We start from the raw sequence: 54,046 nt of genomic DNA, 5'->3' as shown, positions 1-54,046 counted from the left end.
CAGCCTCGCTGGGGCTCGACAGCTCCCACATTTGTGCTTCGTAAAGACTGATATTTGCGTAATATCCAGCCATATCTCTCACGGACCCGAGCCCCCATGAAATTCGACACGGCCTACAGCCTGAGTCTCGACGACAAACTGTCGATCTACGACGTAAGAGACCTGAATTTCGACGAAACCGCCGCCTACGATTCGGAGCAGGACAGCTTCCTGTGCCCCAACGATGCCTGCCGCCTGGCGTTCGAGGCGGGTAATGCGCTAAGCACCTTCAACGCCAAGAACGTCAACTACCTGCGCACGCCGCACTTCAAGAACAAGACCAGCACCCGGCATATCGACGGCTGCCGCTACGCCAGCAATCACAAGGCCGCTACGGGTGAAAGTGATGACGAGCGCGAGGACCACTTCCCGTCGGAGTTCGTACTGACGCGCCGCCAATACGAACGTAAACCCCCAGCGAGTGGTATCGAAGGAAACGTCCCACAAGAGGTCGCCAAGTCTCCTGCGCATCGTGTGACCGCCTCTCACAGTGCCAACGACACCACCCCGGACAAAACCAGTGTGTTCGCCCACCCGGTGGAATGCTACGTCTCCAATATCGACGACAAGGACACGCTCAAGTCCATGCCGCTGAAAATCGGCGACCACACCGCGACCTACTGGACGTTTTTCAAGAAGATCGAGTACCTGCAGGACAACAAGGGCTTGATCTACTGGGGCAAGATCAAGGCCATCAAGGATTACACCAGCAGCTTTCGCATCGACTTCGAAAAGAAGGTGTGGCTCGATAAAAAGCCTTACTCAGTCAACGTCTACCTGAGCAAAAAACTTATCGAGAACTACCGCAAACGCACGGCGTTCCTGGAACAGATCAAGGCCGCGGTGGACAGCGAGCGGGCCTTGTATTGCTTCTTCTACGGCGTGACGCCGGAACTGAAACAGGTGCCCAGCAAGAAAAACCCCGAGCAGACGTTCGGCGTGTTCAGTGCCAATATCGAGAACCTGGACCACCTGATTATTCGGGAGGCGCCGGGGCTATAAGCATGTCAGGGCATTGCGCCTGACAGAGATGCCTGCCGATATTGCTCGCGGGCTCGTTGGGCTGTTGCCGCGTCCACGCCGCCCACTGCCGTCAACCAATGGATGAGCATTTCCTGGTCGGGCCATCCATAGCCTTTTATCCCGGCGATCGTTCTGGGTGTGCGGTTGATCCCCACGTCATAGCGCCTTGCGCTCCATGGCTGCGTCACGAAGTCGAAGTCTTCGGCGTTCCATTTGAACACTCGGAGGATTTCATTGATTTGCGTCTGGCTGCTACGGTCGCCGCGCTGGAGCAGGCGATAGGATTGCCCTGCGTCGCTCATTAGACGTGCGCAAGCCTGCGGGTCGATCATGTCCAGTACGCCGCACTTCAAAGCCATGTCCATCACGCCGTCTACCCAGCGATGGATAAAGGCCTGCACAAAGCTTGCGTCATCGGCCTTTGCCATATCAAAGAACAACATGCTGTAGCGCGTCTTCAAATGGATGACTACCAACACATGTTTGCGTTTGACCGTTGCGGCGTGGACCAACCATTGCTCAGGGTCCGCCTGCAACTCAGTGTCGCCAGCACTCAAGGCTACGACTTTTTCAATAGGTGTGATTTTTTTGCCCTTGTGGATACGGCTGAAAAAGTCGCAGGCGGCTTGAGAGCAATTGAACGTGAGCACAGCAGATTCCGGGGATAAGTGAGTGGCATCGCTAAAAGTAACGCAAACGGGACAGCAATAAAAAATAATCAGTTGATGAGCGGTCAAAACAACTGTACAAAAACACAGTATAGTTTGCCCTCCCCCGTCGAATCCTGGAGAACCCCATGTCCTCTCTGGCAATGAGCTCTTTCGTAGAACAGCAGATCGTCCTGCATCAATTCACCGCCAAACACAGCGTACAGGCCCGCGCCATGCTGGGCTGGAGCCGCGAAGACCTGGCCCGCCAGGCGGGCGTAGCGGTGGAAGCGATTCAACAGTTTGAAAGCCAGGCTGACGTGGGTGATGAGACCCGCCTGGCATTGGCCTTTCGGCTGGAGGCTGAAGGGTTGGTGTTTTTTCCGGGGTTTGCGCCGGGGTGGGGTATGAGTGCTCGGCGATTCGAGACCCCCCCTGCCGAACCGACTGCACAAGGCGTCATCGCTCGGTGGATGGGCTCAACAACGGTATCAATCGATCCACCAACGCCTCAACCGAATGGTGCGTAGAGTCCAACCGGATCACCGGACACTCCAGCGCCTTCAACCAGGTTTCATGCCGACGCAAGCTGCGCAGGCTGTGGTTGCCTTCGTCGTAGCGCGCGGCCCAGGCCAGGAAGGCGATGCTGTTGTCATGGCGGCTGCCGCCTTTGAGGATCTGGTCACCATAGCGTTGCACTTCCCGCAGGCGCAGGCGCTGCAAGCGTACTTGCGGGTCCAGGCGCAGGAAGACCACGTGGGTGAATTGCTCAATCATCGGGTCACCCCAGCCGCACAGCGAGCCGGACAGCACCCAGCCTTCAAGCCCGGCGGTGTGCTCCTGCAACAAACGGATGCGTTCACCCTTGAGCCGGGCCACGGTGAAGGGGGATTCTGTTTGCTGCCAGTAAAAGTCGTCGGTGTCGAAGTAATCGACGTTCAGTCGTCTGGCCAGGGCAATGCCCAGGGTGGTGGTGCCGGCACCCGCAGCGCCGAGGATGTGAATTCTATAAGCCATGCCGTAAGTCCATCAGGTCACGCACGCTGCGATAACTCTGTACCAGGTCTGCCAGCGAATCCCTCGACCAGCGAGCGGCGTAGAACCACAGCGTCGCGCCGTCATCGAGTGGCTCGCGGATGACCGGATAGCCACTCCAGCAGGCCGCATGGAAGGCATCGCTCTGGCTGTCCGACACCAGGGCATCCAGCCGATATTCAGTCACCCGTTCATCGATTTCATTACGGGTATGCAGGTTGAAGTACAGGCCATCATCCGGCAGTTGTGCCGGCACCGGCAACAGCTGCGCACCGGCGCTGCGCAACACATCCAGCGCGCGACTGAACGAAGCACGGTGTTCGATGGGGCAATGCTCATCGCCACGCTGATATCGGTCGGCAAACCCCACGCGCCTGCCAGCCAAGGTGCGTGCGCAGGTAAAAGCGCTGTTGTTTTGCACCAGCGGCACTTCCACCATCACGGGCTCTGACGGGTCTACCCCGCTCAAGGCGATCAATGACAACGCAGGGTCACGCAGGGGTTTGAGGGGAAGCGCGAGGGCGTTGTATCCAGGGACCAGAACGCCAGGATGAGCCGGTGCAGGCTCGACATCAAAAGCAATACTGCGCGGGCTCGCGCGCTCGGCGGGAGGATGGGCAGCCGCGGTGCCTGCGGGTTCCATTAACGCAGGCGGCGGTTGCATCGTCGGGCAAGGCAGCCCCGCACGCCAGTATTTCCTACAGCTGCATTCCATCAGAACGCCCCCTGAAAAGTCTGTTTCGGGGGATGATCGCACCCTTCACCGGCGCTTGTCGCAGCTCTGAAACAGCTTGCAAACTCCTTTTTCCGACAGCAGCGCTATCAGCTCATGAGTGGCGCCTGCGCGCCCAGTGTTTCCACCTCCAGCCACCATGCACAGCCGCGCTCGGGCTGGCTCAGGCTGAATGCCTGCCCCATCGGTGGCGTGGTAATCGACACATTGCGTTCCCAGGCTAACGCCATAATGCGATCAAACGGTTCATGCCAGGCATGAAACGCCAGGTCGAAGGTGCCGTTGTGGATCGGCAGCAGCCAGCGGCCCCTGAGATCGATATGCGCCTGCAGGGTTTGCTCCGGCTGCATGTGCACGTGGGGCCAATCGACGTTGTAGGCGCCGGTTTCCATCAACGTCAGGTCAAACGGGCCGTACTGTTCGCCAATGCGCTTGAAGCCGTCGAAGTAACCGGTATCGCCACTGAAAAAGATTCGGCGTGGGCCGTCGATCATTACCCAGGAACACCACAGGGTCTGGTTGGCATCGAACAGGCCGCGCCCGGAAAAATGCTGCGCAGGGGTGGCGATAAAACGAAGGCCATCTACCTCGGTGCCCTGCCACCAATCCAGTTGACGGACCTTGCCGGCCTCCACCCCCCATTTGATCAACAGGTCGCCCACGCCGAGCGGCGCAAGAAAGTACTGGGTCTTGTCGGCCAACTGCATGACGGCCTTGCGGTCAAGATGGTCGTAGTGATTGTGGGAAAGAATCACCGCCTCTAGGGCGGGCAGTTCTTCAAGGCTGATCGGCGGTTGATGGAAGCGCTTGGGACCGGCCCAGCTGAACGGCGATGCGCGTTCGGCGAACACTGGGTCGGTTACCCAGAACTTGCCGCGCATTTTCAGCAATACCGTGGAATGCCCAAGGCGAAACACACTGTGGTCAGGCGCCGCCAACAATTGCTCGCGGGTCAGCGGCTGCACCGGGATCGTTCCCACCGGTCGCGTGCTGCGTGGTTTGTTGAACAGCATGTTCCAGAAGATACGCAAGGTTTTGCCAAACCCACCGTGTGGCACCGGCGGGTTGTTGCTGAAGTGCCCCTGGCCTTGCTCGGCAGGCTGGAGCGCGACAGGCGAAGGGTCGACACGGGAAGAGATAGTTGCCATTACAGAGTGACTCCTACGGTCCGCTCACGAATTACACTGCACAGTGTAGTTTCAAGATTGCAACAAAATCCGGAGCAAGTAAACTACCGAGTGTAATTTTGCCGCCCAAGAGCCGAACGCTACCCATGACTGCCCCTCTACGCCTCACCGACCGCAAACGCGAAGCCATCGTGGCTGCCGCCATCGCCGAGTTTCGGGCCAACGGCTTCGAGGTCACCAGCATGGACAAGATCGCGGCCACCGCCGGCGTTTCCAAGCGCACGGTGTACAACCACTTCCCCAGTAAGGAAGAGCTGTTCGCCGAGATCCTTCACCAGCTCTGGGCCAGCAGCGCAGCGCAACTGGACGTCAGCTACGCCAGCGAACGCCCCCTGCGCGAACAATTGCGCGGTTTGCTGGAAGCGAAGATGAAGATGATGTCGGACGCCAACTTCCTTGATCTGGCCCGAGTTGCCATTGCCGCCACTATCCATTCGCCGGAACGCGCGCAAGACATGGTCAACCGCCTGAGCCAGCGTGAAGAAGGCTTCACCCAATGGGTACGCGCCGCCCAGCAAGACGGTCGCCTCTCCTGCACAGACCCGGCGTTTGCCGCCCACCAGATCCAGAGCATGCTCAAGGCCTTCGCCTTCTGGCCACAGATCACCCTGGGCCAACCCACCCTCGATGCAGCCAGCCAGGCCAGCGTGATTGAGTCGGCCATCGACCTGTTCCTGGCCGGTTACGAAATCGTCTCTCCTCGGCAGGCGTAAACCTCGGTTGTATGCGCGACATTTAAGGTCGCTTTTGACGCATTCGCCCTCTGTTTTGCGCAAATGGCCTCTAAGGCCACTGATTATTCCTGCGCGAATCACAGACAATATTCACCCTTCTTATCCGATCAACGGTTAGCCCCGCGAGCGCGTGCTGTCGTACTGCAAAAACGAGCTGCCCCAGGAATTTATGGAAAACAGACAAGGCAAAGGGCTTTCGTTCGCCAGGCGTATCTACAGGCCAAGGATCATCGGCGCCGCCATGTGCAGCATCGGCGTGATCGCCGCCCTGTATCCACTGCCGATGCCTGGCTGGATCTGGGTGCTGCTGCTGATCAATGGCGTTGTCTGGCCGCACCTGGCGTATCAATTGGCAACCCATGCCAAAGTCCCCTACGACGCCGAACAGCGCAATCTGGTGTATGACGCCCTGTTCAGCGGGTTCTGGGCCGCCGCCTTGCAATTCACCCCGTTAACGACGGTGACGCTGCTGTCGATGGTGTCGATGAACAACGTCGCCGCCGGCGGCAAACGTCTGCTGTTGCGCGGCGCCCTGGCGCAGTTGCTTGGCGCAGCCGTGGCCGCTCTGCTGTTCGGCTTCAAGTTCAACCCCTCTGTCAGCCTGGAGCAGGTGTATGCCTGCCTGCCGATGCTGACCCTCTATCCTATGGCCATCGGCATGGTCTGCTACCAGTTGGCGATCAAATTGTCGGAACATAAACGCGCGCTCAGTGCCCTGAGCCGCATCGACAGTCTCACCGGGCTGCTCAATCACGGTTCGTGGAAAGACCTGCTGCACCTCAAATTCCACCAATGCCAGCAGCAACACAGCCAGGCCACCATCGCGCTGATCGACATTGACCATTTCAAACGGATCAACGACACCCATGGCCATATTGTCGGTGACGCCGTACTGCGCCAACTGAGCCTGGAGTTGCGTCGCAACCTGCGGGACGACGACCTGGCAGGGCGTTACGGTGGCGATGAGTTCTGTGTGATTCTTCCGCAAATGCGCCAGGAAGAAGCAGCGCGACGCATGGAGCGCATGCGCGAAATCTTCAGCAACTACCGCAACCCGCAAATCCCCGAACTGCGCGTGAGCCTGAGTATTGGTTTGGCGGATTACCAGCCCTTCTTCAGTGATGCCGCCATGTGGCTCAACGCTGCGGACCGGGCGCTGTATGCAGCCAAGGACACGGGGCGCAACCGCGTGAATGTGAGCGACGCGCAGATCGCCCATACGGCTTGAAGCCGTCGCACCACATCGCGGCTGAATGTCCTGGCTGACGGTGGCAAAAAAAGCAAAATGCCACCACCGGTCGCCATCCCAAAAAAGGTCCTGCCCTTGAGGCGAACTTCTCGTCAGGCTGATCACTCTTAACCCTCTGTTACCCCCCCGCTGTCAGCATCAGGACGCTGGCAATGAGCACGTCAACCGTAGGCCCGGCGCCGAACGGGGCAGGCGCCCACGCATGGAAAACCCCGACGACGTTTGCTTGCCCGAGCCACCGAACATGCTATTCAACGCCCATAAAAAAACCATCCATTCGCTGCAACACATGGTCGCTCATCAGGCCAGCATGCTGGACGCGATCGAGCGCTCCATGGCGGTGATCGAATTCGACCTGCAAGGCACGGTGCTGCGGGCCAATGACAATCTGCTCAAGACCCTGCACTACCGCGCCGAGCAGATCGTGGGCCAGCCCCATCGGATGCTGTGTACACCGACGTACAGCCGTAGCGCCGAGTACCAGCAGTTATGGTCAAACTTGCGCAGTGGTCAATTCCAATCCGGGACGTTCGAACGCGTGGCTGGCAACGGTCAATCGGTATGGCTGGAGGCCAGTTACAACCCGGTGCGCGATGACACCGGCCAAGTGATCAAGGTGGTGAAGTACGCCATGGATGTCACCTCGCGCCTGCAAGCCGAAAGCGAAGCCAACGCCAAACTGGAAGCTATCGGCCGGGCGATGGCGGTGATCGAGTTCAACCTCGATGGCAGCATCCTTACGGCCAATGCAAACTTCCTGCAGCGTATGGGCTACAGCCTGGCGCAGATCCAGGGCCAGCATCACCGCCTGTTCTGTACCCCGGCGTTGGCCAACAGTTCGGCATACCGCGATTTCTGGCAGCGCCTGAACCAGGGCGAGTTCTTCAGCGGCCAATTCGAGCGCGTGGATAAAAACGGCCGGCCGGTCTGGCTCGAAGCCAACTACAACCCGGTGTACGACGCCAGCGGGCGGCTGTGCAAGGTGGTGAAGTTCGCCTCGGATGTGACGGACATGGTCCGGCAACATGCCGCCGATACGGCAAGCGCCGCCCAGGCGTATCACATCTCCCTCAACACCCGGGACATTGCTGAAAAAGGCGCCGAGGTGATCCAGCAAAGCGCCAACGACATGCGCAACATTGCCGCCGACATCGACAGTTCATCACACCTGATTGCCAAGTTGGGCGAGCGTTCGCAGCAAATCAGCACCATCGTCAACACCATTCGCGGCATCGCCGACCAGACCAACCTGCTGGCCCTCAACGCGGCCATCGAGGCGGCGCGGGCGGGCGAGCAAGGACGCGGGTTTGCCGTGGTGGCCGATGAAGTTCGGCAACTGGCCGCGCGCACCAGCGGCTCGACCACGGAAATCTCCAGCATGATCGCGATGATCCAGGACGAGACCCGCCAGGCCATCGACAGCATGGACGGCACCCGCGACCGCGCCGCCCAGGGTGTGGACCTGGCCAACCGCGCCGGCACGGTGATCCTGCAGATTCGCCAAGGCACCAGCGAGGCGGTGCAGGCGGTGAGCGCGTTTGCCAATGAGCGTGGTGGCCGCTGAGCAGGCCTTGGTTATTCATGCGTCAGACAGGTCGCCACGGCTATAGTGAAACCCTGTCTCAATGTTGATGACCCGAGTTCGCCATGATCCCAGAAAAACCCAAAACCGCGCCTGTCGACCACCTGCGTTTCCACCGTCCGCATGCCCACCTGGCCCCCACGTTCGGCAACGACACCTTTGCGCTCAAGGCCGAAGCCTTCGCACGCTTCTTCGGCACCCCCACCTTTCTGGGTGCGCAAACGGCGATCGTGGTGCTGTGGGTGGCGCTGAACGCGACCGGCGTCACCCACTTTGATGTCTACCCGTTCATCCTGCTCAACCTGGCCTTCAGCCTGCAATCGGCGTATGCCGCGCCCTTGATCCTGCTGGCCCAGACGCGCCAGGCCGCACGCGACAAAGCCCAATCCGACGCCGACGCCCAGCACCGCGAAGCGCTGGCGATCGCCAATACCGAGCGTCAGGCCCAGGCCGAACAAACCACCAAACAGTTGCTCGAATTGCTGGAACAAAACACCCGGCTGACCGAAATGACCAAGCAACTGACGGAACACATCGACAGCCTGACGTGCGAAATGCATGAGCACTTCGTACGAAAACCTCAGTAATCCACTCCTACATTTAGACCTGGTTGTGTCCGGTGTTTAAGCGCACATGCCGCGCCAGCTCATCAAACAGCGTCACCACCGAGCGCAGTGCCCGGCAATCCGGGCGCGTGAGCAACCACAGCGCCGTGTCATGCCCGGCCAACGCAGGGCCCAGGGTTTGCAGGCGTTCATCCAGTAAAAAATCCGGCAACGCCGCCGCCCCCAGCCCGGCACGCACCAACTCGGTGACAGACAACATGCTGTTGCAACGATAGCTGGGGCGTACGCCCGGCAGATGCTCGCGACGCCAGGCGACGGTGGGGTGGTCGGGCAGGAAGTCATCCGGCGCGATCCAGGCCAGCTCGGCCAGCGCGCGGCCTGCATGGTCACGGGCGTAGTCGGCACTGGCGCAGACTTGGTACGCCACCGTACCGAGGCAACGTCCTACCAGATGCTCGGGCGGTGTCCTGGTCAGGCGCAGGGCGATATCCGCATCGCGGCGGCTGAGGTTGGCGAAATCATTGGAGGTGCTCAGCTCCAGCGTGAGCGCCGGATACTGCGGCATGAACTGCGCCAGAGCCGGCAATAACAGACCTTGCAGTACCGAGTCGGTACAGGTCAGGCGCACCGTGCCGCTGATCACTTCACCGCCCTGCTCCACCCCGATGCGCGCGGCTTCCAGGGCTTGCTCGGCGCGCTCGGCCTGCTGCGCCAGGTGGCTGGCCAGGCTGGTGGGCAAGTAACCGGCGCGGCTTTTTTCAAACAGCGTCTGGCCGAGCGCCGCCTCCAGGCGGCGTACCGCGCGAAATACCGTCGACACGTCCACCCGCAACAGCGCCGCCGCCCGCGCCAGGCTGCCGCCACGCACCAGGGCGAGGATCAGGGACAGGTCGGGGTAGTCAATTGAGTAGTGCGTCGCTGCATTGAGCATGTGGGCAAACGCCAATATTGATTGCGTGGACGCCAATCTATAGTGCGTACCAGGACACCACAAGCCATGGGATACACACAATGAACACTCGCACTGTGCACCTCGCCCTGATCGGCGACTACAACCCCGGAGTCATCGCTCACCAGGCCATTCCCGTGGCACTGGAGCAGGCCGCCGGCGCCCTGGGCCTGAGCGTGCGTCCCCAATGGCTTGACACGGACAGACTCCCCGACACCCTGCACGATTTCGACGGATTCTGGTGCGTGCCCGCCAGCCCCTACCGTGACACCGACGGCGCACTGCGGGCGATCCGTTTTGCCCGCGAACAACGCCGACCGTTCCTGGGCACCTGCGGCGGTTTTCAACATGCGGTGCTCGAATATGCCCGCAATGTAATGGGCTGGGCCGACGCCGAGCATGGCGAACTGGCGCCCGATGCCAAGCGCGCCGTCATCACGCCCCTGAGCTGCGCCTTGGTGGAAACCACCGATACCTTGCGTTTGGCGCCCTACACGCGCATTGCCGAAGCCTACGGCCACCTGGATATCGAAGAAGGTTATCGCTGTCGCTACGGCATGAACCCCGCATTCGCCAGCGCATTGCTGGAGGGCGACCTGATCCCCACCGGCCATGACTCGGCAGGCGACCTGCGGGCCGTGGAGTTGCTCGATCACCCCTTCTACGTCGCCACCCTGTTCCAACCCGAACGCGCGGCGCTCAAAGGCATCACACCGCCCCTGGCGATCGCCCTGCTCCAGGCCTGCCAGGCGCAGTCGGCATGATCGCCAAGACACCCGCCCCGCCCTACTATGCGGTGATTTTCAGCTCACTGCGCACCGACGGCGATCAAGGTTACTTTGATGCCGCCGGCCGCATGCTGGAACTGGCGCGGGAACAACCTGGGTTTCTGGGGGTGGAATCCGCGCGGGAGGATGGTTTGGGGATTACCGTGTCGTATTGGAGCAGCGAGGCGGCGATCCTGGCCTGGAAGCAGCAGGCCGAGCACCGGGCTGTGCGTGAGCAGGGGCGCTCCACCTGGTACTCGGCGTTTCAGACGCGGGTGTGCAAAGTGGAAAGGGCCTACAGCTTCAAGCGTTGAAACACTGCCTGGCAAACACCGCAAAAATGTGTGGGAGGGGCTTGCCAGCTCCCACATTTGATCCTGCATCGCTCAACCAATCGTATCCATCTAGCTCACCAAACTGCGCACCGCACTGATCTGTGGAATCTCCACCCGCCGCATATACACGCGCAACGGCTCGGTGATGTTGATGCGGTCGTCGATGTTCTGGTCGAGCAGCAACTGGATGCGCTCGCGCGACAGCGTCATGGTTTGCTCGGGGCCCGGTAGCCAGACGAATTCGGCGGTGGGGATGATGCCGTCGTCGGCCACGTCCATGCCGAAGGAGTCTTCACTGAAACGTACGATGTACTGGCCGGTCTTGCGGTTGAGGCCGACAAAACCCTGGAGTTGGTCGGCGGCCTGGCAGATAAGTTCGGACGTGATGCGCATGGTAAACCTCAATGAAAAGCCCCACAGGGACTGGAAAGATGGTTTACACGCATGGCAGAAATTACCGTCCTCTAACGGGCCGGTTTGGGGCAGGAGTATTGCAATGCGCCGCCAAAAAACCAAGAAAATTGGTGTCCGCGCACGTTAATGTCGGTTTGGTGATAGCGCCTTTCGCAAGCAATTGTTAAAAAGGAGGCCTTCTCAAAGCTACCTCCACGAAAGGACTTCGCATATGCCGGTCACGTTTACCAAGAGCGCCTTGCTGCTGGCGCTGATGCTCGGCCTGGGCCAGGCACAGGCTGCCGACCCGATCAGCCCGGCTGAACTGGCCACAAACGAAGGCATTCCCTACCCCGCCGTGATCGCCCACCGTGGCGCCTCGTACGACGCGCCCGAATCCACCGCCGCGGCCTACAAGGTCGCGCGCGACCTGGGCGCCGACTACCTGGAACTGGACCTGCAGCGCAGCAAGGACGGCGTGCTGTTCGCCCTGCATGACAACAACCTGCAACGCACCACTGACGTGGCCACCAAGTTCCCCGAGCGCAAAGACGCGCCGGCCAACGAGTTCACCTGGAAAGAACTGCAAACCCTCGACGCCGGCAGTTGGTTCAACGCCGCCTACCCGGACCGCGCGCGTCCTGGCTTCGTCGGCCTGAAGATCCTGAGCCTGGACGACATCATCAAGATTGCCGAGGGCAACCCGCAGCACAAACCCGGCCTGTACATCGAAACCAAGGAGCCCAAGCAATTCCCGGGCATCGAAGCCGACCTGAAAAACAAGCTGCTGGACAAAGGCTGGCTGAGCTCCGCCGGCTCCAAGCTCGGCAAGAGCAACACCGGCGTTGGCCAGGGTAAAGGCCGCGTGGTGCTGCAAACCTTCGAAACCGCCAGCCTCAAAGAGCTGCAGAAAGAAATGCCCAATACCCCGAAGATCCTGCTGTTGTGGGTGGGTGAAGGCAGCATCGAGCCGAAATCCAAGCAGACCTTCGCCGAATCCGGCGAGCCGACCAAGGCCGCCTACTACGCCAAACAGGAGCCGAAGGACGCCGCCGAGTTCGAAAAATGGGTCGACGACGCCAAAAGCTTCGGCGCCATCGGCACCGGCCCGTCGGCGGAACTGACCGACCATGGTGACCAGAGCTACACCGACCTGGTGAAGCCTGAAATGAACAAGCTGACCCACGACAAGGGCCTGCTGGTGCACGTGTACACCGTGGATGAACCGGTGGACTTCGAAAAAGTCATGAAGGCCGGCGTCGATGGCATCTTCACCAACCGCGCCGCCGAACTGTTGAAGTTCTACAAGCGCTGGCCGTCGTCGAGCGTGCAGGATCTGCTCAACGACTATAAGTACTAACGTGGTCGGTGGCTGTGCGCCATTAAGGATGAGTTAAGTTGCGCTGGTTAATCTGGCGCCACTTAAACAGCTCACCCAAGAAGGACACACCATGAAAACTTTGACCGCTTTGTTCGCCGCCGCTGCCCTGACCGTGACTGCCGGCCTGGCCCAGGCTGATGTTCGTCCGGACCAGATTGAAGGCTTGCTCAAATCCGGCGCCGTGATGCCTTTCGAGAAACTCAACGCTGCCGCCGTGGCCAAACATGCTGGCGCCACCATCAACGATACCGAGCTGGACTACAACAACAGCGGCGTACTGGTCTACGAAGTTGATCTGACCGACACCGCTGGCAAGAACTTTGAAGTGAAGCTCAATGCCAAGACAGGTGCTGTGCTTGAAGACAAGCTAGACACCTGAGTTGAGCCCAATAAAAACCGCGCCACCTTCGGGTGGCGCGGTTTTTTTATGGGCACCGCTAAACCGTCACATAACCGTCATACCGCCTTGCAATGATTCGCCCACGCGATCCTGTGAAACGTCCTACAGGCGCTTTCTCTGCGAGCCTCCATGAACCACAGCATTGACCACAGCCACCAGGATTCCGATCTGTTTGGCTTGCTTTACGGTTTTCGTTTTCGTCCTGGCGTCAAGGGCGAACAGATTGATTCGGCCACCGCACTCGCGGCGCTCACAGGCCCCCAGGCCCCGGAAGAATTCCTGTGGCTGCACCTGAACCTGGCCCACGCCGCCTGCGAGCGCTGGATGCAGGCGCACCTGGAGTTGCCGGAAGAATTCTTTGAAGCCCTGCATGAGGGCTCACGCTCCACGCGTATCGAACACGTCGACTCGGCCTTGCTGGCGGTGGTCAACGACGTGGTGTTCAACTTCAGCAGCATGGTCTCGTCCGACATTTCCACGCTGTGGGTGTGCGCCCGCAGTCGCCTGTTGATCAGCGCGCGCCTGCAACCGCTGCACTCGGTGGACAAGTTGCGCTCGTCGGTCAAGGCCGGTGAACACTTCCGCTCGCCGCTGGAACTGCTGGTGCACCTGCTGCGCGACCAGGGTGAAGTGCTGACGCAGATCGTGCGCAAGACCAGCATCAGCGTCGACCATATCGAAGACCAGTTGCTGTCCTCGCGCCTGTCCACCAACCGCGCCGAACTGGGCGCGGCACGCCGGGTGCTGGTGCGCCTGCAACGCCTGCTGGCGCTGGAGCCGGGCTCACTGCTGCGCCTGCTCAATCGCCCGCCGCAATGGCTGCAAAAGGAAGACGTGAAGGAGCTGCGCAAATCCACCGAGGAGTTCGCGCTGATCATCAACGACCTGACGGCCCTGGGCGAGCGCATCAAGTTGTTGCAGGAAGAGATCGCCGCCAACCTCAACGAGCAAACCAACCGCACCCTGTTCACCCTTACGGTGGTGACGGTACTGGCGCTGCCGATCAACATCATCGCCGGTTTCTTTGGCATGAACGTGGGCGGTGTGCCGCTATCCCAGGATCCGGAGGGCTTCTGGATTCTGGTGGCGTTGGTCGCGACGTTTACCTTGATTGCCGGGCGCTGGGCCTTTCGCAAATTCTCTAATTGAAATGCGGTCGACTGTGGGAGGGGCGGTGCGACGATTCGACTTGCTCCCTCCCACAGGGTTCTGCGGTGTTTTTTAGACCAGCGACATAGCCGATTCCACAAACACTGATCTATCGCAGCATCTTTGTAACATTCTGCAATGACTATGAACGACATCCTTCATTACCTGGATGCTCCGGCATGGCTACCCCTTCCCTGACTGCCTCCACCCACACCTCGACTGCCAATCCCAAACCCAGGCTGGACAAGAAACCCGGGCTGGTCACTGTGATCATGTTCTTCGCCGTGCTCGCCATGGGCCTGTTGTTCACCGCCTACAGCCTGATGCACGACATGAAGGAGCTTGGCACCGTGGTCACCACCTGGACCCCGTTCCTGCTGCTGGGCGTGGCGCTGTTGATTGCCCTGGGGTTCGAGTTCGTCAATGGTTTTCATGACACCGCCAACGCCGTAGCGACGGTGATTTACACCAACTCGCTGCCGCCGCATTTCGCGGTGGTGTGGTCGGGCTTTTTCAACTTCCTCGGCGTGCTGCTCTCCAGCGGCGCGGTAGCGTTCGGCATCATTGCCCTGCTGCCGGTGGAGCTGATTTTGCAGGTCGGCTCCTCGGCCGGGTTTGCGATGATCTTCGCCCTGCTGATCGCCGCGATCCTGTGGAACCTCGGCACCTGGTGGCTGGGGCTGCCGGCTTCGTCGTCCCATACGCTGATCGGTTCGATCATCGGCGTGGGCGTGGCGAATGCCCTGATGCACGGGCGTGACGGCACCAGTGGTGTGGACTGGAGCCAAGCGATCAAGATCGGTTACGCGCTGCTGCTGTCGCCGCTGATCGGCTTCGCGTTTGCCGCCTTGCTGTTGCTGGCCCTGCGCGCCTTCGTGAAAAACCGCTCGCTGTACAAGGCCCCCAAAGGCGACACCCCGCCGCCATGGTGGATCCGCGGCATGCTGATCGCCACCTGCACCGGCGTGTCATTCGCCCACGGTTCCAACGATGGGCAAAAAGGCATGGGCCTGATCATGTTGATCCTGGTCGGCACCCTGCCGATGGCGTATGCGTTGAACCGCACCATGCCGGCCGAGCAGTCGTTGCAGTTTGCGGCGGTGGCGGAAGTGACCCAGGTGGCGTTGATGAAAACCGCGCCGCAGGCGTTGCCGGGTGATCCGCGGCCGATCCTGTCGACCTACGTGCGCACCAAGGAAGCCACCCCGCAATTGGTACCGGCCCTCGCCGCCCTCACCGGGCATATCGGTGAAGAGGTAAAAGGCTACGGCTCCCTGGCCAAGGTCCCCGCCGAAGCGGTCGGCAACGTGCGTAACGACATGTACCTGACCAGCGAAACCATTCGCTTGATGGACAAGGGCAAAGTCGGCAATTTCGACGCCGACACCCAAGGCAAACTGCAACTGTTCAAGCAGCAGATCGACAACTCCACGCGCTTTATTCCGCTGTGGGTGAAGATCGCCGTGGCCATCGCACTGGGCCTGGGCACGATGGTCGGCTGGAAGCGCATCGTGGTCACCGTCGGCGAGAAAATCGGCAAGACCCACATGACTTACGCCCAGGGCGCTTCAGCGGAAACCGTGGCGATGCTGACCATCGGCGCGGCGGATATGTATGGGTTGCCGGTGTCGACCACCCATGTGTTGTCGTCCGGTGTGGCGGGAACCATGGTGGCCAATGGCGGTGGGTTGCAGATGCGGACCATCCGCAATTTGTTGATGGCCTGGGTGCTGACGTTGCCGGCGGCGATTTTGCTGTCGGGTAGCCTGTACTGGCTGTTCACCAAGCTGTTCTGACCCGACGAAGAATCAACGGTGGGAGCACGCTATATCCCACCTTTACGGTCGCAAACCAAACTCCACCACGACTTCTACACGCCGATCAGATGACAAACAACTGGACATATCGGCAGGGGCCAGTCCCGCAGGACATTCAGCACGCGTTTGCGCGACACCGCGGCCCACGATGCTCTTGTTGTCCTCACTCAGCGGCACCAGTATCGAGCCCAGGTACTGGCTGACGCTGAGGGCGCGGCGCCTGGACAATTCGAGGTTGGTATCACCCTTGGCTTTCAATGGCTGTCGGTCTGCGTAGCCGGTAATCGAAGCTTCGACCACAGATAAGCCAGATGTTTTTGCAAAAGCCCGTAGCTGCCGCCGAAACTCATTGATCTTGCGTTTGCCCAAGGCTGTAGGCTCGGCGCCATTGCTTTCAAATAAGGAGCCCGCCTCCAGGTTCAGGCACGCCTTGTAAGACACTGAGCGACGCGTCTTTACGTCCAGTACTTTCAGAACGCTGACACCTTGTCGATCCAGTTCAAGCCGCGCAGCCGGCTCTCCCGATGTTTTAGGCCCTACTATTTCGATCAGGGTGCGCTCACCAAACCCATTCCACAGCACATTAACGTTATGGACAATGTTGTTGTCGCCACTGTCGCCGGGACACCCCAGCACCTGAAGCCCCAATGTGCGTGCCGCCGTCGTCAGCGTTTTGTAATTCTCATCACTGAGCACCAGCGAAACGCTCTCTTGCCTGAACCCCAGCTTTTTCATGTTGACGTCAATCAGCGCGTTAATAAATGACATGGCCATCAACGGGGCGACGGCCAGCGCCATTGCAAGTATGAACCACCTTACGTTTTCGCGTTGTTGTATGTGCACAGGGTCCGAACTTGGATCCAGTGGCGTCCACTTGATGGTCACCAGAAAAAGCATGAAGCCACTGGCCAACGGAATAATGATGACAAATACATCCTCAAAAAAAATAGCCAACAGCACTAATATAGCTACGAAAAACAAACTGGCAATGGGCATCAACCAGACTGAGTAGTCGTATTTTAATTCAACTTCCTCATCAGCCGTCAGCGCCCTGCCTTCAAGCTCTATAGCCTTTCTTTCCTTCACTTTCTTATATTCTTCATGGGCCAGATGGCCACCGTAAATAATAAAGAAGCCCAATGAAATCCAGAACAGATACAGCACGCCAAACCCAATAGCCAAGAAGATGAAAACCAAGCTATCGCTCAATGTTAAACCTACCGGAAAAAAACCAATTCTCATGCAGTAAATAAGAACAACAAGGACACCCACACCGAGCAGGCACTTAGCGAGCAGCGACGCTACACCATTGAACTTATCAATATTATTTGACACGTACTCTTCCATCCTTGGTGATTAAATATATTGCCTGAATCTATCTGTATCGCGAAACGGGGCCGAATAATAGCCAAGCGCCATCACCCTGTCGACGCTATATTCTCTTTCAACGTGTCGGCCATCCACTCTATGAACACCCGCACCCGCAGCGGCAGATGTCGCTGGCCGGCGTAGAGCAACGACACGTTCAACGGCGGAGCCGAGAACCCCGGCAGCACCGCCACCAACTCGCCGCTGGCCAGTTCTTCAGCCATGCCCAGGGCCGGCGCCTGGATAATCCCGAAGCCGCCCAGGCATGCGGATTTGTACGCGTCGGTGCTGCTGACCGTGACGCGCCCGGCCATGGGGATACGTTGTACTTTGTTGCCCTGCAGGTATTCGAACCCCGCCGAGCGTGAGCCCAGCGGGCGTACGTAATGAACCAGGTGATGGTCGGCCAAGTCCGCCAGGGTCTGCGGCACACCATAGCGCTCCAGGTAGGTCGCGCTCGCGCAATTGAGCAGCGGCAGGCTACACAGTAAACGCGCCACTACTGTCTGGTCCGGCTGTGCGCCGACGCGCAGCACGCAATCAAACCCTTCGGCGAGCAGGTCGACCTGGCGGTCGGTGGTGCTGATTTCCAACTCGATCAACGGGTGCGCATCCATGAACTGCGGCAGGCGCGGCAGGATCAAATCGCGCGCCATGACGTTGGGCATGTCCACGCGAATCCGCCCGGTCAACTGCGCTTCGTCCTGACGGAACAGGCCTTCCAGTTCGTCCATATGCGCCAGCAAATCCTTGCTGCGCTCATATATAACGCGCCCGTCCTGGGTGGCTTGCACCTTGCGTGTGGTGCGTTGCAACAAGCGCGCACCGAGCAGTTCTTCCAACGCCTGCACATGCTCGGACACTGTAGAGCGCGGCAGGCCCAGGCTCTCGCCGGCCTGGGTAAAACTCGACAGTTCGGTGACGCGTACAAAGGTGCGCAGCAATTCAAGTTTGTTCATGGGATTGTTCGCCTTATCCGGCCAGTGATTCCGGTTCTGCTCTGTTTATCACGTAACAAGCGGACAAATACACTCAGTCCCACGCTCACATCTGAAGAGGACTGCACCATGACCCGTAAAATCGCACTCATCACCGGCGCCAGCCGTGGCCTGGGCAAGAACGCCGCACTGCACCTGGCCGCACAAGGCGTTGACATCATTGGCACTTACCACAGCAAGGCCGATGAAGCGCAGGCCCTGGTGGCACAGATCGAACAGTTGGGTGGCCGCGCCGCCATGCTCAAGCTGGACGTCAGCCAGAGCGCGACTTTTGGCGATTTCGTCGGCGACGTGGCCGGCGTGCTGAAGGATGTTTTCGCACAGGATCACTTCGATTTTCTGATCAACAACGCCGGTATCGGCATTCACGCCAGCTTCGCTGAAACCACCGAGGAGCAGTTCGATCAACTGGTGGCGATCCAATTCAAGGGGCCGTTTTTCCTGACCCAACAGTTGTTGCCGTTGATCCGCGACGGTGGCCGCATCCTTAACGTCTCCAGCGGCCTGGCACGCTTCAGCCTGCCCGGTTACGCGGCCTACGCGGCAATGAAAGGCGCGATGGAAGTGCTGACCCGCTACCAGGCCAAGGAATTGGGCGGGCGTGGCATCAGCGTCAACATCCTCGCTCCCGGCGCCATCGAGACCGACTTCGGCGGCGGCGCCGTGCGCGACAACGCCAGCCTCAACACGATGGTCGCCAACAACACCGCCCTGGGCCGCGCCGGTTTACCGGATGACATTGGCGGGGCCATCGCCAGCCTGTTGGCCGACGGCAGCCACTGGATCACCGGCCAACGGATCGAGGCTTCGGGCGGTATGTTTTTGTAGGAGCTTTTCACGCAGCACGTCATAGCCCCAGTGATACACATAGGTGTACGGCAGGAAGAACAGCAGTACGCCGATGTCGAGGATAAACGCCTGCAACAGGCTGATCTTCAGCCACGCCGCGATCAACGGCACGCACACCAGGATCAGCCCGCCTTCGAACAGCAACGCATGGAGCACGCGGGTCCAGGCGTTGTTGGTCAGTTGCAGGCGCGCCTTGAGGCGGTCGAACAGGCCGTTGAAAATCACGTTCCAAGTCAACGCCATCAGGCTGATCGCCAGGGTGACCATGCCCATCTCCAGCGCGGGCTTGTCCATGATCCACGCCAGCAGCGGCGTACAGATCAACAACGCCAGGGCTTCGAAACCGATGGCTTGGCACACGCGTTCAGTGAGGGATTTGCTAGGGCTCATGACCCGTCTCCGTGAGTGAGGAAGGTTGCCATCATTACCCTTTGACTCGATACTTCATAACCAATAACCATCGATCAAGGCGATAGTCATGGCCTCTCACGAAGTGCTGCAGGCATTTGTCCAGGCGGCGACGCAAGGCTCGTTTTCCGCGGCGGCGCGCACATTGGGCAAGAGCCAGTCCACCGTCAGCGCAGCGGTGGCCAGCCTGGAGATTGACTTGGATGTGCTGTTGTTCGACCGCAGCAGCCGCAAGCCGACGCTCACCCCGGCCGGCCATGTGCTGCTGCAACGCGCCGAGCACGTGCTGGAGGCCAGCAGCCGCCTGGCGCTGGCGGCGAGTCAGTTGGCCCAGGGCCTGGAGCCGAAGCTGACCATCGCCATGTCCGATACGTACCAGTCCGACCGTTTCGAGCGTGCGCTCAGCGCGTTTGAACAGCGCTATCCGGACCTTGAACTCGAATGTTTGATTGCCGAGTGCGAAGACCTGATCGCCCTGGTGCAGAGCGGCCGGGCACAGATCGCGTTTATTGAGCATCAGGAGGTTTACCCGCCGGACCTGACCTGCGCGACCGTGGATGAGCGCACGGAAATTGCGCTGTTCGTGTCGCCGAAACACCCGTTGGCGGCGCTCAAGTCCATCACCGCACACGCCCTGCAACAACACCGCGAGCTGCGCCTGGCCAGCATCATCAACCCCAACGAAACCCGCGCCAGCGGCCGCGTCTGGTCGGCGCCCAGTTACCTGATGCTGATGGAGATGGCGCAACTGGGATTCGGCTGGGCACCGATTCCGCGCTGGCTGGTGGAGCGATTTGGCGGCGGGCAACTGGTCGAACTCACCGCACGCAGTTGGCCGCGGTCGGTGGCGGTGGATGCACTGTGGTCACGCCACCATGCACCGGGGCCGGCGGGGAGTTGGTTGTTGGGCAAGATGTTGGAGTGACGAGCACTGCCCTTCCTGAGAATACAGATCAAGCTCCCTCCCACAGTTTGATCTGCCTTGACTGGGCTACTGGAGTTCGGCGAGACGTTGCTGGAGAAAGCGCTGTTCCGGGGCCTGTCGGGTCAGGGACAGGGCTTTTTCGTACGCTGCGCGCGCGTCTTCAACCCGTCCCAACCGCCGACAGAACTCGCCGCGCGCCGAGTAAGCCAAGTGGTAATCGAGCAACTCGCCGCGCGTCAGAATCGCTTCCACCTCTAGCAGCCCCGCCAACGGCCCATCGCGCATGGCCAGCGCCACCGCGCGGTTCAACTCGATCACCGGCGACGGCTGGACCCTGAGCAATACATCGTAGAGCCCGACAATCTGCGGCCAATCCGTTTGCCCTGCGCTCGGCGCCTCGGCATGCACCGCCGCAATTGCCGCTTGCAGGCAGTAGGGGCCGAAGCGGCGTGTCGTCAGCGCGCGTTCCACCAGCGCGCAGCCTTCAGTAATCAAGGACGCGTCCCACAACAAACGGTCCTGTTCATCCAACAACACCAGTTCGCCACTGGCCGAGGTACGCGCCGCACGGCGGGATTCGTGCAGCAGCATCAGCGCCAGCAGGCCCATGACTTCCGGCTCCGGCAACAACTCCATGAGCAAGCGCGCCAGGCGAATGGCTTCGCCGGTAAGTTCTTCGCGGGTGAGGTCGGCACCGATGGACGCCGAATAACCCTCGTTGAACACCAGGTAAATCACGCGCAATACGCTGTCGAGGCGCTCTGGAAGCTCAACCAGCGACGGCACTTGATAGGGGATTTTCGCCTCGCGGATCTTGCCCTTGGCCCGCACGATGCGCTGGGCGATGGTGGTGGGCGTGACGAGAAACGCCCGGGCGATTTCCTCGGTGGTGAGGTCGCAGATCTCACGCAAGGTCAACGCCGCCTGGGCATCGGCGGCCAGTGCCGGGTGGCAGCAGGTAAACATCAGGCGCAGGCGGTCGTCTTCCACGTCGTCAACGCTCCAGTGCGCCGCTTCCAATGCGTCGGCCTGCGCCTGCAACAGCGGGGTAAACCGCGCCTGGCGGCGCAGGCGGTCAATGGCCTTGAAGCGCCCGGTAGAGACCAGCCAGGCGCGGGGGTTGCTTGGCATGCCGTCCTGCGGCCAGCGTTCGACCGCGACGAAGAACGCCTCGTGCAGGGCGTCTTCGGCGAGGTCGAAATCCCCCAGCAGACGGATCAGGGTGGCGAGCACGCGCCGCGATTCACTGCGGTAGATCGCCTCGATCTGCGGCGTCAATCGCGCAGGTCCTCGGTCACCAGCTTCACCAAACGGTCGAGGCTCTGACCCCAGCCGTCGTGAAAGCCCATGGCTTCATGGGCCTGCTTGTCCTCGGCACTCCAATGCATGGCGCGGGCGGTGTAGAGGGTCTTGCCGTCCTGCTCCTGGAAAGTGACCTCGGCGCTCATGAAGGGTTTGCCCGAGGGGATCCAGCCCGGCTTGAACGCATCGGTGAACACCAGCCGGTTGGGCGCGTCGATCTCCAAAAACACGCCCTGGGTCGGGTACTCGCTGCCATCCGGCGCGCGCATCAGAGTGCGAAACAGCCCACCGACCCACAGGTTCATTTCGCACTCGGGGGTGGTCATGCCGTGGGGGCCCCACCATTGTTGCAGCAGCGTGGGGTCGGTCCAGGCGCGAAACACCCGACTACGCGGTGCGTCGATCAGTCTGCTGATGGACAGTTCAAATTCGGCAGGTTGCAGGGACATGGGATAAACCTCCTGATTATTGGGTTTGTTGTGCTCAGAGATTCAATTCGCGCACCGGGCGCACTTCCACACTGCCGACCCGGGCAGCCGGGATGCCAGCGGCTACCTGGATCGCTTCGTTGAGGTCCTTGGCCTCGATCAGGTAAAAGCCGGCGAGCTGTTCCTTGGTTTCGGCAAACGGCCCGTCGGTGATCGACAACTTGCCGTTGCGCATACGCACGGTGGTGGCGGTGCTCACCGACTCCAGCGGCTCGGCCGCGAGCATGCGCCCGCTGGCCTGGATGGCCTGGGCGTAAGCGAAACATTCAGGGTCGGCAGGGCTGTCGGGCGAGGTGTGCAGCACCTGTTCGTTGCTGTAGATCAGGCACAGGTATTTCATGGTGTTCTCCGTTTTCTGAACTCATGACTATAGTTCGCGATGCTCAAGGTTTCAGGTCGAACAGCGCGGTGCCTTTCTCCATGTCGAACGGTGCCGACCAATGCTCATGCACCACTTTCCATTCACCATTAAAACGCTGATAACCGGCGGTGACGCGCATCCAGCAAGTCTTGTCGCCACCGCCGCAGTGCGCCAGCCAGTGGGCAAATGCGCTGTCCTGGGCCTGCACAATGCGCAGTTCGTGGAACTCGAAAATACCGGGGCCCGGGCAATGCTCCATGCACGCCTCCCAGTGTGCACGGTAAGCGGCCTTGCCCTTGAACTGCAGGGCGGTCACGGCGTCGAACGAGACGATATCGTCGGCGTAATAGCTGACAATCCTGTCGATATCGCGGGCCAGTACGGCATGTTTCCATTGTTCGATCAGGGTGTTGATTGCAGTGCTCATGGCGTTGACTCCTGGGATGGAAAATCATGGAAGACACCCTTAGTCGAACGCGCCGTGGACGAATCGACAGAGCACTGAAAAATAATTTCGCCCCCACCAAACCCGATAGACTGCGGCCTTACTTGCAGCCGCTCGGCCACTCCCATGCACACCCGCCTAGTCGCCTACGAAACGCTGACCGCCGTACAGAAACAGCAGGTCAGCGCCCTCGAAGTCCACCCTGAACAGTTGCCGTTTTGCGGCGATATGTATTGCACCCTCAATAGCCTGTTGGCCAAACCCAGCCCCGGCGTCAAAGGCTTTGCGCTGCTGGCCGGCGACCTCCCCGTGGCCTTCCTCCTGCTCAAACGTCCGCCGTGCCTGCCCCATTGGGCCGATGAGCACAGCGCCACGCTGCATGCCTTGCAGGTGGATCGCCGCCAACAAGGCCGTGGGTTCGGCAAGGCGTGTCTGCAGGCGTTGCCGGCGGTGGCGCTTGAGGCCTGGCCGCAGATCAAGGCATTGGAGTTGTCGGTGGATACGGACAATGTGGCGGCGATGGGCTTGTATCTGGGGCTGGGGTGGGTGGATTGCGGGGAGGCTTACAAAGGGCGAGTTGGCTATGAGCGGCGTTTGAGCTGGGTGTTTGGTCGGGCCACCGTTGACACTGACGCGATGTAACGTATATATGACTTAACCTATTAAAAGTAACGAATACGTAACATGGATACCTCCGTTATTACCCAACGACTCGGCCATCAAATCCGCGCCATGCGCCTCAACCGCGGCTATAAACAGGCGGACCTGGCGAAGCTTGCGGGCATTACCCGGCAGAAACTGATTGAAATTGAACAAGGAAGCCCCTCGGTTTCCATGAATGCTTACGCCCGTGTGATGGCGGCCTTGGGCAGCGAGGTCAAATTGGTACCCGTGACTCTGCCGACGCTGGAGGAATTAGAGGATTTGTTCGATGAATAGCCCAACGCTCCGTGTGCGTACCCCTCAAGGAGACAGCGGTAGTGTGTTGCTCAGCGCTGACGACTACCTGTTTCGATACAGCGACTCAGCAAAGGCACAAAGCGCAGTAAGCCTGTCTATGCCTGTTCGAACGGAGGAGTATCGTCGCAGAGACCTTCATCCCATCTTCCAGATGAACCTGCCGGAAGGCTACGTTCTGGAGCAATTGCGCAATCGCCTCGCCAAAACGATGAAGGTCGACCCGATGCTGTTACTGGCATTGTCAGGCAGCAGTGCGCCGATTGGCCGAGTGTTCGTATCCTCTGAGCAAGTGAACGGATTACTCCAACGCAACAGCCCCTCGACCACAGGCGAGAACCTGGACGAGATTCTCGCCTGGGACGGTGCGCAAGATTTGTTCGCCGACTTGGTGGATCGCTACATTTTGCGGGCAGGCATTTCTGGTGTGCAGCCCAAAGTGCTGGTGCCGGAAAAACCACAGACACCCGAGCAGAAATTCACCTCGAAAACAGACGACCTGATTATCAAGAGCGGTCGCGACGAGTTTCCGGGGTTGGCCATCAATGAATACCTGTGCATGTCCATTGCCCGGGATGCAGGTCTTCCGGTGCCGCCGTTTTACCTGTCGAAGAACCACAAACTGTTCATTATGCGGCGCTTTGACCGAGACGAGCAGCTCAACCCGTTGGGCTTTGAAGACATGACCACCCTGATGGGTCTGTCTGCCGAGCAGAAATACAGCAAGAGCTACGCCGCCATTGCCAAGGCCGTGCGTGTGTTCTGCGCCCCGGCACATCAACGCAGCTCACTCGCTCAATTGTTCGATAGCGTGGCGCTGAGCTGCATCGTGGGCAATGGCGATGCACATCTGAAAAACTTCGGCGTGCTCTACAGCGATCCAGTGCAATCGGATACGCGACTGGCGCCTGCCTACGACATTGTAAACACCACCGCCTACATCCCCGAGGATGCACTGGCGTTGGACCTGAGCGGAAATAAATCCCTATTCGCCTCGCGCCTTGGCATCCTCGAATTTGCCAAAACCTGCGAAGTCGACAATCCTGAAACCCGCATCCAGGCGTTGCTCCAGACGCTTGAAGTCGTGCTCAAGCGCGAAGACGACTACTGCCGGTCAGCGCCTGAAGTGGCAAAAGCCATACGGCAATCGGCTGAGGTCTACCAACGCAGCTTTGGCGGCTGACGCGCCTCTTCAGGCGCCGGCAAGCCAGCGCCTGCATGAGGGCTGTCAGCCCCTCTCCCCCACCGGCAACCAGATCTCGACCGTTCCCGTGCCTTTGTGCACATCAAAATCGGCACTGTAGCGCTCGAAATCCGCTCCCATCACCTTGTAGCCCGAGTGCGGCAACCACTCGAACATGATGCGCTCGTAGGTCTGTTCCAACGCCTGCACCGGGCCGTGATGCGCGAACACGGCATAGTTGAGCGGTGGAATTTCGATCACTTCAAAGTTGCTCGGCACAGCACTTTTGGCCGGGACTTCCACGCCGGCCATGTAATCGAATTCGCCGTGGTGGGGGTTATGGCAAACCCCATAGGTGACACCGCCGACACGTTCTTTGATGTCTTTGCTGCAACGGTCGAACAACTCCCACAGCTGTGGAATATCGCCGATGGTGGCCTTCGAATAACGACCTTTTACCCCGGCGATCACCAAGGCCTTGCCTGCTTCCATGCGCGGCTCGAGCGGTTGTCTTGTCTGCTGATCCATACGAACAGTCTCCTTCTTATGAGGGAACAAACCCGGATCGAGTATAGGGGCATTTGCACACGCTGCTCCAAGCAGAAAATTTTCCTACGCATCTGGACAACTGGCCATCATCGACCGTATTGTCTGCCCCGCAGGCCACCGCAGTGGCCGACGTCGCTCGGACGGTTCCGGGCGCTTACGTACTTCGAGGCAACAATGGCCGACCAAGGTTCGCCGCGCCGCTTTGCGCGCATCGATCGACTCCCCCCTTATGTATTCAACATCACTGCCGAGCTGAAGATGGCTGCGCGTCGGCGCGGCGAAGACATCATCGACTTGAGCATGGGTAACCCCGACGGCGCCACGCCGCCGCACATCGTCGAAAAACTTGTGCAAGTGGCCCAGCGTGAAGACACCCACGGCTACTCCACGTCCAAAGGTATCCCACGGCTGCGCCGCGCGATTTCGCGCTGGTACAAAGACCGTTACGAAGTGGACATCGACCCCGAGACCGAAGCCATCGTCACCATCGGTTCCAAGGAAGGCCTGGCGCACTTGATGCTGGCCACCCTGGACCAGGGCGACACCGTGCTGGTGCCCAACCCGAGCTACCCGATTCACATCTACGGTGCGGTGATCGCCGGCGCGCAGGTGCGTTCGGTGCCGCTGGTTCCGGGCGTGGACTTCTTCGCCGAGCTGGAGCGGGCGATTCGTGGCTCGATCCCCAAGCCGAAAATGATGATCCTCGGCTTCCCGTCCAACCCCACCGCGCAGTGCGTGGAGCTGGATTTCTTCGAGCGGGTGATTGCGCTGGCCAAGCAGTACGACGTGCTGGTGATCCACGACCTGGCCTACGCCGATATCGTCTACGACGGCTGGAAAGCCCCGTCGATCATGCAGGTGCCCGGCGCCAAGGACATTGCGGTGGAATTTTTCACCCTGTCCAAGAGCTACAACATGGCCGGCTGGCGCATCGGTTTCATGGTGGGCAACCCGGAACTGGTCAACGCCCTGGCCCGCATCAAGAGCTACCACGACTACGGCACCTTCACCCCGCTGCAGGTGGCGGCGATTGCGGCGCTCGAAGGCGACCAGCAGTGCGTGAAAGACATCGCCGAGCAGTACCGCCAACGCCGCAATGTGCTGGTCAAGGGCCTGCATGAACTGGGCTGGATGGTCGAGAACCCGAAGGCGTCGATGTACGTGTGGGCCAAGATCCCGGAGGCGTATGCCGCCATGGGCTCGCTGGAATTCGCCAAGAAGCTGCTGCTGGAAGCCAAGGTGTGTGTCTCGCCGGGCATCGGCTTCGGCGAGTATGGGGATGATCACGTGCGCTTTGCGCTGATCGAAAACCAGGACCGGATTCGCCAGGCGGTGCGGGGGATTCGCGGGATGTTCAGGGCGGATGGGTTGGCACCAAAAACTGGGGCCTAACTCGGTCAAAATGTGGGAGGGGACAAGCCCCCTCCCACATTTGATTGCATTCCAACATTTGTCTGGTGGTGTGGCTTACACCACCAACGACAGCAGCATGATGAAGATCAACGCCACGATCGACAGAATGGTTTCCATCGCCGTCCAGGTCTTGAAGGTCTCGGCCACAGTCATGTTGAAGTACTGTTTCACCAGCCAGAACCCCGCATCGTTGACGTGAGACAGGATCAACGAACCCGCCCCCGTCGCCAGCACCAGCAATTCGCGGTTGACCCCAGGGATCATTCCCACCACCGGCACCACAATGCCCGCGCCTGTGATGGTCGCCACGGTCGCTGAACCGGTGGCCACACGAATCACCGCCGCCACCAGCCATGCCAGCAAGATCGGGTTGATCTGCGCGTTCACCGCCATATGGCCGATCACGTCGCCCACGCCGCTGGTCACCAGCATCTGCTTGAAGCCGCCCCCGGCGCCAATGATCAGGATGATCGCGGCGGTGGGTGCCAGGCTGGCGTCGAGCAGCTTGAGGATCTGCTTGGCGTGGATGCCCTGACGGGTACCGAAGGTGTACAGCGACAGCAACAGCGCCAGCAGCAAGGCGGTGATCGGGTGACCGATCATGTCCATCCAGTTGCGCACCACGTTGCCTTCGGCGAACGCGATGTCGGCAAAGGTTTTGAGCAGCATCAGGAACACCGGCAACAGCACGGTGACCAGAGTAATGCCGAAGCTTGGCAGCGACTTGTTATCGGTCTCGCGGGCCAGTTGGTCGACCAGCTCCTGGGACGGATTGCCGGGGATGTACTTGGCGATGAACGTACCGAAGATCGGGCCGGCGATGATGGCGGTCGGCAGTGCGACGATCAGGCCGTACAGGATGGTCTTGCCGATGTCCGCGCCAAACACGCCGATGGCCAGCAGCGGACCCGGGTGCGGCGGCACCAGGCCGTGCACCGCCGACAGGCCGGCGAGCAGCGGGATGCCGATCTTGATCAGCGACACGCCAGTGCGGCGCGCAACGATAAACACCAGCGGGATCAACAGTACAAAACCGATCTCGAAGAACAGCGGGATGCCCACCAGGAACGCGGCAAACATCATGGCCCACTGCACCTTCTCCTTGCCAAAGGCGCGGATCAGGGTCTGGGCGATCTGATCGGCACCGCCGGACTCGGCCATCATCTTGCCGAGCATGGTACCCAGCGCGAGGATGATACCGACAAAGCCGAGCACCCCGCCGAAACCGTCCTGGAACGCCTTGATGATCTTGTCCACGGGCATGCCCGAGGTCAGGCCCAGGAAGCCGGCCGCGATGATCAACGCAATAAAAGGGTGAACCTTGAACTTGGTGATCAGAACGATCAGTCCAATGATGGTGACGACTGCATCTAACAGCAGGTACGACTCGTGGGACATGCCAAACATGGGGGTCTCTCCTGTTTGTTGTTGTTATTAAAGCGGGTGTTGAACTTCCTGCCGGGGACAGCGCTATCTTTTCCGGCAAAAAATTAATGAGTTGGTTCAAAGCCGTGCTTGAGCCACCAGGCGTTGGTTTGCCTGGCCAGTTCCTCGACGCTGTCTTCGCTGGCGTTGAGGGCCAGGGTCAGCGGCTCGCCCTTGGGCGATTCGAGGGTGGCGAACTGGCTGTCTATGAGGCTTGCCGGCATGAAATGGCCGGGGCGATGGGACACACGGTCCGAGGCCACTTCACGGGTCAGTTCCAGAAAGACGAAACCCAGGCCCGGCGCGGCTTCACGCAGATGGTCGCGGTATTTTTTCTTCAGGGCCGAGCAGGTGAGCACCGGATGTTCACCGGCTTCAAGAGAGCGGCGCAGTTCATCGCAGAGGATGTCCAGCCAGCCGGCGCGGTCGTCGTCGTTGAGGGGGTGGCCTGCGCTCATCTTTTCGATGTTGGCGGCGGGGTGGAAGCTGTCGCCTTCAATGGCAGTGGCGCCGTTCAGCCGGCACAGGGCCTCGCTGACACTGGTCTTGCCGCAGCCGGCGACGCCCATGATGACCAGGGCGGTAACAGGTTGACTCATGAAACACCTCAAGACGCAGATAGCGCTACCTTTGCATGCCCTAAGGCGAGTGCAAAAACAGGCTTTTCCCGCGCCGTCTTGTCATTTTTATGGAGTGACGCGTGCATCCGCTCCAATCATTTGAACCGAGTCAGGCAACCCAAAGTTCAATAATTTGCAGCCATTTGGAGACAGCGCTACCTTAGTGCCTCGATTTTTGTTTGGCAAGCCGCCTGATGACCTCCAAGAACGATAAAAATACGCGCACCACGGGTCGCCCGACCCTCAATGAAGTCGCCCGTCTGGCCGGCGTCAGCCCGATTACCGCTTCGCGCGCCTTGCGCGGCATCAGCACCGTGGCCGTTGAGCTGGTCGAAAAAGTCCAGCACGCCGCCGCCGAACTCAACTACGTGGTCAACCCCGCCGCCCGCGCCCTGGCCTCGGCCCAGAGCCATTCGGTGGTGGTATTGGTGCCGTCGTTGTCTAACCTGCTGTTTATCGAAACCCTCGAAGCCATTCACCAAGTGCTGCGCCCAAAGGGCTTCGAAGTGCTGATCGGCAATTTCCACTATTCGCGTGATGAAGAAGAAAACCTGCTGCGCAACTACATGGCTTACCAGCCGCGGGGGTTGCTGCTGACGGGCTTCGATCGCACCGAAAGCGCCCGACGAATGGTCGAGGCCAGCAACGTGCCCTGCGTGTACATGATGGACCTGGACCCGAATGCGGGCGTGAACTGCGTGGGTTTCTCGCAATTGGCCGCGGGCGAAACAGCGGCGGCGCATCTGCTGTCCCGTGGGCGCAAACGCCTGGCCTATATCGGCGCACAACTGGACCAACGCACCTTGCTGCGCGGCGAAGGGTTCCGCCGGGCGCTGCAACAGGCAGGCAAGTACGACCCGGCGCTGGAATTGCTGACGCCGCGCCCTTCTTCCGTGGGCCTGGGCGGTGAGCTGTTCCTGCAACTGCTGGCCGCGCATCCGGATGTGGACGCGATCTTCTTCGGCAACGACGACCTGGCCCAGGGCGCGCTGCTGGAAGCCATGCGCCACGGCATTAACGTACCCGAGCGCGTGGCGGTGCTGGGCTTCAACGACTTGCCCGCATCGTCATTCATGGTGCCGCGCCTGAGCAGCATCAGTACTCCACGGGAGGCGATTGGTCGGCGTTCGGCGGAGCACTTGTTGACGATCATGGCGGGCAACAAGATCGCCAAGCCGGTGGTGGACATGGGGTTTGAGTTGCAGGTGCGGGAGAGCACCTGAACTTCAATAGGTAGGACGCCTGTAGGACCGGGCTGACATTGCAGTAAGCGCCTTGCTCCACTGCCTACGCATACGTCAGAATCCGCCGGCTTGTGCGCCTGGGTGGCGGTCTTTAAGGTTTGTCGGTCGCTGAATTTTTCGGTGATCGGGTTTAGTAGCCCGACTATTGGTCACTCTTAGTGCACGAGCCTTTTCTGTTTTATGGCGGCTGTGCGTAGGGCATCTTCGGATGCGCCGGCTTTGAGTGTCCACCGGTCTACTAACCTGCGTACAGCTGCCACCCATTGTTTAGTAGCGATACGGTGAAGGCTCCTATCAGGATGCTCTAATGATCAAAGAAATCGATACGCCGCTAACCACCCTCTTCACCGTCATTCCCGATGTCTCCACCGAAACCCTGCTGATCAACAGCTACGAAACCGTGTGTTCCGTCAGTACCTTGTTGCTTGACCTGTCCAATGACCTCAGTGGTAAACAGCGTGATGTTGCATTGGCCATTCATCAACTGAGCGAGCTGTCCGTCTTGCTGGTCGGCAAAGCCATGGACCAACATACACCGCGCTGTTGAGACCTTTACTCGGTCATAATGTGGGAGGGGGCTTGCTCCCGCTATAGGTAATCCGCACCGCTATCGGGAGCAAGTCGAATCGTCGAACAGCCCCTCCCATATGTTCAACCGTGCCCACTTGAGATATCGCGCAGCTGCCTATCCCCTGCTAGATTGATCATTTTCCAAATGCCAGGGAACCACCATGGGCCACTCACTGAAAATCCTCGGCCGCACCTCCTCCATCAATGTGCGCAAAGTACTCTGGACCTGCCTCGAACTGGGCATCGATTACACGCACCAGGACGACTGGGGCATCGGCTTCAAACCCACCCAATCCCCCGAATTTCTCGCGCTGAACCCCAACGCGCAAATCCCGGTGCTGATCGACGACCATGGCGTGCTGTGGGAATCCAACACCATCTGCCGCTACCTCGTCGGCCTGTACCAACGTTATGACCTGCTGCCTGCCGAACCCGCGCCACGGGCGCGGGTGGAGCAGTGGATGGACTGGCAGGCCACCGAACTCAACCCGTCGTGGGGTTACGCGTTCCATGCCCTGGTGCGCCGCAACCCCGACTATCAGGACCCGCAACGCATCAAGGCAGGTGTACATGCCTGGAACGACAAGATGGGCCTGCTGGAACAACAGCTTGTTCGCACCAATGCCTACGTAGCCGGCGAGGAATTCACCCTGGCCGACATCCTCATCGGCCTTTCGGTGCACCGTTGGCGCATGACCCCCATGGAGCATCCGCCCTACCCCGCCATCGCAGCCTATTACGAACGCCTCAGCCAACATCAAGGCTTCAAGACCTTCGCCCTCGACGGCCATAACTGACTGAGCGTTCCCGCCATGCCCGCACTCTCTGCCACCGACGGCATCGACCCCATCCGTGCCGCCCATATCAGCGCCCGCATCGATCGTCTGCCCGCCGTCGCCACCGTCTGGCGCCTGGTGGCGCTGTTGTCGATCGGTGGTTTTTTCGAGCTGTATGACCTGTTCCAGACCGCCTATATCAGCCCCGGCCTGATCAGCGACGGGATCTTCCACACCGGCAGCGAAGGCGTGTTCGGCTTCTCCGACCAGGCGGCGTTCGCCTCGGCGACCTTTCTGGGCCTGTTCCTCGGCGCGAGCCTGCTCAGCCCGATTGCCGACCGCTTCGGGCGCCGGGCGATCTTCACCTTTGCGCTGATCTGGTACACGGTCGCCACGGTGCTGATGGGCATCCAGACCTCCGCCCTGGGCATTATCTGCATGCGTTTTTTGGTGGGTATCGGCCTGGGCATCGAACTGGTGACCATTGACGCCTACCTCTCGGAACTGGTGCCCAAGCGCATGCGCAGTTCGGCGTTTGCCTTTGCGTTTTTCATCCAGTTCCTGTCGGTGCCGGCAGTGGCGTTGATGTCATGGTGGCTGGTGCCCCAGGCGCCGTTCGGGGTTTCCGGCTGGCGCTGGGTGGTGCTGAGCAGTGCGGTGTTTGCGCTGTTTATCTGGCAACTGCGCAAGCGCTTGCCGGAATCACCGCGCTGGTTGGCGCAAAAAGGCCGCTTTGAAGAAGCCGGGGCGATCATGGACAGCCTGGAAACACGCTGCCAAAAGGATCATGGCAAACCGCTGGATAAACCCGAACCGGAGGCCGTCAGCGTGCAGGGCAGCGGCCGTTTCGCCGATATCTGGCAGCCCCCGTACCGGCGCCGCGCGCTGATGCTGATCGTGTTCCATGTATTCCAGGCCATCGGCTTCTTCGGCTTCGGCAATTGGCTGCCGGCGCTGCTGTCGGGTCAGGGCGTGAGCGTGACCCACAGTTTGCTCTATGCCTTCATCATCACCCTCGCCTACCCGTTGGGGCCGTTATTGTTCGTGAAGGTGGCCAACCGCTTTGAGAACAAGTGGCAGATCGTCGGTTCGGCCATGGGCGCGGTGATCTTCGGCAGCCTCTTCGCCCTGCAAACCACGGCGGTAGGTCTGGTGGTGTGTGGGGTGATGATCACCTTCTGCAATGCCTGGCTGAGCTTCAGTTATCACTCGTACCAAAGCGAACTGTTCCCCACCAATATCCGCGCGCGGGCGGTGGGGTTCTGTTACTCGTTCAGCCGCTTGTCGACGGTGTTCAGCAGCCTGTTGATCGGTTTTATCCTCGAACACCTGGGTACGCCAGGCGTGTTGGCGTTCATCGCCAGCAGTATGCTGATCGTGATGATCACCATCAGTTGGTTCGGGCCGCGTACGCGTAACCTGGCGTTGGAAAATATTGCTCATTGACGGCAAGGCTTGGCCGCCTGCGGGACAATACTTGCCGCGACGGCCACTCCCCTCCCAACAGATACGGGAGTTTTGCGCCCGGCACGCTATTTGCTCCAGCAGTTACACCGTACATTTCCCCAGGTGACCGATCATGCTGGTTAACAACAACACCCAAGCCGTGTCGACGGTGCAACAGATCAAGCGGCCCGACATGGACCCCGCCAACGCCGCCGCCAGTGCGCTGTACAGCGGAGCCCTGCAAGCAGTGCAACAAAGCGTGACCGTGCCGGCCGTGCAGAAGGAATTGGACAAGGCGACCGACCGTATCGACGAAGCCTTCGCCAAGACCCGTGTGCAGTTACAGACCAGCGCATCAACCAGCGATGTGCCGGCGACCAGTTCCGCCTCGGGCGCACGCGCCGAGTTCACCGACTACATGAGCAAATCCCCGGCCGAGCGGATTCGTGAGCAGTTGCTCAAGGAGCAGGGCTTGACCGAGGCGGATGTGCAGAATATGTCGCAGGAAAAACAGGATGCTATTTCCAAGCAAGTGGCCGAGCGGCTCAAGCAGCAGCAAGAGCAGCAGGTAGCGGCGAAGACGGTCGACCCGCAGGCACAGGCGGTGAAAGAGACCCTGGCGGCGATCTGAGCCGCACCGCTGACTCAATGTGGAAGGTGGCTTGCCTGCAGCGATAGCCATGAGTCTCTACACAATTTTAAAAGCTGAAAATCCTCCTGTGGTGAGCGGCCCATCTGTCATAGATTTTTCGCTCACCGGAAGACGTATAGATACCTGTGTGTCTCGTAAGCAAGCCAGCTCCCACCTTGATCAGGTTACCAAAGCGGCGACAGGGGGTTGCGCTACGCAAGGCGGCTATTCAGCCAGCATTTGCAACAAGGCACGGGCACTGGAGGATGGCGAGCGTTGTGGTGTTGCCACCAGTGCAAATTCTCGCTGCACCGGCACCGTCAACGGCATCACGCGCAAGCCCAGGCGCTGGATAGGCAAGGTCATTTCCGGGACCAAGGTCACCCCCACACCTTCACGCACCAGGCTGAACGCGCTGCTCCATTCGCGCACTTGCACGCGGATATCGCGCAGCGCCAGACCGGCCTCGGCGCCAAGGCTGCGGGCATTGGCGGTGCAACCTCCGGTGGCGAGCACAAAGGGTTGTTGAAACAGTTCTTCCAACGACACGCTGGCACCCGCCGGGCGCTGTGCCAGTGGATGGTTCGTGGGCAACACAGCCAGCCAAAGGTCACGCCCTAGAAATGAGGCGTTGCGCTCAGGCGCGGGGTTGAGCACTACGCCCAGATCAATCAGGCCGGCATCAAGCAAGGTGTTCACTTCGTTGTCGGTCACCTCAAGAGAAGTGACTTCGATACCCGGATACAGCTGCGCGAAACGCTGCAACTGCGGCGTCAGAAACTTAGCCAGAACCTTGGGAAAACTGGCGATGCGAAGACTCCCACGCAGCATGGGCCGGGCTTGATTTACCGTGCTGCGGATCGTCTGCAAGGCGTTCAGCATCACCCGAGCCTGTTCGATCACACTCAGCCCCAGAGCGGTAGGCAAAGTGTTGCGCGGAGCTCGGGTAAACAGTTGCGCCCCCAAGGCCGCCTCCATGCCGGCCATGGCCTGGCTGGCGGCGGATTGGGTCATGCCCACGCGCTCGGCGGCGGCGGTGATACTGCCGTGGTCGGCCACGGCCACCAAAAGGCGCCAGTGCATCAGGTTCATCATGGCAGTCGCTGTCCTTATGGCTGGGCGCTGAAGAATTAATTTTACCCACGGTGGCATGCCCGCAAGACTGGCGCAAATCCTAAGGAGCTGCCCCTGATGAAACTGTATTTTTCCCCAAATGCCTGCTCTCTTGCCCCGCATATCGTGCTGCGGGAGTTGGCGCTGCCCTTTGACCTGATACGGGTCGACAACCAGGCAAAAACCACGGCCAATGGCGAAGATTTCCTGCAAATTAATCCCAAGGGTTATGTGGCGGCGCTGCAACTGGATAATGGCCAGGTACTGACCGAAGCCAGCGCCATCCTGCAATACCTGGCCGACCTGAAACCCGACGCTCATCTTGCTCCGGTCAATGGCAGTTGGGAGCGCGTGCGTTTGCAGGAATGGTTGAATTTTATTGCCAGCGAAGTGCATGGCGGGTTGGCGGTCTTTTTCAACAGCGCCATCCAAGGTGACATCAAGGCGATGTTCACGACCACGTTATTCAAGCGCTTTGCGATTCTGGTACAGACGCTGGAACAACAAGACTACTTGATGGGCTTACGGTTTTCGGTAGCGGATGCGTATTTGTTCGTGGTGCTGCGCTGGGCAGACATTCACGCGATCGATCTGCGCGACTGGCCGGCGCTGGCGGCGTTTCAACAGCGAGTGAATGAGCGGCCAACGGTGATTGCTGCGTTGGCCGCCGAAAATCCCTGAGTTCGACAGTGATCAGTGCCCGAACAACCCGCTCTCGGACTTCTTGGTTTTTTTGTCGGCGCGTTTTTCATCGGCGGTCTTTGCCGGTTTTTTCTTCGCGGCTTTCTTTGAATCCATACCTTTGGCCATGCTGCGTACTCCACTGTGAAGGGATGCAGCATTGGGTATACCACCTATTGCCCGGCAGAAGGCGCTTATAATCCCTGGTCCTTCATAACGCCTGCCTGAACACCATGCCCGAGTTACCCATCGATCTGCTGGCAGAGCCCCTGTGGCCGCTGCTGAACAAGTTTTATCGCAGCCACAATTCATCGATGAAGGCGCTCAAGGGCGGGCGTTTGTGGGTGGCGCGCGATGGCGAGATTGTCGCCGGGTTGTGCCTGACGCCGGTGGTGGGTGGGCAGTGGCTGACGGGGGTGTTTGTGGCGCCGGAGTATCGCGGCCGGGGGTTGGCGGCGCGGTTGATTGCTCACGCAGTGGCCTCCTGCGAAGGGACGGTGTGGCTGCTGTGCCATCCGGACCTGGAAGGGTTGTATCAGCGCATGGGGTTCTCCCAGGACACCGTGCTGCCGCAGTCGCTGAGCGAACGGCTGGTGCGCTACAAGCGCAACAAGCCGATGATTGCGATGGGTTTGGAACCGAATAACAAGCACACCCCCCTACGTGAGGGCCGTGTTCAAGTTACTCGTCAGCCGTCGGATCCATGTCCGGAAACATCACGTCGATAAACCCGAACTTGCTGAAATCGGTAATCCGCGACGGGTACAACCGACCGATCAGGTGGTCGCATTCGTGCTGCACCACCCGCGCATGGAAGCCATCGGCGAAACGTACGATGGGCTCGCCCTTTGGGTCAAAACCCTCGTAGCGAATCTGCTGGTAACGGTTCACCGCGCCGCGCAGGCCAGGCACCGAAAGGCAGCCTTCATAGCCCTCTTCCAACACCGGGCTGAGCGGTGTGATCAACGGGTTGATCAGGATGGTCTGCGGCACCGGTGGCGCATCCGGATAGCGCTCACTGGCTTCGAAACCAAAGATCACCAGTTGCAGGTCGACGCCGATCTGCGGCGCGGCCAGGCCGACACCGCCCACGTGCTCCATGGTCTGGAACATGTCGTCGATCAATTGCCACAGCTCAGGGCTGTCGAACATTTCCGGCGGAACCGGAGGGGCGATACGCAGCAGGCGTTCATCGCCCATTTTCAGGATTTCACGGATCATTGATCAGACTTCATCAGGGAGGGGCTTGGAGTGGTCACGGCCGAGGCCGGAGACATGCTGTTTTTCCTGCGCGGGCTCATCGAAATCCTTCGCGCCTGGCGCCTTGCCTTCGGCCGACATGTGTTCGATCACGGCATTCATCTCCGCCCCCAGCAACAGCACCGCGGCAGAAATGTAGAAGTACAGCAGCAGCACGATGATCGCACCGATACTGCCATACATGGCGTTGTAGTCGGCGAAGGTCTTGACGTAATAGCCAAAGCCCAGCGAGGCGACGATCCACACCACCACCGCGAGCACCGAGCCTGGAGTGATAAAGCGAAATTCCTGCTCGACATCCGGCATTACGTAGTACATCAGGGCCACGGCGAACATCAGCAGAATCACGATCAGCGGCCAGCGCACGATGGTCCAGAGGGTGACCACGAATTCCTGCATGCCGATCTGCCCGGCCAGCCATTCCATCACCTGCGGGCCGAGCACCATCAGCGCGGCGGCGGCCAGCAGCATGCCGGCGATGCCGACGGTGTAGAAAATCGACAGCGGGAAGCGCTTCCAGATCGGGCGGCCTTCCACCACGTCGTAGGCGGCGTTCATCGCGCTCATCATCAGGCGCACGCCGGCGGAAGCGGTCCACAGCGCGATCACGATACCCACCGACAGCAGGCCGCCCTTGGATTGCTGCAACTGGTCGATCACCGGGTTGACCTGCTCCAGGGCCTGGGGCGGCAACACCAGTTCCGACTGCAGGCGCAGCCAGCTGAAAAAGTCCGGCAAATGCAGGAAACCGATCAGGGCAATCAGGAACAGCAGGAAGGGAAACAGCGAAAACAGCATCTGGTAGGCCAGCGCCGAGGCGTAGGTGGACATCTCGTCGTCGACGAATTCCTTGACGGTGCGCGCCAGCACCTTGTGCAGCTTGAGACCATCGAGAACCGGAAAGATCATAGCGTCTCCTTTTCGCCGCAGAGAGGGTGAGATCGTGGGCGACTCAGGGGCCGTTTTCTACATCAAAGTAGCCCATTTGGCGACTTTGAAACAATTTCGAAAGTTTAGTTGCACAGCCAGATACAAAAACGGCCATCCGTGGATGGCCGTCGGGCGGCTGGGATGAGCCCGCCGAAGCGACTTATTCGGTGGCTTTTTTGACCGCGTCCTTGGTTTTGCCGATGGCTTGCTGAGCCTCGCCTTTTTTCTCCTGGATCACGCCTTCAGCACGCAACTTGTCGTTATCGGTGGCTTTGCCGACACCTTGCTTGATGTTACCGACGGCTTCGTTCGCCATGCCTTTTACCTTATCGGAGGTGCTGCCCATGGTATGACTCCTGATAACAATCAAATGGTTTTTGGTCACTACGTAGAAGTTGACCTGAGGCCGTTCGGCAGAGTTTCAATTATTTTCAGCAGGCATTTCATCGAAAGGAACAGGTTTGGCTTTATGTTTTGCAGCCAACCCACGAGAATGCCCGGCACATTCAGGCCATACCGCTGAATAACAGATCCCGTAGGAAGGTTATGAAACTCAATAAAGCACAGGCCATCGCCCGCAGAAACCAGGAACTGGGCGGTGCCGTACTCGGCGTCAACAACTGCCACTTCACCGACCTGGACCGCAAACGCAACATCTGGTGGTTCGACCTGCCGCTGGCGCGGATTGCCGTGGGCCAGTACGAGTGGATTCACCTGTTGATGCACAACGCCGAGTCCGACCAGTTGCTGCACCTGAAGGTGCCGACGGCGTTCCTGCGGGAGAAGCTCGAAGGCTTGGTGGTGCGTAATGCCGGCAAGCGCAAGCCGGAGATTACTCTGGAGCTGAGCGCGGACAAGGATTCGTTCTTGAAAGATGTGCGCCCGGCGGGTGCGGGTGTGAACTTCGCGCAGTTTGCCCTGTAAAAACACAGGACAAAAAAATGTGGGAGGGGTGGTGCAACGAATCGTCGCACCGCCCCTCCCACATTTGTATTGCGTTACTTTTTAAGACCGAGTTTCTTCAGTTCTTCATCGCGCAACTCACGCCGCAGGATCTTGCCCACGTTGGTCGTCGGCAGGGCATCGCGGAACTCCACGGCCTTGGGCACCTTGTAGCCGGTGACGTTGGCGCGCATATGCTCCATCACCTGGTCCTTGGTCAGGGTGGCCCCCGGCTTGACCACGATGAAAATCTTGATGTGCTCCCCGGATTTTTCGTCCGGCACGCCGATGGCCGCGCATTGCAGTACGCCCGGCAGGGTCGCCAGTACGTCTTCCAGCTCGTTGGGATACACGTTGAAGCCCGAGACCAGGATCATGTCCTTCTTGCGGTCGACAATGCGCATATAGCCGTCCGGCTGAATGATCGCGATATCCCCGGTTTTCAGCCACCCTTCGCTGTCGAGCATCTCGTCGGTGGCGTCCTGGCGCTGCCAGTAGCCCTTCATCACCTGCGGGCCCTTGACGCACAGCTCGCCGACTTCACCCAGGGCCAGCTCGACGCCGTCATCGGTGATGACCTTGCACAGGGTCGAAGGCACCGGAATGCCGATGGTGCCGAGCTGGATATGCTGGATCGGGTTCACCGTGGCCACCGGACTGGTTTCGGTCATGCCGTAACCTTCGCAGATGCCACAGCCGGTCACGGCTTTCCAGCGTTCGGCGGCCGCCAGTTGCAGGGCCATGCCGCCGGACAGGGTGACCTTTAGGGCGGAGAAGTCCAGCTTGCGGAAGGCTTCGTTGTTGCACAGCGCCACAAACAGGGTGTTGAGACCGACGAAACCGCTGAACTTCCATTTGGACAGCTCCTTGACCATCGCCGGCAGGTCGCGCGGGTTGCTGATCAGGATGTTGTGGTTGCCGATCAGCATCATCGCCATGCAATGAAAGGTGAACGCGTAGATGTGGTACAGCGGCAGCGGTGTGATCAGGATTTCGCAGCCTTCATTGAGGTTGGAGCCCATCAGCGCCTTGCATTGCAGCATGTTGGCGACAAGGTTGCGGTGGGTGAGCATCGCGCCCTTGGCCACGCCGGTGGTGCCGCCCGTGTATTGCAACACCGCCACATCGCCGCTGGCGGGGCCGGCATCGTTGACCGGTTGGCCATGGCCCTTGGCGAGCACGTCGTTGAACTTGATCGCCTGCGGCAAGTGATACGCCGGGACCATTTTCTTCACATACTTGATGACGCTGTTGATCAGCAGGCGCTTGAGCGGCGGCAGCAGGTCGGCGACTTCGGTGACGATCAGGTGCTTGACGGACGTCTTGGGTACGACCTTTTCCGCCAGGTGGGCCATATTGGCCAGGCAAACCAGCGCCTTGGCGCCGGAGTCGTTGAATTGATGTTCCATTTCCCGCGCGGTGTACAGCGGGTTGGTGTTGACCACGATCAGGCCGGCACGGATGGCACCGAACACGGCGACCGGGTATTGCAGAACGTTGGGCAGTTGCACGGCGATTCGATCGCCGGGCTTCAAGTCGGTGTGCTGTTGCAGGTACGCGGCGAAGGCGCCGGACAATTCGTACAACTCACCGTAGGTGATTGTCTTGCCCAGGTTGCTGAAAGCCGGTTTGTTGGCGAAGCGCTGGCAGGACTGCTTCAGTACCGCCTGAATATTTGGATACTCGTCTGGATTGATGTCTGCAGCAATCCCGGCGGGGTACTTATCCTTCCAAAAGTCTTCGTGCATGGAAGCCCACTCCTCAGCGACGCGAATTCATCATCGCATTTGATGCGATTATTATTGGTGTATGTTTTTTTAAGGTGAATCTGGCGCTTTCAAGCAGGCCGAGACGTCACAAAGCGCGCCGAGAGTAGCAGCTTTGCCAAGGGCCGACTAGAGCCAAACGAGGGCCCTACAGTCACTATCATGACTGTCCTACAATATTTGGTCACACTTCAAACAAAGCTAAAATCCCACAGCGAGGGGCTCTGGAATAAGGCTTACAGCACAACATAAAACAAATGTGGGAGGGGCCTTGCCCCGATGGCGGTGGGTCAGTCACTGGAAGCAGTGGCTGACACTCAGCAATCGGGAGCAAGCCCCCTCCCACACTTTGACCCTCTTTCAATTCAGGCGATGTCGCGCAGCTCTCTGCGCAAAATCTTGCCTACCGGCGTCATCGGCAACGAATCGCGCAGCACAATCTGCTTGGGCACCTTGTACCCCGTGAAGTTGGCCTTGCAGTAGCTCTTCAACTCCTCGAGGCTCACGCCTTCGGCACGCGCCACCACAAACAGCTTCACCGCCTCCCCGGTACGCTCGTCCGGCACGCCGATCACGGCGCAGTTGGCCACGCCCGGATGAGCCATCACCACGTCTTCGATTTCATTGGGGTACACGTTGAAACCCGAGACGATGATCAGGTCTTTCTTGCGATCGACAATGCGCACAAAGCCATCGTCGTCGATCACCGCAATGTCGCCGGTCTTGAGCCAACCTTCGGCGTCCAGGGCCTCGGCGGTGGCGGCCGGTTGCTGCCAGTAACCTTTCATGACCTGCGGGCCCTTGATACACAGTTCGCCGCGCTCGCCCAAGGGCAGCTCCACGCCAGCGTCATCAATCACCTTCATCGCCGTCGCCGGCACCGGAATGCCCACGGTGCCCAAGCGCGATTTGTTGCCATAAGGGTTAGTGCTGGCGACCGGTGAGGTTTCCGTCAGCCCATAGCCCTCGCCAATCGCACAGCCGGTCAGTTGCTCCCAACGCTCGGCCGTGGCCTTGATCAGCGCGGTGCCGCCGGAGTTGGTAAGTTTGAGGTGGGAGAAATCCAGGCTCTTGAAGTCAGGGTGGTCCATCAACGCCACAAACAGCGTGTTGAGCCCCAACAGCCCGGTAAAGCGCCACTTTTTCAGCTCCTTGATAAACCCGCCGATGTCGCGTGGGTTGGTGATGAGCACGTTGTGGTTTCCGGACACCATCATGCACATGCAATTGGCCGTGAACGCATAGATGTGGTACAGCGGCAGCGGCGCGATCATCACCTCCTGCCCTTCCTTGATCAGCGGGTGGCCGTCCTCGCCGGTCTGCGACATGCAGGCGCGCACCTGCTGCATGTTCGCCACCAGGTTGCCATGGGTGAGCATCGCGCCCTTGGCCAGGCCGGTGGTGCCGCCGGTGTATTGCAGCACCGCGATGTCATCCAGGCTCACGGGATGGCGCGTTATACCCAGGCCCGTTCCCATGCGCAGCGCACGCTTGAACGACACCGCGCGTGGCAGGTGATAGGCCGGGACCATCTTCTTCACCTTGTCGACCACGGTGTTGACCAGCCAGCCTTTGGCGGCTGGCAGAAAGTCGCCCATCTTGGCTTCGATCAGGTAGTCGATCTCGGTGTCGGCGCACACCTCCTGCACACGTGAACCGAACAGGTTCAGGTAGACCAGCGCCCGCACGCCGGCATCCTTGAATTGGTGGCGCATCTCGCGCGGTGTGTACAGCGGGTTGGTGTTGACCGCGATCAGTCCGGCGCGCAGGGCGCCGAATACGGCGATCGGGTAATGCAGCACGTTGGGCATCTGCACCGCGATGCGCTCGCCGGGCTTGAGGTCAGTGTGCTGCTGCAGGTAACCGGCGAACGCCGCACTCTGGCGCTCAAGCTCGGCGTACGTGAGGGTGACACCCATGTTGCTGAAGGCCGGACGGTCGGCGAAGGTCTTGCAGGAGCGCTCGAACACTTCGATCACCGACTTGTAGGCCGAGAGGTCGATGGCATTGGGAACGCCCGCCGCGCGTTTGTCATTCCAGAAATCAGGTTGCATTATTCTTGTCCTCGGTTCCTGAATGTGTCTGGCCGCTTATAACTTATAAAAAGCGGAGCTTTGGGGACGTTAGCAGCTATGGCCAAACAGGCAAATACAGCCGGGCCTGTCATTGATTGTATGAATCTAGCTGCTGATGCGTAGGCAGATACCCCGCGTTTCGGCGGATGCGCTATACACTGCTACGAGACCGAGCAGACCTTGAAACAAGGAACCGCCATGAACCACAGCACCCACTGGCTGACCGCGAATGACCACAGCCGCCTGTACGTCAACCACTGGATGCCGGAGGGTCCGGCCAGGGCCGTGCTGATGCTGTCCCACGGCATGGCCGAGCACAGCGGCCGTTATGCGCGGCTGGCCGATGCCCTGTGTGCCGCCGGCTACGCTGTCTATGCGCTGGACCAGCGCGGCCACGGCCGCACCGCCGACGAAGGCACGCTGGGGTTATACGCCGAAAAGGATGGTTGGAACAAAGTGGTGGGCGACCTGGCCAGCCTCAATCAGCACGTTGGCCAGCAGCACCCAGGGCTGCCGATCATTTTGCTGGGGCACAGCATGGGCAGCTACATCGCCCAGGCCTACCTGCTGCACCACAGCGCCAGCCTGCATGGGGCGATTCTCAGTGGTTCGAATTTCCAGCCGGTGGCGCTGTACCGCGCCGCACGCGTGATCGCCCGCGCCGAACGTTTGCGCCAGGGGCTACGCGGCCGCAGCGCGCTGATCGATTACCTGTCGTTCGGCTCATTCAACAAAGCGTTCAAGCCCAACCGTACGGCGTTCGACTGGCTCAGCCGCGACCCGGCGGAAGTGGACAAATACATCAATGACCCGCTGTGCGGTTTCCGCTGCACCAACCAGCTGTGGGTCGACTTGCTCGGCGGCTTGCAGCAGATCAGCAAAGCGTCCAACCTCGCGCAGATCGATCCGGGCCTGCCGATTCTGGTCATGGGCGGCGAATGTGATCCGGTGAGCGAGGGCAAACGTCTCACCAGTCTGGCCAACGCGTTGCGTGAGGCCGGGTGTCAGCACCTGCAACTGAATATCTACCCGCAGGCGCGTCACGAAGTGTTCAACGAAACCAACCGCGATGAAGTCACCGCGGATGTGCTGACGTGGCTCGATCAGGCCCTGACCTTGCGCAGGCCGGCCCGCTGCGAATAAATTTACCTTTAATATCAGCCAGTTAAATTACCGATTAGCCACAGGATGCACCTTTAGATGACCCAGGTAACCAACACCCCGTACGAAGCCCTCGAAGTCGGCCAGACCGCCAGCTACAGCAAGACCGTCGAAGAGCGCGATATCCAGCTGTTCGCCGCCATGTCCGGCGACCACAACCCGGTGCACCTGGATGCTGAATACGCCAAGGCGACCATGTTCAAGGAGCGTATCGCCCATGGCATGTTCAGCGGCGCCCTGATCAGCGCAGCCGTAGCCTGTGAGCTGCCTGGGCCGGGCACTATCTATATCGGCCAGCAGATGAGCTTCCAGAAACCGGTCAAGATCGGCGACACCCTGACCGTGCGCCTGGAAATCCTCGAGAAGCTGCCGAAGTTTCGTGTACGCATCGCCACGCGGGTGTTCAACCAGCGCGATGAGCTGGTGGTGGATGGCGAAGCCGAGATCCTCGCGCCGCGCAAACAGCAGGTCGTGACCCTGACCGAGCTGCCGCCAATCAGCATCGGCTGATTCAAGGTCGACACAAAAAAATGTGGGAGGCGGCAAGCCCCTCCCACATTTTTTACAGCAGATTTTTTACAGCATTTAGCGCATAGACTTACGACTGAGCGCGAGCCTGGTTACGCAGGGCTTTTACCTGGTCGTGGTTACGCTGTACGCCGTGGTACTGACGCTCAACCAGGTCACGAATGCCCAGCAGGTTGTGCTTGTTGATCTTCTCGATCGCTTCACGGTAGGCCTTGAGTGCATGATCTTCACCACGCTCGGCTTCGTTGAGCACAGCCTCTTCATCCTTACCGGTGACCATCGACTTCACGTCGACCCAGCCACGGTGCAATGCACCGGCTACGCTGCCGGAATCTTCCGGATCACCACCCAGCGCACGCACGGCGGTTTTCAGCTCGGCGGCGGCCGTCGCGCAGTCAGCGGAACGCTTGGCAAACAGGGCCTTGAGCTCTGGGTGCTTGATGTCTTCGGCACACTCCTTGAAACCTTTTTGACCGTCGATGCTGGTTTCGATCAGGTCATTGAGCACGGAGATCGATTCTTTGTTGATGTCAGTCATTTTTCAATTCCTTTGGCAGGTTGAAGAGGTCACTTAAAGAAGCTTTGTTTCAGCTTGCCTTAGTAATTGCAGCGCTCGTGCCAGGTTTTTAAAAACAATTTAAACATTTAAAATCAACAAGTTACGAATTATTGAACCATCTGTATGCTCGTTATTTGCATGATCTGTCATTTGGCCTTCATGCAGAATGCCTGTATTTTCCAAGGTCTCGACTGACGCAGCGGATGCCCTATGAACCCCGAAAAACTCGAACTGCTGATCACTCGTCAAATGCCCTTCGGCAAGTACAAGGGCCGGATCATCGCCGACTTGCCGGGCCCCTACTTGAACTGGTTTGCTCGTGAAGGTTTCCCCCACGGTGAACTGGGCGGTTTACTGGCATTGATGCAGGAAATCGACCACAACGGCCTGTCCGAATTACTCGAACCGCTGCGCGCGAAACACGGCAAACCCGCCCCACGCCATTGACCAAGAGCCCCACCATGCCAAGGAACGCAGATAACGAACATCACTGGCAGGCCATCGCTCGGCGCTATGACTTGGAACCAGGCCCGATCAACCTGGAAAACGGCTACTTCGGCCGCATGAGCCGTGCGGTGCAGGCGCAATACCTGGAACACGTGGCGTTTATCAACCGCAGTAACGCGGTGCATGTGCGCCAGCGCTTTGAGCGAGGCGAAAACGACGAGATCCGCCGCCAACTGGCCGCCTTGATCGACGTCGAGCCGCAGGCGCTCGCTTTCACCCGCAACGCCACCGAAGCCTTGCAATCGCTGATCCGCAACTACAACCGCCTGCAACCGGGTGATCAGGTGCTGATCAGCGACCTGGAATACGACACGGTCAAGGGCGCCATGCGCTGGCTGGCCGGTGTTCGCGGCGTGGACATAATCGAGATTTCCCACACGCATCCGGCCAGTTTCGACAGCCTGGTACAGACCTATCGCGATACGTTCATACAACATCCACGCTTAAAGCTCATGGCGCTGACCCATGTCACCCACCGCACCGGCCTGGTAATGCCCGTTGCGGCGATTGCCGAGGCCGCGCGGGAGCATGGCATCGACGTGATCCTCGACGGCGCCCATGCCCTGGGCCAACTCGAGTTCAACCTGGCGGAGCTGGGTATCCAGTTCGCGGGCTTCAACCTGCACAAATGGATTGGCGCGCCGCTGACGCTGGGCTTTCTTTATATCGCCCCCGAACGCCTGAAGGACATCGACCCGGACATGGGCGAGTTCCACTACCCCGCCACCGATGTACGCGCACGTACGTCCTACAGCACGCCGAACTTTCCGGCGCTGATGACCCTGCCGCTGGTGTTTGAAGAACACCGGGCATTGGGTGGCGCGGCGGCCAAAGGCGCGCGGGTCAATTACCTGCGGGATTTGTGGGTGAGGCAGGTGCGGCCACTGGAAGGGATTGAAGTGCTGACGTCGGATGATCCGCGGTTGTACTGCGCGCTTACCGCGTTCAAGTTCACTGGGCGCGATCAGCAAGTCATGGTGGATCGGTTGCTCAAGGAATACGACCTGTTTGCCACGACGCGCACGGGGGCGGCGTTTGGTACCTGCATTCGGGTGACGCCGGGGTTGGTGACGTCTGCGGCGGACATGAATCTGCTGGTCGCCGCCATTACCCAGTTGAACACACACTGAAAATGGGGCGCTCTCGATTTTTCTACAGGCAAAAAAAAGCGGTACACCGACCAAGTGCACCGCAAAAATGCCGTTAAGCACAGCAACAACGATTCGGTAGATCAGATCAATCCAGCAGCGCCAACGCCTGTGCGGTGACTTCCTGAATGCGGGCCCAGTCGCCGTTCTTGATCCACTCCGGATCAAGCATCCAGCTACCGCCCACGCACATGACATTTTTCAACGCCATGTAGCTTTTGATGTTGGCCGGACCGACGCCGCCGGTCGGGCAGAACTTCACTTCGCCGAACGGGCCGCCCAGCGCCTTGAGGGCCGCCACGCCGCCGCTGACTTCGGCCGGGAACAGCTTGAAGCGGCGGTAACCCAGGGCATAGCCCTCCATGATGCCGGAGGCATTGCTGATGCCAGGCAGCAATGGGATAGGACTGTGCACCGAGGCTTCCAGCAGATCGCGGGTGATGCCTGGGGTGACGATAAATTGCGAGCCCGCCACTTCAGCCGCATCGAGCATGTGACGGTCGAGTACGGTGCCCGCACCGGTGCAGAGTTCTGGGCGCTGCTCACGCAATACCTGGATGGCCTTGAGGCCGAACTCGGAACGCAGGGTCACTTCCAATGCGGTCAAGCCACCGGCTGCCAAGGCATCGGCCAGCGGCAGAATGTCCTGTTCACGGGCGATGGTGATCACCGGCAGGATCCGCGCCTTGGCGCAGAGGCTGTCGATCAGGGCAACTTTGTCCGCCATGGACACGGTGGGTTGAGGGCTTTTCATAGCGGCTGATCCTTGGCTCATGGGCACCAGTAAATCTCTAATGTAGGTTGCAAAAACGCGCGAATCGGCATGGCAGCAACGTCGTCACTGGCCAGGGCGGCGCTCAAGGTCGTCAACTTCGAACTGCCGGAAATCGACAGCACGGTGTAATTGGCCGTGGCCAGCAAGGCGCGACTCATGGTCAGGCGCTGGTGCGGCACGGTCGGCGCGAGCATCGGCCAGCAACGGCGGGTACCGTCGGCCTTCAGTGCTTCGGCGAGATTGGGACTGTTGGGAAACAGCGAGGCGGTGTGACCGTCATCGCCCATGCCCAGCACCAGCACATCAATGGCCGGCAGTTCGGCCAGCAGGCGATCGGCCTGCTCGGCGGCGTCTTCAAGGGTTGGCGTCGCGCTGTACAGGCTCAGAAATCGGGCCTTGGCAGCAGGGCCCTGCAACAGGTGCTGCTTCAACAAGCCGGCATTGCTGTCGGCGTGCTCCACCGGCACCCAGCGTTCATCGGCCAGGGTAACGATGACCTTGGACCAGTCCAGGCCTTGCTTGGCCAGGTGCTGGAAAAACGCCACGGGGCTGCGGCCACCGGACACCACCAGGGTCGCCTCGCCACGGGCACTGATGGCACCGCGCAGCTGCTCGGCCACGTCATTGGCCAGGCCCTCTGCCAGCAGCACCGGCGAACGGTACTCATGGGCAGTCACGCCCTGAGGCAGTTTCAATTCAGATATCGCCATACCACGACCTCCCATCCCGCGTGATCAGTGCAATGGAGCTCATCGGCCCCCAGGACCCCGCCGCATACGGCTTGGGCGCATCACCGGATTTCTTCCACCCGGCGATCAACTGGTCACACCACTTCCACGCGGCTTCGATTTCATCTTTGCGAACAAACAGGTTCTGATTGCCGCGCATCACTTCCAACAACAAACGCTCGTAGGCATCGGGGATGCGTGCGCTGCGATAGGTGTCGGAAAAATTCAGTTGCAGCGGGCCGCTGCGCAGTTGCATGCCCTTGTCCAGGCCCTGCTCCTTGGTCATCACACGCAGGGAAATCCCTTCGTCCGGCTGCAGGCGGATGATCAGTTTGTTGCTGATCTGCAAGCGCTGCTCGGGGGCGAAAATGTAGTGGGACGGTTCCTTGAAATGGATGACGATCTGCGACAGCTTTTGCGGCATGCGCTTGCCGGTGCGCAGGTAAAACGGCACCCCGGCCCAACGCCAGTTACGGATATCGGCACGCAGCGCGACGAAGGTTTCGGTATCGCTCTGGGTATTGGAATTCTCTTCTTCCAGGTAACCCGGCACCGGTTTGCCGGCGCTGTAGCCGGCGATGTACTGGCCGCGTACAACCTGGGTGGTCAGGCCGTCCGGGCTGATGGGCGCCAGGGCCTTGAGCACCTTAACCTTCTCGTCCCGGATGCTGTCGGCGGACAAGTCGGCCGGCGGGTCCATGGCGATCAGGCAAAGCAGCTGCAGCAGGTGGTTCTGGATCATGTCCCGCAGCTGACCGGCCTTGTCGAAGTAGCCCCAACGGCCTTCGATACCGACCTGCTCGGCCACGGTGATTTCCACGTGGGAAATGTAGTTCTGGTTCCACTGGGTTTCGAACAGGCTGTTGGCGAAACGCAGCGCGATCAGGTTCTGGACGGTCTCTTTGCCCAGGTAGTGGTCGATGCGGTAGGTGCGGTTCTCCGGGAAGAACTGCGCCACGGCGTCGTTGACCTTGCGCGAGGACTCCAGGTCCGAACCGATGGGTTTTTCCAGCACCACACGGGTGTTTTCCGCCAGGCCGACCTTGGACAGGTTCTCGCAGATCGCGCCGTACACCGCCGCCGGGGTGGCAAAGTAGGCGATCAGGCGTTGCTCGGTGCCGGCTTTTTCAGCCAGGGCCACGTAGTCATCGGCCTTCATGAAGTCGACATGCACATAGGTCAGTCGCGCGAGGAAACGCTGGACGATGGTCTCTTCCAGTTCCTTGCCGACGTATTTGCGCAGTTCTTTTTCGATATGGGCCAGGTGCTGCTGTTCGGAGCCGGCTTCACGGGCCAGGGCCAGGATGCGCGTATCCTCGTGCAGCAGCCCGGCGCCATCGAGTTGATAGAGGGCAGGAAATAACTTGCGCAGCGCCAGATCACCCAAGGCGCCAAACAGGGCAAAGGTGCAGGGTTCTACGGTTATCAAAGGCATGATGTTTGTTCTTTTATCAAGTTAAGCTACAAATACCTTTTTTCAAGGCATCACTCAAGGAAAAATGTAGTAATAACCACAACATTTTCCCGAAATACGCATTCCGAGTGGTGGTGTTCAGCTACCCTCAGTAGGATAGGCCACCGCGAAAAGCCACTCGTCGATTGGCTGCCGCCTTTTATTTGCATCGTCGCCCGAAGGAAAGACTGAATGGACCGCGTGCGAAATCTTCTGGAACAGATCCGGAACCGCCTCGAAGAATTGAATAAGGCCGAGAAAAAAGTCGCCGAGGTCATCCTGCTCAACCCGCAGCAGGCGACCCGCTTCTCTATCGCCGCCCTCGCCCAAGCCGCTTCGGTCAGTGAACCGACGGTCAACCGTTTCTGCCGTTCGTTCGGCGTCAGCGGTTACCCTGAACTCAAATTACAACTGGCGCAAAGCCTGGCCAGTGGTGCCGCGTATGTCAGCCGCGCCGTGGAAGCCGATGATAATCCCGAGGCCTACACCCAGAAGATCTTTGGCAGCGCCATCGCGTCCCTGGACAGTGCCTGCCAGGCGCTGGACCCAGCCCTTATCAGCAAGGCCGTGGATCTGTTGATCCAGGCGCGGCAGATCCACTTTTTCGGCCTCGGCGCTTCGGCACCGGTGGCCATGGATGCGCTGCACAAGTTCTTCCGTTTCAACCTGGCGGTCACCGCGCATGCCGACGTGCTGATGCAGCGCATGATCGCGTCGGTCGCGCATACCGGCGAGCTGTTCGTGATTATTTCCTACACCGGGCGTACCCGTGAACTGGTGGAAGTGGCGCGTATCGCCCGCGAAAACGGTGCGTCCGTGTTGGGCGTAACCGCCGAGAACTCGCCGCTGGCCAAGGCCAGTACGGTGAGCCTGAACATTCCACTGCCGGAAGACACCGATATCTACATGCCGATGACCTCGCGGATCATCCAATTGACGGTGCTGGACGTGCTGGCGACCGGCATGACCTTGCGTCGCGGGGTGGATTTCCAGCCGCATTTGCGCAAGATCAAAGAGAGTCTGAATGACAGCCGATATCCTGTGGGGGATGAGTTCAACTAAGCCGGTATGTGCGTTGGCTTCACTGGCCTCTTCGGGGGCCATCAGCCACACCGCTAAGCCCCCGCTCTAGCCTGTAGACTCAGGTGTGCCCTCTCTCCCGGCGCCAAACTGGCCCCGGCCATCGCCGACTCCACACACACAAACCCCGACGCCTCGTTGAAACTCACGCCCAATAGCGGCCGACTGCCCGGGTGCCACACCACGGTGTTGGCGCTGTCACCGGTGTCGATGCACAGTTCGCGCTGCCAGGCGTGATCCTTGAGCTGCAACTCGCCCTCGTGCCTGAAGACTCGCTGGCACCCACCCTCCACCCGCAATTCGCCTTCCTGCTGGCAAGCCTGGCGATTGAGCTGGTCGTAACCTTGCGCACCGTCGAGCCCAGACAGCGCTATCTCGTCGACGTGACCAATACGCCAGTAAGCGTGCAACGCATGGCTCAACTGGCACGGCAACTCGTCCTGATGCTCGGTGCTCAGGCGCAGCTCCAGGGTTTCGCCCAGGTGCGCGTGCAGGTCGACCTGCCAGTCGCACAGCTGCAATTGCCAATGCAGGCGCACGCCGTCGTCGTCGGTGCTGCTGTCGAGCAGTTTCCAATCGATCAACCGCGCCCAGCCATGGGAGGGCCATGCGTTTTCGCTCGGGTGACGGCCATACCACGGCCAGCACACCGGCACGCCGCCCCGAATGGCGCCGACCTGCGGCCACTTGGCCGCGCACCACAACCAGGGTTTCTGGTCACGGGGCTGAAAATGCAGCAGTTGTGCGCCCTGGCGACTGAACACCGCCTGGCACAGCGGGTGGTCGATCACCAACACATCGCGCAGCTGAAAGCGCTCCCAGGCGAACACCGGACGTTCACGCAGGGATCTGAAAAAACGTTGCAGCGGTTGCTCATGCATGTGCCACGGTCCTGAATATCTTCACAGTGCCACCCAAAAAAAAGCGGATAGCCATGGCTACCCGCAAAATGCGCACAGAGAGAAGGAGCTTATCGCAACAGCGTTAGAACGTAGACTGGATTTTCAGGCCAGCCACCAACGCGTTGTCGACTTTATCCACGCCGCCAGGTTGCACGACGTATTGCAGGTTGGGACGCACGGTCAGCCAGTTGGTAACGTGGAAGCCGTAGTTGATTTCGAAGTTGTATTCGGTTTCGCGGATCGGCGTGTACAACGGGTTGTCGTAGTCGCTGACGCCGTTGGCGGCATTGAGCAGTTCCGCGTTTTTCTTCACGTCATTGTTGACGTGCAGGCGCGCGGCACCAATACCGACGTCGTCTTTTGGACGCGCATCGAATGGGCCTTTGTACACCAGCATGAGCGACTGATAGTTGTCGACCAGGTTGGTTTCCTTGTCGTGGAAGGTCGCGTTGGCCGCGATGTTCAGACCACGGGAAGCGTCGCCGTTGTGCGTGGTGAGTTGCTGTTGGGCGACAAACCAGTAGCCTTTCTTGCTGCTGCGGGTACGGAAGTCCGCGCCAGTGAGGACAGCATTGCCGCCGTTGACGTCTTCACGTACATCCGGAGCATCGGCCGCGCTCTTGTAGTAACCCACACGGTATTCGCCCGGCAGGTTATTAACCTTCGGCGACCAGACCAATTCCACCGGAATCACGGTGCCCTTGGTGCCGCTGCCGCTGAGCTTGAAGCCGTTGCCGTGTTCCAGCTGCGATGGGTTCTGGTTGTAGGCACCGATTTGCGCATACAGCTCTGGCGTGATGTTGTACTTCACGCGGATCGCCGCCTGGCTGACCGGCCAGTTGTACCAGGTGTTCACGTAGTTGCCGACCTGCGAGCCGCAGAACGACAGGTTCTGGAAGTCGCATGGGAAGGTGTTGAAGTCTTCGCCTTCACCGAAGTAACCGAGCTTCACATCCAGCTTGTTGTCGAACATCTGGTGCTGGATCCAGAACTGGGTCAGACGCACCATGTGGCCACGACCGTAGACTTCCATGGACGAACTCAGCGTGCCGGCACGCGGGTCGCCAATGCGGTCGTTGGAGATGTTCTGGCCATTACGGTTGGTGAACTGGATCTTGGCCTGGGTGTTATCCCAGCCCCACAGTTTTTGCAGGTCCAGTGCCACGCCCAGACCGAACTGGTCGGAATAGCGACCGGTCTTGTCGTCGTTATAACCGCCGTGGGCGTTGTAGCCCATCTCCCCTACGTAGTCAGCCTTGATGTCGATACCTTGCTCGATCAGCTTGGTACGTTCGCCGCCCCAATCGCCGGTCATCCACTTGGAATCGGCGCTGAATGCATCGGCCGCCATCGCATTGGCGGACAATACCAGGGCTGCTGCCGCTGACAATTGGCAGATCAGCCGGGTGTTGTTGTGTTGCTTTTTCATCCCTACATCCTCGTCTTTATTGTTATTAAACTGTTTTTATCTAACGCGGGTTACATTTTTTTCAATTAAAACAACACGTTACCTGCTTCAGCGACCCTTGAATTGGGCCACATTGTCGGCATGCCCCTGTGCGGGCAATGAAGAAGCGGTGCCCAGGCGCTCGCCGGTGTTGGCGTCGAACAACAAGACCTTGGCCGGGTCGAATTGCAGGGTCAGCGTCTCCCCCACTTGGGGTGCTACGTCCGGTGCAAGACGGCAGCACACCTTGGTGTCATTGAGCTGCACGAACACCAGGGTGTCCGGGCCGGTGGGCTCGGTGACCTGGACTTCGGCACGAATGCTCGACGACCCATTGCCTTCACCCGTCGCCAGCACGATTTGCTCCGGGCGCAGGCCCAGGATCACATCGCGGTCTTCCAGGCCCGTGTCGTTCATGCTCAGCGGCAATTCGCAACGGGCCTGGCCGCTGTCGAGCAGCGCAACCAAATGACCGTCTTTGCGTTTTAGGCGCATGGGAACGAAGTTCATGGGTGGTGAACCGATAAAGCTTGCCACAAATAGGTTAGCAGGGTCGTTGTAAATTTCTTTCGGCGTGCCGAATTGTTGGATGATGCCGTCCTTCATCACCGCCACTTTGTCGCCCAGGGTCATCGCCTCGATCTGGTCGTGGGTCACGTAGACGGTGGTGGTCTTGAGGCGCTGGTGCATCAGTTTCATTTCGGTGCGCATCTCGACGCGCAGCTTGGCGTCGAGGTTGGACAGCGGTTCGTCGAACAGGTAGATCTTCGGGCGACGCGCCAGCGCACGGCCCATGGCCACACGCTGTTGCTGACCACCAGAGAGCTGGCCCGGCTTGCGATTGAGCAGGTGCTCGATCTGCAGCAGCTTGGCCACGCGCGCCACTTCAGCGTCGATGTCGGCCTGGGGCATCTTGCGGATCTTGAGACCGAATTCGATGTTCTCGCGCACGCTCATGGTCGGGTACAGCGCGTAGGACTGGAACACCATGGCGATGTCGCGATCCTTGGGGCTCATGCCGCTCACGTCCTGATCACCGATCATGAT

Annotated in this window: 60 protein-coding genes and 1 pseudogene (1 of these 61 cut by a window edge); 32 read left to right on the top strand and 29 right to left on the bottom strand. The window is 59.8% G+C overall.

Annotation, left to right across the window (positions count from 1 at the left end; all coding sequences use genetic code 11):
• Positions 1–96 precede the first annotated feature (96 nt).
• On the top strand, positions 97–1,041 hold the full coding sequence (locus tag V6M90_RS11745; RefSeq protein WP_332846502.1) for a hypothetical protein: 945 nt from the start codon (positions 97–99) through the stop codon (positions 1,039–1,041).
• Positions 1,042–1,046: 5 nt separating this feature from the next.
• Here the strand turns inward: V6M90_RS11745 and V6M90_RS11740 are convergent, their stop codons facing one another.
• A complete protein-coding gene (locus tag V6M90_RS11740; protein WP_003175672.1) occupies positions 1,047–1,712 on the bottom strand; it encodes a DUF6933 domain-containing protein in 666 nt (221 codons plus the stop codon).
• Positions 1,713–1,858: 146 nt separating this feature from the next.
• On the opposite strand from V6M90_RS11740, the gene V6M90_RS11735 reads away from it, so the two are divergent.
• On the top strand, positions 1,859–2,239 hold the full coding sequence (locus tag V6M90_RS11735; RefSeq protein WP_080547118.1) for a helix-turn-helix domain-containing protein: 381 nt from the start codon (positions 1,859–1,861) through the stop codon (positions 2,237–2,239).
• Here V6M90_RS11735 and V6M90_RS11730 read toward each other — a convergent pair.
• The 3 genes from V6M90_RS11730 to V6M90_RS11720 form a co-directional block, all read right to left on the bottom strand.
• Positions 2,169–2,726, bottom strand: a complete 558-nt coding sequence (locus V6M90_RS11730) for an AAA family ATPase (protein ID WP_003175673.1) — start codon at positions 2,724–2,726, stop codon at positions 2,169–2,171. The two genes, V6M90_RS11735 and V6M90_RS11730, sit on opposite strands and share 71 nt — an antisense overlap.
• The gene (locus tag V6M90_RS11725; protein ID WP_181408580.1) at positions 2,716–3,459 is read right to left on the bottom strand and encodes a hypothetical protein; all 744 of its coding nucleotides are present in this window, start codon (positions 3,457–3,459) and stop codon (positions 2,716–2,718) included. The genes V6M90_RS11730 and V6M90_RS11725 overlap by 11 nt, the downstream gene beginning before the upstream one ends.
• Before the next feature lie 107 nt (positions 3,460–3,566).
• The gene (locus V6M90_RS11720; RefSeq protein ID WP_003175675.1) at positions 3,567–4,625 is read right to left on the bottom strand and encodes an MBL fold metallo-hydrolase; all 1,059 of its coding nucleotides are present in this window, start codon (positions 4,623–4,625) and stop codon (positions 3,567–3,569) included.
• Between the two features lie 125 nt (positions 4,626–4,750).
• Between V6M90_RS11720 and V6M90_RS11715 the strand changes: the two genes are divergently transcribed.
• The 5 genes and pseudogenes from V6M90_RS11715 to V6M90_RS11700 all read left to right on the top strand — a co-directional run bounded on the left by V6M90_RS11715 (position 4,751) and on the right by V6M90_RS11700 (position 8,816).
• Entirely contained in the window at positions 4,751–5,377 is a 627-nt protein-coding gene (locus V6M90_RS11715) for a TetR/AcrR family transcriptional regulator (protein ID WP_003175676.1), read from the top strand.
• A gap of 190 nt (positions 5,378–5,567) precedes the next feature.
• Complete coding sequence (locus V6M90_RS11710) at positions 5,568–6,626, top strand: diguanylate cyclase (RefSeq protein WP_042945174.1); 1,059 nt, start codon at positions 5,568–5,570, stop codon at positions 6,624–6,626.
• Between the two features lie 223 nt (positions 6,627–6,849).
• Positions 6,850–7,659: pseudogene (locus tag V6M90_RS30140) on the top strand (PAS domain-containing protein); the annotation flags it as partial.
• A complete protein-coding gene (locus V6M90_RS30135) occupies positions 7,660–8,211 on the top strand; it encodes a methyl-accepting chemotaxis protein (RefSeq protein ID WP_408637298.1) in 552 nt (183 codons plus the stop codon).
• An 83-nt stretch (positions 8,212–8,294) separates the two neighbouring features.
• A complete protein-coding gene (locus tag V6M90_RS11700; RefSeq protein WP_141063301.1) occupies positions 8,295–8,816 on the top strand; it encodes a DUF1003 domain-containing protein in 522 nt (173 codons plus the stop codon).
• A 13-nt stretch (positions 8,817–8,829) separates the two neighbouring features.
• Here the strand turns inward: V6M90_RS11700 and V6M90_RS11695 are convergent, their stop codons facing one another.
• A complete protein-coding gene (locus V6M90_RS11695) occupies positions 8,830–9,726 on the bottom strand; it encodes a LysR family transcriptional regulator (protein WP_042945176.1) in 897 nt (298 codons plus the stop codon).
• An 80-nt stretch (positions 9,727–9,806) separates the two neighbouring features.
• Between V6M90_RS11695 and V6M90_RS11690 the strand changes: the two genes are divergently transcribed.
• The gene (locus tag V6M90_RS11690) at positions 9,807–10,508 is read left to right on the top strand and encodes a CTP synthase C-terminal region-related (seleno)protein (protein ID WP_003175681.1); all 702 of its coding nucleotides are present in this window, start codon (positions 9,807–9,809) and stop codon (positions 10,506–10,508) included.
• A complete protein-coding gene (locus tag V6M90_RS11685) occupies positions 10,505–10,825 on the top strand; it encodes an antibiotic biosynthesis monooxygenase family protein (protein ID WP_332846500.1) in 321 nt (106 codons plus the stop codon). The genes V6M90_RS11690 and V6M90_RS11685 overlap by 4 nt, the downstream gene beginning before the upstream one ends.
• A 90-nt stretch (positions 10,826–10,915) precedes the next feature.
• Here V6M90_RS11685 and V6M90_RS11680 read toward each other — a convergent pair whose 3' ends face one another.
• Positions 10,916–11,239, bottom strand: a complete 324-nt coding sequence (locus tag V6M90_RS11680) for a DUF2025 family protein (RefSeq protein WP_003175683.1) — start codon at positions 11,237–11,239, stop codon at positions 10,916–10,918.
• 232 nt (positions 11,240–11,471) lie between these two features.
• On the opposite strand from V6M90_RS11680, the gene V6M90_RS11675 reads away from it, so the two are divergent.
• The 4 genes from V6M90_RS11675 to V6M90_RS11660 all read left to right on the top strand — a co-directional run bounded on the left by V6M90_RS11675 (position 11,472) and on the right by V6M90_RS11660 (position 15,965).
• Positions 11,472–12,599, top strand: coding sequence for a glycerophosphodiester phosphodiesterase family protein (locus tag V6M90_RS11675; protein ID WP_003175684.1), 1,128 nt, complete (start codon positions 11,472–11,474; stop codon positions 12,597–12,599).
• 91 nt (positions 12,600–12,690) lie between these two features.
• On the top strand, positions 12,691–12,999 hold the full coding sequence (locus V6M90_RS11670; RefSeq protein WP_003175685.1) for a PepSY domain-containing protein: 309 nt from the start codon (positions 12,691–12,693) through the stop codon (positions 12,997–12,999).
• Between the two features lie 150 nt (positions 13,000–13,149).
• The gene (locus V6M90_RS11665) at positions 13,150–14,169 is read left to right on the top strand and encodes a transporter (RefSeq protein ID WP_332846499.1); all 1,020 of its coding nucleotides are present in this window, start codon (positions 13,150–13,152) and stop codon (positions 14,167–14,169) included.
• Between the two features lie 179 nt (positions 14,170–14,348).
• Entirely contained in the window at positions 14,349–15,965 is a 1,617-nt protein-coding gene (locus V6M90_RS11660) for an inorganic phosphate transporter (RefSeq protein WP_003175687.1), read from the top strand.
• A gap of 42 nt (positions 15,966–16,007) precedes the next feature.
• On the opposite strand, the gene V6M90_RS11655 is transcribed toward V6M90_RS11660, so the two are convergent.
• Positions 16,008–17,321 (bottom strand): OmpA family protein, encoded by a 1,314-nt coding sequence (locus V6M90_RS11655; RefSeq protein ID WP_305427694.1) that lies wholly within the window; start codon positions 17,319–17,321, stop codon positions 16,008–16,010.
• A gap of 83 nt (positions 17,322–17,404) precedes the next feature.
• A complete protein-coding gene (locus tag V6M90_RS11650; protein WP_332846498.1) occupies positions 17,405–18,313 on the bottom strand; it encodes a LysR family transcriptional regulator in 909 nt (302 codons plus the stop codon).
• 108 nt (positions 18,314–18,421) lie between these two features.
• Here V6M90_RS11650 and V6M90_RS11645 point away from each other — a divergent pair, with 108 nt between their 5' ends.
• On the top strand, positions 18,422–19,180 hold the full coding sequence (locus V6M90_RS11645; RefSeq protein ID WP_003175690.1) for an SDR family NAD(P)-dependent oxidoreductase: 759 nt from the start codon (positions 18,422–18,424) through the stop codon (positions 19,178–19,180).
• Here the strand turns inward: V6M90_RS11645 and V6M90_RS11640 are convergent.
• Positions 19,079–19,591, bottom strand: a complete 513-nt coding sequence (locus tag V6M90_RS11640; protein ID WP_332846497.1) for a multidrug/biocide efflux PACE transporter — start codon at positions 19,589–19,591, stop codon at positions 19,079–19,081. The two genes, V6M90_RS11645 and V6M90_RS11640, sit on opposite strands and share 102 nt — an antisense overlap.
• An 88-nt stretch (positions 19,592–19,679) precedes the next feature.
• On the opposite strand from V6M90_RS11640, the gene V6M90_RS11635 reads away from it, so the two are divergent.
• Complete coding sequence (locus V6M90_RS11635; protein ID WP_003175691.1) at positions 19,680–20,534, top strand: LysR family transcriptional regulator; 855 nt, start codon at positions 19,680–19,682, stop codon at positions 20,532–20,534.
• A gap of 66 nt (positions 20,535–20,600) precedes the next feature.
• Here V6M90_RS11635 and V6M90_RS11630 read toward each other — a convergent pair whose 3' ends face one another.
• The 4 genes from V6M90_RS11630 to V6M90_RS11615 are packed head-to-tail and all read right to left on the bottom strand — an operon-like array spanning position 20,601 to position 23,112.
• The gene (locus tag V6M90_RS11630; RefSeq protein ID WP_332846496.1) at positions 20,601–21,812 is read right to left on the bottom strand and encodes an RNA polymerase sigma factor; all 1,212 of its coding nucleotides are present in this window, start codon (positions 21,810–21,812) and stop codon (positions 20,601–20,603) included.
• Complete coding sequence (locus V6M90_RS11625; RefSeq protein ID WP_003175693.1) at positions 21,809–22,285, bottom strand: SRPBCC family protein; 477 nt, start codon at positions 22,283–22,285, stop codon at positions 21,809–21,811. The genes V6M90_RS11630 and V6M90_RS11625 overlap by 4 nt, the downstream gene beginning before the upstream one ends.
• 34 nt (positions 22,286–22,319) lie before the next feature.
• Positions 22,320–22,664 carry a YciI family protein gene (locus V6M90_RS11620; protein WP_003175694.1) on the bottom strand — a complete coding sequence of 115 codons (345 nt, stop codon included), beginning with the start codon at positions 22,662–22,664 and terminating at the stop codon, positions 22,320–22,322.
• Between the two features lie 43 nt (positions 22,665–22,707).
• The gene (locus V6M90_RS11615) at positions 22,708–23,112 is read right to left on the bottom strand and encodes a YybH family protein (RefSeq protein WP_003175695.1); all 405 of its coding nucleotides are present in this window, start codon (positions 23,110–23,112) and stop codon (positions 22,708–22,710) included.
• 144 nt (positions 23,113–23,256) lie between these two features.
• Here V6M90_RS11615 and V6M90_RS11610 point away from each other — a divergent pair, with 144 nt between their 5' ends.
• From V6M90_RS11610 to V6M90_RS11600, 3 genes are read left to right on the top strand one after another with little or no spacing between them, the layout of a single operon-like run.
• Positions 23,257–23,772, top strand: a complete 516-nt coding sequence (locus V6M90_RS11610; protein ID WP_003175696.1) for a GNAT family N-acetyltransferase — start codon at positions 23,257–23,259, stop codon at positions 23,770–23,772.
• Positions 23,773–23,814: 42 nt separating this feature from the next.
• A complete protein-coding gene (locus V6M90_RS11605) occupies positions 23,815–24,069 on the top strand; it encodes a helix-turn-helix domain-containing protein (protein ID WP_003175697.1) in 255 nt (84 codons plus the stop codon).
• The gene (locus V6M90_RS11600; RefSeq protein ID WP_003175698.1) at positions 24,062–25,270 is read left to right on the top strand and encodes a type II toxin-antitoxin system HipA family toxin; all 1,209 of its coding nucleotides are present in this window, start codon (positions 24,062–24,064) and stop codon (positions 25,268–25,270) included. The genes V6M90_RS11605 and V6M90_RS11600 overlap by 8 nt, the downstream gene beginning before the upstream one ends.
• A 45-nt stretch (positions 25,271–25,315) precedes the next feature.
• On the opposite strand, the gene V6M90_RS11595 is transcribed toward V6M90_RS11600, so the two are convergent.
• Positions 25,316–25,798 carry a GyrI-like domain-containing protein gene (locus V6M90_RS11595; RefSeq protein ID WP_332846495.1) on the bottom strand — a complete coding sequence of 161 codons (483 nt, stop codon included), beginning with the start codon at positions 25,796–25,798 and terminating at the stop codon, positions 25,316–25,318.
• 195 nt (positions 25,799–25,993) lie between these two features.
• On the opposite strand from V6M90_RS11595, the gene alaC reads away from it, so the two are divergent.
• Complete coding sequence (gene alaC, locus V6M90_RS11590; protein ID WP_003175700.1) at positions 25,994–27,211, top strand: alanine transaminase; 1,218 nt, start codon at positions 25,994–25,996, stop codon at positions 27,209–27,211.
• Between the two features lie 75 nt (positions 27,212–27,286).
• Here the strand turns inward: alaC and V6M90_RS11585 are convergent, their stop codons facing one another.
• Together V6M90_RS11585 and V6M90_RS11580 are read right to left on the bottom strand one after the other, a co-directional pair.
• Positions 27,287–28,639, bottom strand: coding sequence for a GntP family permease (locus V6M90_RS11585; RefSeq protein ID WP_003175701.1), 1,353 nt, complete (start codon positions 28,637–28,639; stop codon positions 27,287–27,289).
• Positions 28,640–28,722: 83 nt separating this feature from the next.
• Positions 28,723–29,256 (bottom strand): gluconokinase, encoded by a 534-nt coding sequence (locus V6M90_RS11580; protein WP_003175702.1) that lies wholly within the window; start codon positions 29,254–29,256, stop codon positions 28,723–28,725.
• Positions 29,257–29,468: 212 nt separating this feature from the next.
• On the opposite strand from V6M90_RS11580, the gene gntR reads away from it, so the two are divergent.
• The 5 genes from gntR to V6M90_RS11555 all read left to right on the top strand — a co-directional run bounded on the left by gntR (position 29,469) and on the right by V6M90_RS11555 (position 33,944).
• Entirely contained in the window at positions 29,469–30,500 is a 1,032-nt protein-coding gene (gene gntR / locus V6M90_RS11575) for an HTH-type transcriptional regulator GntR (protein ID WP_181408585.1), read from the top strand.
• A 328-nt stretch (positions 30,501–30,828) separates the two neighbouring features.
• Complete coding sequence (locus tag V6M90_RS11570) at positions 30,829–31,068, top strand: DUF6124 family protein (RefSeq protein ID WP_332846494.1); 240 nt, start codon at positions 30,829–30,831, stop codon at positions 31,066–31,068.
• A 184-nt stretch (positions 31,069–31,252) separates the two neighbouring features.
• Positions 31,253–31,888 (top strand): glutathione S-transferase family protein, encoded by a 636-nt coding sequence (locus V6M90_RS11565; RefSeq protein ID WP_141063309.1) that lies wholly within the window; start codon positions 31,253–31,255, stop codon positions 31,886–31,888.
• Between the two features lie 15 nt (positions 31,889–31,903).
• Positions 31,904–33,313 (top strand): MFS transporter, encoded by a 1,410-nt coding sequence (locus V6M90_RS11560; RefSeq protein WP_305427698.1) that lies wholly within the window; start codon positions 31,904–31,906, stop codon positions 33,311–33,313.
• A gap of 133 nt (positions 33,314–33,446) precedes the next feature.
• On the top strand, positions 33,447–33,944 hold the full coding sequence (locus V6M90_RS11555; RefSeq protein ID WP_078825832.1) for a hypothetical protein: 498 nt from the start codon (positions 33,447–33,449) through the stop codon (positions 33,942–33,944).
• Between the two features lie 225 nt (positions 33,945–34,169).
• On the opposite strand, the gene V6M90_RS11550 is transcribed toward V6M90_RS11555, so the two are convergent.
• The gene (locus V6M90_RS11550; RefSeq protein ID WP_332846493.1) at positions 34,170–35,039 is read right to left on the bottom strand and encodes a LysR family transcriptional regulator; all 870 of its coding nucleotides are present in this window, start codon (positions 35,037–35,039) and stop codon (positions 34,170–34,172) included.
• A 96-nt stretch (positions 35,040–35,135) separates the two neighbouring features.
• Here V6M90_RS11550 and gstA point away from each other — a divergent pair, with 96 nt between their 5' ends.
• Positions 35,136–35,738 (top strand): glutathione transferase GstA, encoded by a 603-nt coding sequence (gstA, locus tag V6M90_RS11545; protein ID WP_332846492.1) that lies wholly within the window; start codon positions 35,136–35,138, stop codon positions 35,736–35,738.
• Between the two features lie 233 nt (positions 35,739–35,971).
• Positions 35,972–36,466: a GNAT family N-acetyltransferase gene (locus tag V6M90_RS11540; protein ID WP_332846491.1), complete on the top strand. Its 495-nt coding sequence runs from the start codon at positions 35,972–35,974 to the stop codon at positions 36,464–36,466.
• Here V6M90_RS11540 and def read toward each other — a convergent pair.
• The 3 genes from def to V6M90_RS11525 form a co-directional block, all read right to left on the bottom strand.
• Entirely contained in the window at positions 36,420–36,959 is a 540-nt protein-coding gene (def, locus tag V6M90_RS11535) for a peptide deformylase (protein ID WP_003175712.1), read from the bottom strand. The two genes, V6M90_RS11540 and def, sit on opposite strands and share 47 nt — an antisense overlap.
• A gap of 3 nt (positions 36,960–36,962) precedes the next feature.
• Positions 36,963–37,907 carry a YihY/virulence factor BrkB family protein gene (locus V6M90_RS11530; protein ID WP_003175713.1) on the bottom strand — a complete coding sequence of 315 codons (945 nt, stop codon included), beginning with the start codon at positions 37,905–37,907 and terminating at the stop codon, positions 36,963–36,965.
• A gap of 181 nt (positions 37,908–38,088) precedes the next feature.
• Positions 38,089–38,274 carry a CsbD family protein gene (locus V6M90_RS11525; protein ID WP_003175714.1) on the bottom strand — a complete coding sequence of 62 codons (186 nt, stop codon included), beginning with the start codon at positions 38,272–38,274 and terminating at the stop codon, positions 38,089–38,091.
• Between the two features lie 200 nt (positions 38,275–38,474).
• Between V6M90_RS11525 and V6M90_RS11520 the strand changes: the two genes are divergently transcribed.
• Positions 38,475–38,852 (top strand): hypothetical protein, encoded by a 378-nt coding sequence (locus tag V6M90_RS11520; protein WP_003175715.1) that lies wholly within the window; start codon positions 38,475–38,477, stop codon positions 38,850–38,852.
• 74 nt (positions 38,853–38,926) lie between these two features.
• Here V6M90_RS11520 and fadD1 read toward each other — a convergent pair whose 3' ends face one another.
• Together fadD1 and fadD2 are read right to left on the bottom strand one after the other, a co-directional pair.
• Positions 38,927–40,618 (bottom strand): long-chain-fatty-acid--CoA ligase FadD1, encoded by a 1,692-nt coding sequence (fadD1, locus tag V6M90_RS11515; RefSeq protein ID WP_332846490.1) that lies wholly within the window; start codon positions 40,616–40,618, stop codon positions 38,927–38,929.
• A 383-nt stretch (positions 40,619–41,001) separates the two neighbouring features.
• A complete protein-coding gene (gene fadD2 / locus V6M90_RS11510; protein ID WP_332846489.1) occupies positions 41,002–42,690 on the bottom strand; it encodes a long-chain-fatty-acid--CoA ligase FadD2 in 1,689 nt (562 codons plus the stop codon).
• Positions 42,691–42,909: 219 nt separating this feature from the next.
• Here fadD2 and V6M90_RS11505 point away from each other — a divergent pair, with 219 nt between their 5' ends.
• Both V6M90_RS11505 and V6M90_RS11500 read left to right on the top strand, forming a co-directional pair.
• On the top strand, positions 42,910–43,854 hold the full coding sequence (locus V6M90_RS11505) for an alpha/beta hydrolase (protein ID WP_003175718.1): 945 nt from the start codon (positions 42,910–42,912) through the stop codon (positions 43,852–43,854).
• Positions 43,855–43,911: 57 nt separating this feature from the next.
• Positions 43,912–44,382, top strand: a complete 471-nt coding sequence (locus tag V6M90_RS11500; RefSeq protein WP_003175719.1) for a MaoC family dehydratase — start codon at positions 43,912–43,914, stop codon at positions 44,380–44,382.
• 88 nt (positions 44,383–44,470) lie between these two features.
• Here the strand turns inward: V6M90_RS11500 and V6M90_RS11495 are convergent, their stop codons facing one another.
• Positions 44,471–44,938: a ferritin-like domain-containing protein gene (locus V6M90_RS11495; protein WP_003175720.1), complete on the bottom strand. Its 468-nt coding sequence runs from the start codon at positions 44,936–44,938 to the stop codon at positions 44,471–44,473.
• A 231-nt stretch (positions 44,939–45,169) separates the two neighbouring features.
• Here V6M90_RS11495 and V6M90_RS11490 point away from each other — a divergent pair, with 231 nt between their 5' ends.
• Entirely contained in the window at positions 45,170–45,406 is a 237-nt protein-coding gene (locus V6M90_RS11490; protein WP_008056784.1) for a DUF3820 family protein, read from the top strand.
• Positions 45,407–45,420: 14 nt separating this feature from the next.
• The gene (locus V6M90_RS11485; RefSeq protein ID WP_003175722.1) at positions 45,421–46,596 is read left to right on the top strand and encodes an aminotransferase class V-fold PLP-dependent enzyme; all 1,176 of its coding nucleotides are present in this window, start codon (positions 45,421–45,423) and stop codon (positions 46,594–46,596) included.
• Positions 46,597–46,702: 106 nt separating this feature from the next.
• Here V6M90_RS11485 and V6M90_RS11480 read toward each other — a convergent pair whose 3' ends face one another.
• The 3 genes from V6M90_RS11480 to zwf are packed head-to-tail and all read right to left on the bottom strand — an operon-like array spanning position 46,703 to position 49,552.
• On the bottom strand, positions 46,703–47,368 hold the full coding sequence (locus tag V6M90_RS11480; protein ID WP_042945189.1) for a bifunctional 4-hydroxy-2-oxoglutarate aldolase/2-dehydro-3-deoxy-phosphogluconate aldolase: 666 nt from the start codon (positions 47,366–47,368) through the stop codon (positions 46,703–46,705).
• Positions 47,369–47,385: 17 nt separating this feature from the next.
• Positions 47,386–48,099 carry a 6-phosphogluconolactonase gene (gene pgl, locus V6M90_RS11475; protein WP_003175724.1) on the bottom strand — a complete coding sequence of 238 codons (714 nt, stop codon included), beginning with the start codon at positions 48,097–48,099 and terminating at the stop codon, positions 47,386–47,388.
• Positions 48,086–49,552, bottom strand: coding sequence for a glucose-6-phosphate dehydrogenase (gene zwf / locus V6M90_RS11470; protein WP_003175726.1), 1,467 nt, complete (start codon positions 49,550–49,552; stop codon positions 48,086–48,088). Before zwf ends, pgl begins: the two co-directional genes overlap by 14 nt.
• A 219-nt stretch (positions 49,553–49,771) precedes the next feature.
• Here zwf and V6M90_RS11465 point away from each other — a divergent pair, with 219 nt between their 5' ends.
• Entirely contained in the window at positions 49,772–50,632 is an 861-nt protein-coding gene (locus V6M90_RS11465) for a MurR/RpiR family transcriptional regulator (RefSeq protein ID WP_170039859.1), read from the top strand.
• 53 nt (positions 50,633–50,685) lie between these two features.
• Here V6M90_RS11465 and V6M90_RS11460 read toward each other — a convergent pair whose 3' ends face one another.
• From V6M90_RS11460 to V6M90_RS11450, 3 genes are all read right to left on the bottom strand, one after another.
• On the bottom strand, positions 50,686–51,531 hold the full coding sequence (locus V6M90_RS11460; protein ID WP_003175728.1) for a D-hexose-6-phosphate mutarotase: 846 nt from the start codon (positions 51,529–51,531) through the stop codon (positions 50,686–50,688).
• Between the two features lie 103 nt (positions 51,532–51,634).
• A complete protein-coding gene (locus tag V6M90_RS11455) occupies positions 51,635–52,981 on the bottom strand; it encodes a carbohydrate porin (RefSeq protein WP_003175729.1) in 1,347 nt (448 codons plus the stop codon).
• 87 nt (positions 52,982–53,068) lie between these two features.
• Positions 53,069–54,046: the 3' portion of an ABC transporter ATP-binding protein gene (locus tag V6M90_RS11450; RefSeq protein ID WP_003175730.1), read on the bottom strand. Its footprint extends 183 nt past the window's final position; only the last 978 of its 1,161 coding nucleotides appear in the window; the start codon falls outside the window, past its right edge — the gene reads right to left on this strand; the stop codon is at positions 53,069–53,071.

The organism is Pseudomonas lactucae, from assembly GCF_036688725.1.
GTDB lineage: Bacteria > Pseudomonadota > Gammaproteobacteria > Pseudomonadales > Pseudomonadaceae > Aquipseudomonas > Aquipseudomonas lactucae.
This window is presented reverse-complemented; position numbering and strand designations above follow the sequence as displayed.

What these genes read in the sequence shown, in the direction of transcription:
- V6M90_RS11745 (WP_332846502.1), top strand. Translation starts at nt 97, where the DNA reads ATGAAATTCGACACGGCCTACAGCCTGAGTCTCGACGACAAACTGTCG.
- V6M90_RS11735 (WP_080547118.1), top strand. Translation starts at nt 1,859, where the DNA reads ATGTCCTCTCTGGCAATGAGCTCTTTCGTAGAACAGCAGATCGTCCTG.
- V6M90_RS11730 (WP_003175673.1), bottom strand. Translation starts at nt 2,726, where the DNA reads ATGGCTTATAGAATTCACATCCTCGGCGCTGCGGGTGCCGGCACCACC.
- V6M90_RS11725 (WP_181408580.1), bottom strand. Translation starts at nt 3,459, where the DNA reads ATGGAATGCAGCTGTAGGAAATACTGGCGTGCGGGGCTGCCTTGCCCG.
- V6M90_RS11720 (WP_003175675.1), bottom strand. Translation starts at nt 4,625, where the DNA reads ATGGCAACTATCTCTTCCCGTGTCGACCCTTCGCCTGTCGCGCTCCAG.
- V6M90_RS11715 (WP_003175676.1), top strand. Translation starts at nt 4,751, where the DNA reads ATGACTGCCCCTCTACGCCTCACCGACCGCAAACGCGAAGCCATCGTG.
- V6M90_RS11710 (WP_042945174.1), top strand. Translation starts at nt 5,568, where the DNA reads ATGGAAAACAGACAAGGCAAAGGGCTTTCGTTCGCCAGGCGTATCTAC.
- V6M90_RS30135 (WP_408637298.1), top strand. Translation starts at nt 7,660, where the DNA reads ATGGTCCGGCAACATGCCGCCGATACGGCAAGCGCCGCCCAGGCGTAT.
- V6M90_RS11700 (WP_141063301.1), top strand. Translation starts at nt 8,295, where the DNA reads ATGATCCCAGAAAAACCCAAAACCGCGCCTGTCGACCACCTGCGTTTC.
- V6M90_RS11695 (WP_042945176.1), bottom strand. Translation starts at nt 9,726, where the DNA reads ATGCTCAATGCAGCGACGCACTACTCAATTGACTACCCCGACCTGTCC.
- V6M90_RS11690 (WP_003175681.1), top strand. Translation starts at nt 9,807, where the DNA reads ATGAACACTCGCACTGTGCACCTCGCCCTGATCGGCGACTACAACCCC.
- V6M90_RS11685 (WP_332846500.1), top strand. Translation starts at nt 10,505, where the DNA reads ATGATCGCCAAGACACCCGCCCCGCCCTACTATGCGGTGATTTTCAGC.
- V6M90_RS11680 (WP_003175683.1), bottom strand. Translation starts at nt 11,239, where the DNA reads ATGCGCATCACGTCCGAACTTATCTGCCAGGCCGCCGACCAACTCCAG.
- V6M90_RS11675 (WP_003175684.1), top strand. Translation starts at nt 11,472, where the DNA reads ATGCCGGTCACGTTTACCAAGAGCGCCTTGCTGCTGGCGCTGATGCTC.
- V6M90_RS11670 (WP_003175685.1), top strand. Translation starts at nt 12,691, where the DNA reads ATGAAAACTTTGACCGCTTTGTTCGCCGCCGCTGCCCTGACCGTGACT.
- V6M90_RS11665 (WP_332846499.1), top strand. Translation starts at nt 13,150, where the DNA reads ATGAACCACAGCATTGACCACAGCCACCAGGATTCCGATCTGTTTGGC.
- V6M90_RS11660 (WP_003175687.1), top strand. Translation starts at nt 14,349, where the DNA reads ATGGCTACCCCTTCCCTGACTGCCTCCACCCACACCTCGACTGCCAAT.
- V6M90_RS11650 (WP_332846498.1), bottom strand. Translation starts at nt 18,313, where the DNA reads ATGAACAAACTTGAATTGCTGCGCACCTTTGTACGCGTCACCGAACTG.
- V6M90_RS11645 (WP_003175690.1), top strand. Translation starts at nt 18,422, where the DNA reads ATGACCCGTAAAATCGCACTCATCACCGGCGCCAGCCGTGGCCTGGGC.
- V6M90_RS11640 (WP_332846497.1), bottom strand. Translation starts at nt 19,591, where the DNA reads ATGAGCCCTAGCAAATCCCTCACTGAACGCGTGTGCCAAGCCATCGGT.
- V6M90_RS11635 (WP_003175691.1), top strand. Translation starts at nt 19,680, where the DNA reads ATGGCCTCTCACGAAGTGCTGCAGGCATTTGTCCAGGCGGCGACGCAA.
- V6M90_RS11625 (WP_003175693.1), bottom strand. Translation starts at nt 22,285, where the DNA reads ATGTCCCTGCAACCTGCCGAATTTGAACTGTCCATCAGCAGACTGATC.
- V6M90_RS11620 (WP_003175694.1), bottom strand. Translation starts at nt 22,664, where the DNA reads ATGAAATACCTGTGCCTGATCTACAGCAACGAACAGGTGCTGCACACC.
- V6M90_RS11615 (WP_003175695.1), bottom strand. Translation starts at nt 23,112, where the DNA reads ATGAGCACTGCAATCAACACCCTGATCGAACAATGGAAACATGCCGTA.
- V6M90_RS11610 (WP_003175696.1), top strand. Translation starts at nt 23,257, where the DNA reads ATGCACACCCGCCTAGTCGCCTACGAAACGCTGACCGCCGTACAGAAA.
- V6M90_RS11605 (WP_003175697.1), top strand. Translation starts at nt 23,815, where the DNA reads ATGGATACCTCCGTTATTACCCAACGACTCGGCCATCAAATCCGCGCC.
- V6M90_RS11600 (WP_003175698.1), top strand. Translation starts at nt 24,062, where the DNA reads ATGAATAGCCCAACGCTCCGTGTGCGTACCCCTCAAGGAGACAGCGGT.
- V6M90_RS11595 (WP_332846495.1), bottom strand. Translation starts at nt 25,798, where the DNA reads ATGGATCAGCAGACAAGACAACCGCTCGAGCCGCGCATGGAAGCAGGC.
- alaC (WP_003175700.1), top strand. Translation starts at nt 25,994, where the DNA reads ATGGCCGACCAAGGTTCGCCGCGCCGCTTTGCGCGCATCGATCGACTC.
- V6M90_RS11585 (WP_003175701.1), bottom strand. Translation starts at nt 28,639, where the DNA reads ATGTTTGGCATGTCCCACGAGTCGTACCTGCTGTTAGATGCAGTCGTC.
- V6M90_RS11580 (WP_003175702.1), bottom strand. Translation starts at nt 29,256, where the DNA reads ATGAGTCAACCTGTTACCGCCCTGGTCATCATGGGCGTCGCCGGCTGC.
- V6M90_RS11570 (WP_332846494.1), top strand. Translation starts at nt 30,829, where the DNA reads ATGATCAAAGAAATCGATACGCCGCTAACCACCCTCTTCACCGTCATT.
- V6M90_RS11565 (WP_141063309.1), top strand. Translation starts at nt 31,253, where the DNA reads ATGGGCCACTCACTGAAAATCCTCGGCCGCACCTCCTCCATCAATGTG.
- V6M90_RS11560 (WP_305427698.1), top strand. Translation starts at nt 31,904, where the DNA reads ATGCCCGCACTCTCTGCCACCGACGGCATCGACCCCATCCGTGCCGCC.
- V6M90_RS11555 (WP_078825832.1), top strand. Translation starts at nt 33,447, where the DNA reads ATGCTGGTTAACAACAACACCCAAGCCGTGTCGACGGTGCAACAGATC.
- V6M90_RS11550 (WP_332846493.1), bottom strand. Translation starts at nt 35,039, where the DNA reads ATGATGAACCTGATGCACTGGCGCCTTTTGGTGGCCGTGGCCGACCAC.
- gstA (WP_332846492.1), top strand. Translation starts at nt 35,136, where the DNA reads ATGAAACTGTATTTTTCCCCAAATGCCTGCTCTCTTGCCCCGCATATC.
- V6M90_RS11540 (WP_332846491.1), top strand. Translation starts at nt 35,972, where the DNA reads ATGCCCGAGTTACCCATCGATCTGCTGGCAGAGCCCCTGTGGCCGCTG.
- def (WP_003175712.1), bottom strand. Translation starts at nt 36,959, where the DNA reads ATGATCCGTGAAATCCTGAAAATGGGCGATGAACGCCTGCTGCGTATC.
- V6M90_RS11530 (WP_003175713.1), bottom strand. Translation starts at nt 37,907, where the DNA reads ATGATCTTTCCGGTTCTCGATGGTCTCAAGCTGCACAAGGTGCTGGCG.
- V6M90_RS11525 (WP_003175714.1), bottom strand. Translation starts at nt 38,274, where the DNA reads ATGGGCAGCACCTCCGATAAGGTAAAAGGCATGGCGAACGAAGCCGTC.
- V6M90_RS11520 (WP_003175715.1), top strand. Translation starts at nt 38,475, where the DNA reads ATGAAACTCAATAAAGCACAGGCCATCGCCCGCAGAAACCAGGAACTG.
- fadD1 (WP_332846490.1), bottom strand. Translation starts at nt 40,618, where the DNA reads ATGCACGAAGACTTTTGGAAGGATAAGTACCCCGCCGGGATTGCTGCA.
- fadD2 (WP_332846489.1), bottom strand. Translation starts at nt 42,690, where the DNA reads ATGCAACCTGATTTCTGGAATGACAAACGCGCGGCGGGCGTTCCCAAT.
- V6M90_RS11505 (WP_003175718.1), top strand. Translation starts at nt 42,910, where the DNA reads ATGAACCACAGCACCCACTGGCTGACCGCGAATGACCACAGCCGCCTG.
- V6M90_RS11500 (WP_003175719.1), top strand. Translation starts at nt 43,912, where the DNA reads ATGACCCAGGTAACCAACACCCCGTACGAAGCCCTCGAAGTCGGCCAG.
- V6M90_RS11495 (WP_003175720.1), bottom strand. Translation starts at nt 44,938, where the DNA reads ATGACTGACATCAACAAAGAATCGATCTCCGTGCTCAATGACCTGATC.
- V6M90_RS11490 (WP_008056784.1), top strand. Translation starts at nt 45,170, where the DNA reads ATGAACCCCGAAAAACTCGAACTGCTGATCACTCGTCAAATGCCCTTC.
- V6M90_RS11485 (WP_003175722.1), top strand. Translation starts at nt 45,421, where the DNA reads ATGCCAAGGAACGCAGATAACGAACATCACTGGCAGGCCATCGCTCGG.
- V6M90_RS11480 (WP_042945189.1), bottom strand. Translation starts at nt 47,368, where the DNA reads ATGAAAAGCCCTCAACCCACCGTGTCCATGGCGGACAAAGTTGCCCTG.
- pgl (WP_003175724.1), bottom strand. Translation starts at nt 48,099, where the DNA reads ATGGCGATATCTGAATTGAAACTGCCTCAGGGCGTGACTGCCCATGAG.
- zwf (WP_003175726.1), bottom strand. Translation starts at nt 49,552, where the DNA reads ATGCCTTTGATAACCGTAGAACCCTGCACCTTTGCCCTGTTTGGCGCC.
- V6M90_RS11460 (WP_003175728.1), bottom strand. Translation starts at nt 51,531, where the DNA reads ATGCATGAGCAACCGCTGCAACGTTTTTTCAGATCCCTGCGTGAACGT.
- V6M90_RS11455 (WP_003175729.1), bottom strand. Translation starts at nt 52,981, where the DNA reads ATGAAAAAGCAACACAACAACACCCGGCTGATCTGCCAATTGTCAGCG.